Source organism: Streptomyces sp. NBC_01257 (genome assembly GCF_035917255.1).
Classification (GTDB): domain Bacteria; phylum Actinomycetota; class Actinomycetes; order Streptomycetales; family Streptomycetaceae; genus Streptomyces.
In genome coordinates, this window is sequence record NZ_CP108472.1 from 5,074,030 (window position 1) to 5,131,700 (window position 57,671).

The window sequence follows — 57,671 nt, forward strand, 5'->3', positions numbered from 1 at the left end:
AAGGCGGCCGGCCATGACAGGTGAGGGCGGCAGCGGCGGAGCCGGTGGTCCGGAGATGTCCCTGCCCGTACCGGAGCGTGGGGCGTTCGCCGTCGACGTGCGGGACGGCCGGGTGGGGCGGGTGATGGGGCGGGTCGGCCCCTATGTGCAGCTGCGGCCGCCCGGAGGGGGCGCGGAGTGGGACTGTCCGCCCGACTCCGTCCGGCCGGCCCCGCCCGGCCTGGTCCTGCGGGCACGGGTCACGGAGATCAACCGCGAGGGGCAGCTGCCGAGATGAGGGTGCGAGGCGGCCCGGGACCGAGCCGGGAAGAGCCCCGGATAGCCTGCCCGCATGACGAGCGCGAGCACGGAGTCCGATGCGCAACTGGCCCTGAGAGCAGCACAGGCGGGTGCGGCGGTGGTCCGCGACATGTACGGGGCATCGCTGCACCGCGTGGAGAAGACCGGCGGTGACTTCGCGACGGCCGCGGACCTCGCCGCCGAGGAGGCCGTCCTCGACGTGCTGCGGAAGGCCCGGCCCGCTGACGCCGTGACGGGCGAGGAGAGCGGACACACCGGCGCGGACGGCGCGGAGCGCAGATGGCTGGTCGACCCCCTGTGCGGAACGCTGAACTACGCCGTGCAGAACATGCTGGTCGCGGTGAACGTCGCGCTGCGGGTGGGTTCCGCGACGACCGCGGGCGCCTCGGCCGACCCGTTCAGCGGCGAGGTGTTCTGGACCGACGGCACCCGCGCCCGGGTCCGGAAGGACGGCGCGGACCAGGAGCTGTCCCCCTCGCCCGCCTCCTGCCTGGTCGACGTCAACCTCGACCCGAAGTTCCCCAACGCCCCCGCCTTCCGGGCGGTGGAGCTGCTCGCCGCCCCGGAGTTCGCCGAGCGGTTCCGGCCGCGCGTCGTCTCCACCACACTGGCCGTGGCCTGGGTCGCCGCCGGCCGCAGGGCCGCGTACGTCACCGACGGGGACCTGCGCGACAGCGTGCACTTCACCGCCGGCATCGCCCTGTGCGAGGCCGCCGGCTGTGTGGTGACCGACCTCCACGGCCGGCCGCCGTACACCGGAGCGGGCGGCCTGATCGCGGCCGCCGACCGGCAGACGCACGACGCGCTGCTGGGGATGGTCATGAACCAGGCACGGGCCGTCCGTTGAGCCCTGCCACCCCGTCCGGCGCCGCCGCGAGGCAGGTCCACTGATGCCGGCCGTCCTCGTGCTGCTCCTCGCCGGCACCTGGCTGCTCTCCGGCGCCCTGGTCACCGGCACCGAGCCGCTGACCGTGGCGGTGGGCCGTACCGCCGTGTGCTGTCTGGTCCTGACCGTCGCCGCCGCCTCGTCCGCGAGCGGACGGGCCGGTCTGCGGCAGGCGGTGGCGCGGCCGGGGACGGTGTGGCTGCTGGGGCTGCTCGGCTTCGCCGGGTACGCGGCCGGCACGCTCCTGGCCATCCCGCGCATCGGCACCTCGCTCACCAACCTCGTGGTCGCGCTGATGCCATGCGCCTCGGTCGCGGTCGGCGCGCTGTTCTTCGGCGAGCGGCCGGGACCGCGCAAGGCCGCCGGCGCGCTCCTGGCCTGCGCGGCGGCCGCCGGATACGCGGCGCTGGGCGCGGACGCGGGGGACCTGGACGGGGTGGGGCTGCTGCTGGTGGCGGCCGCGACGACCGCCTTCGCGGTGTACGGGTTCCTGTACCGGGCACGGCTGTCCCGGCTGCCGCCGCTCGCCGTGCTGCCGGTGCTCCTCGCTGCCGCCACCTGTCTGCTGCTCCCGATGTCGCTGCCCGCCCTGATCGCGCACCCGCCGACCCTCGCCGCGACAGGGGGCATCGTGCTGCTGGGAGCGGCGGTCTACGCCCCCGCCTACCTCGTGCAGCACCGGCTGATCCTGCTCCGCGGCCCGGTCTTCACGGCCGCCGTGCAACTGGCCGTCCCCTTCACCGTCCGCCTCGGCGACTGGGCCCTGGGGACCGCACCCGCGCCCTCGGTGGCCGAGATCCTGCTGCTGGCGGTGTGCTGCGGGGGGATCGCCCTCGTCACGGTCCGGACGGGAGAGCGGCCCGCCGCGCGGGTTCCCTCCGGCCGCTGAGCAGGGCGGGGCGGTGCTCACCGGACTCCGGACATGAAGATCTCATGCACCGTGCCCCCTTGATCTCACGGCCGGTGCGTGCACCCGTCCCTGTCCGGGCGCGGTCCTCACGTGCGACCGTCATGGATGGAGCAAGCGGAGGGAGCAGGGGCGATGGTGATCGGAGTCCTCGGACCGCTGGTCGTGACGGTCAACGGCACGTCCGTGGTGCCCAGCGCGGCGAAACCGCGGCAGGTGCTGGCGTTGCTGGCGGCCAACCTCGGGCGTCATGTGAGCATGGCCGCCATGGCGGAGGAGCTGTGGGACGGCGATCCTCCGGGGCGGCCCTCGGGTGTGGTGCAGACCTACGTGAAGCAGTTGCGGCGAGGACTCTCCGCGGCGTACGAACCGGTCGGCGGCCCCGACGGGAAGGACGTCCTCGTCCGCAGCCACACCGGCTACATCCTGGACCCGCCCGAGGCGGACGTCGACGTGGACGCCCGCGAGTTCGAGCGGCTCGCCCTGCGCGGGCAGCGGGCGCTGGCCGAGGACGAGGTCGCCGACGCCGCACGCATCCTGGTGCAGGCGCTGACGGTGTGGCGCGGCCCCGCCCTGGCGGACGTCCGGACCGGGCCGGTGCTCGAGACCGAGGTGCGGCGCCTCGACGAGGTGCGCCGCGGTGCGCTGGAGAGCCGGATCGCGGCGGACCTGCGGCTGGGCCGCCACGCGGAACTGGTCAGTGAACTCACCGTGCTCACCACCCGCTACCCGCTCCAGGAGAACCTGCACGCCCAGCTGATCCTGACGCTCTACCGCTGCGGGCGGTCCTGGCAGGCCCTGGAGGTCTTCCGGAAGCTGCGCGCCTCGTTCGTGAGGGAGATCGGCATCGAGCCCTCGCAGCGGCTCCAGCGACTGCATCACGCCATTCTCGCCGACGATCCCTCCCTCGCCTCGCCCGCCTACGATTTGGCCGTCTTTTAGCGGCGGGCCGCACTCTTGGCGCGTGTCGGCCGGGACCCGCTCCACCGTTGGCCGAGGGGTGTGCCGCCGGGCAGGCGGGCGCACCGCCCGTGCCTGTCCGCCAGGGCCGGGCGGGCGCGGCCCGCCCGGACGGCCGCAGTCGGCCGCGCCGTGCGGCCGGGCCCGGCCGGCACACAGTCGCCGGACGAACCCGAGGCGGAGCAGAATGACGCAATACCTGTCCCAGACGCCCCAGATACCGACGGCCGACCCGACCGGAGCCGGTGTGCGGCTGCTCTGCTTCCCGTACGCGGGCGGCGGAGCATCGGCGTACCGGCGCTGGCAGCGCGGCCTCGACGAGCACGGAGCCGGTACGCGGGTGATGCCGGTGCAACTGCCCGGCCGTGAGGGCCGGATGAACGAGCGCAGGTTCACCGACCTCGACGCGCTCATCGACGACATGGACGAGCAGCTCGACGAGGAGCTGGAGCACCCGTACGTGCTGTACGGCCACAGCATGGGTGCGCTCATCGCCTACGGCCTGGCCCACCGCCGCCAGCAGCGCGGTGCCACCCTCCCGCTCGCGCTCGTGCTCAGCTCCTACCGCGCACCCCATCTGCCCGCGCCCAGGATCGCGGACCCGGGAGCGAGCGACGAGGAGCTGGTGGCCGGCCTTGCGGCGCTGGGCGGGATACCGCGGGTGATTCTGAACCACCCGGAGTTCCTGGCGGCGCTGCTGCCCGTCGCCCGTGACGACCTGCTGCTGTGCACCTCCCCGGTGGCCGCGGCCGCCGAACCGCTGAGAATCCCGCTGCACCTGTTCATCGGGGCCAGGGACCGGCTGGTGTCGGTGCCCGAGGTGGTGGCCTGGCGGCGGCACGCCGGGCGCGGCTGCGAGGTGCGGGAGATGCCCGGCGGGCACTTCTTCATCCGCGCCCACGAGGACACGTTCCTGCGCGAACTCGCCGTCCTGCTCCGCCGCTACGCCCATGCCCCGGCACTCGCGGGCCCGCTGCCGGTCTGAACCGCCGCTCAGGAGTGGAGAGACGACGATGAACCAGGAAACATTCACCCAACGCGTGCTGGCCAGGGCGCAGGCCCGCGGCACGGCGGAGGCGTTCGCCTTCGTCCACGAGACGGACGCGCAGCGCCGTGTGGAGCGGCTGACCTACGCGGAGCTCGACACCCGGGCCAAGGACATCGCCTCCTGGCTGCAGACGCGCGGCCTGGCGGGCCGGCAGGTGCTGTTGCTGTACCCCTCGGGCCTGGCGTTCGTCGAGGCCTTCCTCGGCTGCCAGTACGCGGGAGCCGTCGCCGTGCCGGCACCCCTTCCCTCCGCACACGACCGGCACTTCCAGCGGCTGTCGCGCATCGCGGCCGACGCGGGGATCGGCGCGGTGCTCACCACCGGCGAGCACGCACCGGTGGCCGAGTCCTGGCTGGCGGGCGGCGGGCCGGACGGCGTGCCGTGCCTGGCCACGGACACCGGACCGGTGGGAGACGCCACGCACTGGCGGGAGCCCGAACCGTCCGCCGACAGCCTGGCGTTCCTCCAGTACACCTCGGGATCGACGAGCGAGCCCAAGGGCGTGATGGTCTCGCACCGGAACCTGATGGCCAACGAGGCGGCCATCCAGCGCTCGCTGGGTTCCGGCGCCGACTCCTGCCTGGGCAGCTGGCTGCCGCTCTACCACGACATGGGGCTCATCGGGCATGTCCTGCATCCGCTGTGGCTGGGGGCGCGGGCCGCACTGATGGACCCCGAGACGTTCATGCGCCGGCCGGTGCGCTGGCTGGAGATGATCGGTGACCACGGGGTCACGATCGGGGGCGGCCCCAACTTCGGCTACGACATGTGCGTCCGGCGCGTGAAGGACGCGGAGCTGCTCACGCTCGACCTCTCCCGCTGGGAGCAGGCGTGCAACGGTGCGGAGCCGGTGCGCGCGGAGACCATCGACGCCTTCGCCCGACGGTTCGCCCCGGCCGGCTTCCGGCCCGAGACGTTCTTCCCCTGCTACGGAATGGCGGAGACGACACTGCTGGTCTCGGGCACTCCGCTCGGGCGCCCGGCCGTGACGCGCACCGTCGACACCGCGGCCCTGGAGACCGGGCGGCTCACCGGGCCCGTCCCGGGCCTGGCCGCGCGCACCCTGGTCAGCAGCGGGGTGACGCACGCCGAGGACTTCGAGGTGCGGATCGCCGATCCGGCCACCCTGCGGGATCTCGGCGAGGAGGGCATCGGCGAGATCTGGGTGCGCGGGGCGAGCGTCGCCGCCGGTTACTGGGCCCGCCCCGGGGCCACCGCGGAGACCTTCGGGGCGCGGCTCGCCGGGGAGGACGGGACAGCGGGCGGCTGGCTGCGGACCGGGGACCTCGGCGCCCTCAGCGACGGCGAACTCTATGTGACCGGCCGGCTCAAGGAGATGATCGTGGTCAACGGCCGGAACATCTACCCGCACGACGTGGAGTCCGCCGCCCGCTCGGCACACCCGTCGCTGGGCACGGGTGCGGTGTTCGCCGTGCGGCCGCACGGCGACGTACGCGAACGGCTCGTCGTCGTCCTGGAGGTCAGGGGCCGGGGCGCGGACGCGCAGGCGGCGGACCACCAGGATCTGCTGGAGCGGGTGCAGCGCGCGGTCAACGAGGAGTTCGGGGTGCCGGCGGGCAATGTGCTGCTGGTCGCCCCCGGAACCGTACGGCGCACCACGAGCGGCAAGGTCCAGCGGACCCTGATGCGGCGGCTGTTCCTGGCCGGAGCGCTCGATCCCCTGCTGGAGGTGGTCGAGCCGGCGGTGCGGGAGCTGAGGGAACGTACGCCGGTGACCGTCTCCTGACGACGACGGCCGGCAACGCCCCGTCCAGCACCGGGAGGTGGTGGGCGGGGCGTTGCCGGTCCTCAGCGGGTTCGCTGGCGGGCGGCGTCGGCGTCGGGTGCGCGGTGATCCTCCGCGGCCTCGCCCGTCGCGTCCTCGTCCGGGCCGGCGGGCGCGGGGCCGGGCAGCAGAAGACCGCTCAGCACGGCACCGGCGGCGACGATGGCGGCAGCCACCCGGAAGCCGTCGGACGCGGCCTGTTCGACGAGATGGCCGGTCCGGCCGGACATCGGCCCCGCGGCCGCCGGTCCGCTGTAGCCGTGGGCGAGGACCGTGCCGACCACGGCCACGCCGAGAGCGTTGCCCAGCTCCTGCATGGTGTCGTTCAGAGCGGCCGCGTTCCCCGAGCGCTCCGGCGGTACGAGGCCCATCACGGTGTCCGTCGCCGGTGCCAGCGCCAGGCCGACGCCGATGCCGCACAGGCAGAGCCCGCCCAGCAGCTGCGGGTAGCCGCCGGACACCGCTCCGAGCGTCCAGATGCCCGTGGCGGTGACCGCGAGGCCGGCCGCGACGCCGCCCCTCGGCCCCGTGCGGCGGGCGAGCCAGGGAGCGGCCGCGGAGCCGGCTCCGACCGCCAGGGCCAGCGGCGCGATCGCGAGTCCGGCCCGCAGCGGCCCGTAGCCGAGGGCGACCTGCAGGTACTGGGTCAGCACGAACAAGGTGCCGGCCAGCCCCAGGAACAGCAGCATGTTGCCCAGGCTCGCACCGAGGAAGGCCGGTCTGCGCAGGAGGGCGAAGTCCACCATCGGATACGGGTGCCGCCACTCCCAGGCCACGAACAGCGCCCCCGCCAGCACCGCCCCGCCGAACGAGGCGAGCACCGCCGTGGACGTCCAGCCCCCGCCCGCCGCATGGATGGCGCCGTACACGAGGCCCACCATGCCGGCCGAACCGAGGACCGCGCCCACCGGATCGGCGGGCCGGGGCACCGGCGCGGCCGACTCGGGCAGCAGCACCGCACCGGCGACGAGCACCGCGGCCACCGGAAGGAGGTTCACCAGGAAGACCGAGCCCCACCAGAAGTGCTGGACGAGCGCCCCGCCGATGACCGGGCCCGCGGCGACGCCCAGTGCGGAGGTGCTGCCCCATACGGCGATGGCCCGCGGCCGTTCCTCCTCGGGGAAGACGTCCACGAGGATCGACAGGGTGCCCGGCATGACGAACGCCGCGGCCACGCCCATCACCGCCCGGGCCGCGATGAGCTGTTCCGCACTGTCCGCCGACAGCGCCACCAGCGATCCGGTGCCGAAGAGAACGACACCCGACAGGGTGGCCCGCTTGCGGCCGTACCGGTCGGACAGCGTGCCCGCGGTCAGCAGACACGCGGCGAAGACCAGGGCGTAGCCGTCGACGATCCACTGCGTCAGGCCGACACCGGCGTGCAGGTCCCGCATCAGGCTGGGCAGCGCCACGTGGAGCAGCCCGTTGTTGAGGATGATCACGAAGAGGGCGAGCGAGAGAATCCCGAGCACCGTCCAGCGCCGCGGGTCCGGGCCCGCCGAGCCCCTGTCCGTACGCATCTCCTGCATCGGGGTCCTTCCGTCGCCGTCGGGAGGGAGCGGCACGTGCGCGCGCTCCCTCCGCGATCCTCACCGCGCCTGCTGAAGCCCCGCTTGCGCAGCGGGCGCCCGCCCTCTCCGGACCGGGCCCGCGCCGTCGTCTTTAGCCGGGCCAAAGCCGGGGCCCCGACCATTCCCGGCAGGCGCATCCCGGGTGCGGTCACGAACCCGTACCGGCGGATGGCGGCAACGACGATGGGAGGACCATGCGCTGGGAACGCGTTCACGTGGCGGATGCCGGAGCCCGGCCGCCGGGGCCGGCCGAATCGCTGCCCGGCACCCCGCTCGCCGAATCCGGCCGGGACTTCGCACGCCGGGCCGGCCACCTCTGCACGGAACACACGGAGGCAGCACCGTGACCACCTTCGCGACCCCGCCCACCGAGGCGCTCGCCGCCTCCACCTTCGTCTCCAGCGATGTCGAGAACGCCGCCGAGACCTTCCTCGGCGCCGCGGTGGCCACCGCCCCCGCGGCCCGTGCGGTCCGTGACCGCCGGGGGGAGTGGAGCTACGCCGAACTCGACCGCGCGGCCCGGGGGTTCGAGCAGCGCCTCGGTGAGCTCGGGGTCCGCCCCGGCGACCGCGTGCTCACCCGGATCGGCAGCGTCCGGGAGTTCCTCGCGCTGCTGTACGGCACCTGGCGCCACGGCGCCACGCTGGTGCCCGTCAGCCCCGCGATGAAGGCGTACCACCTGGGCCCGGTACTCGCCGACTCCGAGCCGGCCCTGATCGTCGTGGACGCCGCGGAACGCACCGCGGCGGACGGCGTGACCTGGCCGGCGGGCACGCCCGTACTGGCCTTCGACGAGATCGACCTCACCCCGTCCGGGCCGGCGGACGGCCCGGCCCGCCCGGTGCCGGCCGACCGGCTGGCCCTGCTCATCTACACCTCGGGCAGCACCTCCGCCCCCAAGGCCGTGGCCTGCCCGCACGCACCGATCGCGTTCGCGGCCCGGGCCATCGCCGCCCGGCTCGGCTACCGCTCGCACGACGTGGTGCTCACCGCGGTGCCGCTCTCCTTCGACTACGGCCTCTACCAGGCGCTGCTCTGCGCGCTCGCCGGGGCCGAACTGCTGCTCTCCGACGCCGACGAGCACACCCGGCTGCTCGGCTACGCCCACGACCACGGTGCCACCGTGGTGCCGCTCGTCCCCTCGCTCGGCGAGCTGCTGGTCAGGCTGGCCACCCGGGACTCCCGGCCGACGAAGGTTCGCCTGTTCACCAACACGGGCGCCGCGCTCAACGCCCCGCTGATCGCCGCACTGCGCGAGAAGTTCCCCGGCGCGCGGGTGGCCGCGATGTTCGGCACCACCGAGTGCAAGCGCATCACCATCCTGGAACCGGACGGCGACATCGCCCGGCCCGGCTCGGTCGGCCCCGCGCTGCCGGGCACCCAGGTGCTGATCCTGGACGAGGAGGGCCGGCCGCTGCCGCCGCTGGAGACGGGCGAGATCGCCGTGCGCGGGCCGCACCTCATGGCCGGCTACTGGCGGGCGCCCGAGCCCACCGCGCTGCGGTACCGCACCGGTCCCGACGGCGTGAAGACCCTGCACACGGGCGACTACGGATGGCTCGACGGGGACGGGCACCTCTACTTCCAGGGCCGCAGGGACGACCTGTTCAAGCGGCGGGGACTGCGCATGAGCGCCATCGAGATCGAAGCCGCAGCCCTGGACGTCGACGGGGTCCGGGAGGCCTCGCTGCTCGTCCCGGAGAAGGACCGCGACATGGTCCTGTTCGTGGCCGGCACGACGACGGCGCAGGACACCCTCACCCGGCTCGCCGAACGCCTGGAGCCGGCCAAGGTGCCGGACATCTGCCACGTCGTCCCCGCGCTGCCGCTGACCCCCAACGGCAAGACCGACCGCAAGCGGCTCGTGGCCTATCTGAAGGAGACCGACGGTGGCATCTGAACAGCGGGACCCGCGGCCGGGCGGCGACGACGCGCGGGCCGAGCGGCTGCTGGAGGAGTACGGCAGTCCGCTGTACGTCTACGACGTGGGCCGGGTCCGGGAGGCCTACCGGGACCTGACCGCCGCCCTCCCCGAGAACTCCCGTCTCTACTACTCGCTCAAGGCCAACCCGCACCCCGGACTGGTCGCCGAGCTGACACGGGCCGGCGCCCGCGCGGAGATCACCTCCCGGGGCGAGCTCGCCGCGGCCCTCGAAGCGGGCTGCCCCGCCGACGAGTTGCTCTACTCGGGCCCCGGCAAGACGCCGGGTGAACTCGACGAGGCCGTCCGCCTCGGGGTGCGTTCCTACTCGACCGAGTCCTTCGGCGACCTCGAACGCGTCGGCGCGGCCGGAGTCGCGCACGGCGTGAACCTGGACTGCGTCCTGCGGATCAACGCGGCCGGGGCGCCGGGCGAGGCGGGGCTGCGGATGACCGGCAGCGCCTCGCAGTTCGGCTTCGACCTGGACGTCCTGACCGACGCCCCGCACCGGCTGAAGACCGAAGGGGTCCGGATCGTCGGGCTGCACTTCTTCCCGCTGACCAACGCCCGCGACGAGAAGGGGCTGTGCGCCGAGATCATCCAGTCCGCCCGCACCGCGGCCGAACTGCGCGACCTGCTCGGCATCGAGCTGCGCCTGGTGGACCTGGGCGGCGGTTTCGCCGCCCCCTACGCGGTGCCGGGTGACCGGCCCCGCTACCCCGGACTGCGGGCCGCGGTGAGCGAGGCGCTCGACGAGTTCCTGCCCGGCTGGCGCGAGGGCGCGCCGCAGGTCGCCTTCGAGTCCGGCCGCCACCTGGTCGGCGACAGCGGCACCCTGCTGACCACCGTCACCGACGTCAAGGACAGCCGCGGATCCCGCTTCGCGGTGCTCGACTCCGGCATCAACCATCTCGGCGGCCTCTCCGGCCTCGGCCGGCTGCTGCCGATGAAGGCCCGGCCGCTGCACACCGGCCAGGACGCGGCGACCGAACGGGTCACCCTGGCCGGTCCGCTGTGCACGCCGGCCGATCTGCTGGGCCGCGGGGTGGAGCTGGCCGGGGTGCGCTCCGGGGCCGTGCTGGCGTTCCCGAACGTCGGCGCGTACGGACTCTCCGCCAGCCTGCTCGGCTTCCTCGGGCACCGGGCCCCCGCCGAGGTCCTCGTCGACGGCGACGAGGTCGTCTCGGCCACCCGGCTGGCCCTGCACCGGCAGCAGATCCCGGCGGTCACCCGGCCGTCCCCCGCAACGACCGAGAACGGCAGCGAAGGAGCTGACATGAGTGAGCAGTGGGACGAGGCGTTCGAGGGTCTGCTGAAGGAGATCCTGCCCAGGCTGGCCGAGCGGGGCGAGGTCGGGCCCGACATCAGCCTGAAGGCGGTGGGACTCGACTCGCTGGCCATGGTCGAGGTGGTCATCAGCATCGAGAACACGTACGGCATCAGCATCCCCGACGAGGAGCTGGAGCCCGAGGTCTTCACCTCCCCCGCGACCCTGTGGGCCGTGGTCGACGGACTCCGGGAGCGCCAGGCCCTGGCCTGAACCTTACGGCGCAACCGTGGCTACAGGGCCCGGTGCCAGCATCGGCGCCACCGCAGCAGCACATGCAGACAGAGGATATTCAGGCTTCCAGGAGTGAATGTGCAGGACGACCGGGCGCAAGCCTTCTTGACGATACTGACCGAGCAACTCAGCGCCGTGCGGCCCGAGACGGCGGACCGGCCGGTCACCGAACACTCCCGTCTCACCGGAGACCTCGGCTTCGACTCGGTCGATCTCGCCGAACTCTTCGAACGCATCAGGGACGTGCTGGGCGAGGTCGACATAGCCGACTGGCTGGCGATGGCGACCCGGGCCGAAGGGGACACCGTCGGCAGTCTCACCCGCTACCTGAGTGCGACCGTGACGGGCGACGTCCACCGCCCGCTGGTGGCGGGGAGGCCGCGATGAGCGTTCTCACCCAGGCGGCCCCGGCCGCCGCGACAACGGACTACGTCGCCCTCGCGGCGGAGCTGGCGAAGGGGTTCGCGCAGCGGGCCGCGGAGCACGACCGGGACAGCAGCTTCCCGCTGGAGAACTTCACCGAACTCGTCGACTCCGGCTACACGGCGATGACCGTCCCCCGCGAGTTCGGCGGCGGGGGAGCGAGCCTGGAGGAGCTCTGCCGGGCCCAGGAGACCCTGGCCGCCGGCTGTGCCAACACCGCCTTCGCCGTCAACATGCACGTCCACGGCATCGCGATGATCGCGGGCATCGGGGGCCCGGGCGCCGAGCGCGCCTACCGGGCGATCGCCCACGAGGGCTCCGTCATCGCGGGCGGCTTCAGCGAGCCCGGCGTCGGCGGCAACTGGTGGCACCCCACCACCAAGGCCGAGCCGGTGGAGGGCGGATACCTCCTCAACGGCCGCAAGGGCTTCTTCACCGGTTTCCCGGCCGCGGACCTGCTGTTCCTCTCGGCCGCCAGGACCGACGACCGGGGCCTGCCCGAGCCGGTCGGCTTCCTCGTCCCCAAGCCGGAGCGCGGCGTCACCGTCACCTCCGAGTGGGACGCGGCCGGCATGCGCGCCACGGGCAGCCACTCGCTCCTGCTGGACGACCTGTTCGTCGAGGAGGACCGGATGGTCGGCGAGGCGGGAGCCCTGCCGCTGATGTTCATGCAGGGGGTCCACTGGGCGTGGTGCAGCTTCGCCTCCGTCTTCCTCGGGATCGCGCGCGGCGCACTCGACGGAGTCGTGGCCGAACAGCGCGGCCGCACCCTGCACGTCCTGGACCGGACGGTGGCCCACCTGCCCGGAGTGCAGTTCAGGGTGGCGGAGATGAAGACCCGGCTGGCGGCCGCCGAGGCGCATCTGTACCAGGCGGTCCGGGCCGACCACGACCGGCAGATCGCGGCGGACCCGCTCGGCCACTACATCGAGATGAGCGTGATGAAGAACAGCGTGTGCCGCCTCGCCCACGAGGTCGTCACGCTCGCCATGCAGGTGCAGGGCGGCTCCGCCCTGCTCTCCGGCCATCCCCTGCAGCGCGCCTACCGCGACGTGGTGGCGGGACTGCTCGTACCCCCGAACTCCGACGTCACGGCCGAGTGGGCGGGCAAGCACGCGCTCGGCGTGCCGGTGTTCGCCGAACCCCGATGGGAGGGCTGAGCGCCATGGCGACAGCCGTACACGACACGGAGCGCGCCGCCCGCTGGGCGCAGCTGCGCGGCACGGCGCAGGAGCTGGCCGACCGCTTCGCCCAGCGGGCCGAGGAGGGTTACGACAAGGGCGAGTTCATCGGCCGGAACATCCAGGACCTGATCGACTCGGGCCTCACCGCCGTGAACGTGCCCCGCGACATGGGCGGTTTCGAGGCCACGCTGGAGGAGAACACCCGGCTGCTGAGGATCATCGCCGGCGGCTGCGGGTCCACCGCCTTCACCCTCGCCATCCACGCCGTGCTCACCGGCTCGATGCGCAGCGACCTGAGCGTGGCCGTGCGCGAGCGGATGTTCGGCGCGGTACGCGACGGGGCGTTCATCGTCGGCCCGTTCACCGACGAGGGATCGGGCGGCAACTGGGTCATGCCCTCGACCGTGGCCCGGCGCACCCCCGACGGATTCGTCCTCGACGGGGTCAAGCACTTCGCGACCGGCTTCGACGCGGCCACCCACCTGGTGATCACCGCGGGCCTGGACGACGACCACCTGGAACCGCCCTTCAACCTCGCCGCGTTCTTCGTGGAGAAGCCGGAACAGGGCATCGAGGTGGTCTCGCGGTGGAGCGGATTCGCGCTCCCGATGACCGGCTCCCACTCGCTGAAGCTGGACTCCCTGCACGTCGACGCCGACGACTCGGTGTTCCCCGACGGGCTGACGCCCCTGTTCGTGATGGCCCGCCAGCAGTGGGGCCACTACTGCTTCGCGGCCGTCTTCCTGGGCCTCGCCGAGCAGGCCTACGAGCTCGCGGTGCGGCGCACCCGGGGACGCTCCACCACCGCGGTCACCGACCTCGCGCGGCTGCCGGGCATCCAGTTCGCGGTGGCCCGCATGCGGTCCTCGCTGGCCACCATGGACGCGCTCCTCACGGAGTACGCGACCCGCCACCTGGAGCCGGGCGACGACCTGCCCGCGTTCGTGGCCGACACCTGCGTGCCGAAGTACTACATCACCAACGAGGCCGAGCACGTGGTGGCGACCGCGTTCGAGGTGATCGGCGGATCGGGCATCCGGGAGGGCTCCCGCATCGGGCAGATCTGGCGGGACGTGAAGGCCGGCCCGCTGCTGCCCTTCACCAACGACATGGCCCGCGAGTTCATCGGCAAGGCCACCCTGGGCATCAGCCCGGTCGAGACACCGAGGTGGGTGTGATGTCCGCGACCACGGGCCGGACCCGGACGGCCGACGCGCGTCCGGTGCCGATCGACAACGAGTACTACGACGAGGTCGGCGACGACTGGTGGAACACCGAGGGCCCGCTGCGCGTCCTGCACGAGATGAACCCGGCGCGCACCGGCTACTTCGACACGATCCTGCGCAACCGGTTCGCCGGACGGACACCCGGACAGATCCGGGTCGTGGACCTCGGCTGCGGCGGCGGGCTGGTCTCCGAGGACCTCGCCTCCCGCGGCTACCCGGTGACCGGCATCGACCTGTCGGCCGGCACCGTGGAGGCGGCCCGGCGGCACGCGGCGGCCACCGGGGTCCAGGTGACGTACCGCGTCGGCTCGGCGTACGGCACCGAGCTGCCGGACGGCTGCGCCGAGGCCGTCGTCGCCTCCGACGTGCTGGAGCACTTCCAGGACCTGCCCGCCGCGCTGGCCGAGATCCAGCGGCTGCTGGTCCCCGGCGGTGTGCTGCTCTTCGACACGGTCAACCGGACGGTCCGCAGCTACCTGCTGCTGATCCTGGTGGCCGAGAAGCTGCTGCGCATCATCAAGCCCGGCACCCACAACTGGCGGATGTTCATCCGCCCCGCCGAGCTGAGCGGCCTGCTGGCGGACCGCGGGATGCGGCTCGCCGACACCCGCGGCCTCGGCCCGGCCCGCGCCCTGCCCGCGGTCCTGCCGGGACTGCTGCTGCACCGCCGGCTCGGCAGGTTCGCCGTCGGCGACGACCTGTCGGCCAGCTACATCGGATACGCAACCAAGCCCGGCCCGTCCGAACGCTGAACCGGGCGCCGGTACTCACACCTGTGAAGGACACCATGGTCTCCATACGCTCTGCCAGTGCGGTAGCCACCGAAGTCCGGGCCGAGCCGGACACCGTACGCGCGCTGCTCCTCGACATCGTCGGCTGCGGCGTGCTGATGCCCGGGGTCGAAACGCTCACCGCCGAAGGCGACGACGTCTACCACTACGTGCTGGCCACCATCTCCAACGGCGCCGTCAGCCACACCCCCGACCACCGGTCCAGGTTCGACACGACCGACCCGGGACGGATCCGCTGGGAGCCGGTCGGCAGCCACAACTTCCGCTCCTGGGGCGAGTTCCGCACCTCGGAAGGCAGTACCCCGGGCAGTACCTACCTGGAGATCGACACCCGCTCGGAGGCCGACGTGGACATCGCGCCCGTCGTGCTGCCGCTCGTCGAGCCGTTCGCCAGGCAGCAGAGCGACCAGGTGACCGAGGGATTCCTGGACGCGATCAAGGACCGGCTGGAGTCCCCGGCCGCGGTCCTGGAGAACGTGGGATGAACGCCGTCACCGAGGCCGCCGCCGGGTCCGGTGCGGCGGGCACCCGCGGGGCCGCGAGACTGCTCGCCCTGCGCACGACGGCACCGGAGAACGTGGTGCCGCAGCAGAGCGCCTTCGACGAGTACTACCGGGAGATGTTCCGGGACGTGCCGAAGGCCGAGGAGATCTTCCGGGGCTCGGGGGTGCGCAGCCGTCACATGGCGTGGGACCCGCGCACCGCCTACCTGGACGGCTTCCCGCCCATCAAGACCCGGATGCTGGCCTGGGAGGAGAACGTCCTGGCCATGAGCCGCCGCACCGTCGGCGGAGTCCTCGACGAGGCGGCCGGCGGTGCCGTGCGGGAGCGCGTCGGCTCGCTCGTGCTGGCCAGCTGCACCGGGTACGCCGGGCCCACCCCCGACATCCTGCTGGCCAAGGAGTTCGAGCTCCGCCAGGACCTGCGCCGCACCTTCATCGGGCACATGGGCTGCAACGCCGCGTTCAACGTGCTGAAGACCGCGCTCGACGCGGTGGCCGCCCGCCCCGACGAACTGGTGCTGGCGGGCTCCGCCGAGGTGTGCTCCGTCCATCTGCGCCCCGAGTACACGGCCGAACAGGCCGTCGTGAACGCCCTGTTCGGTGACGCGGGCGGGATGATGCTGCTCGGCGCCGACGACGGCGGACCGGGCCCCGTCGTCCTCGGCACGCACACCGAGACCCACCCCGAGACCATGCACGCCATGAGCTGGCACATCGAGGACTCGGCGTTCCGGATGACGCTCTCCCCGTATGTTCCGTTCTACCTGGCCGAGAGCATCGAACCGTTCGTCAAACGGCTGCTGGCCCCGCACGGCCTGGAAGCCTCCGACGTACGGCACTGGGGCGTCCACCCGGGCGGCCCGAAGATCATCGACTTCGTCGGCGAGAAGCTGGAGCTCGGCGCCGAGCAGCTCGCCCCCTCCCGGGCGGTGCTCGCGGAGAACGGCAACTGCTCGTCCGCCACGATCCTGCTCATCCTCGACCGCATCCTGCGCGAGGCCCGCCCCGCGCCGGGCGAGCACGGCGTGATCATGGCGTTCGGCCCCGGGCTGACCATGGAGTCTGCGCTCATCCGCTTCTGACCCCCTCCCGCCTCCCGTTCCGATCCCGACTCCGATGGGACATCACGCCATGACGAGCGCACTGAAACCCCGCTGGTCCACGCCGGATCTGCACGCCGCCATCAAGGACCACTACGACGGCCTGATCGAGCTGTACGAGGACCTGTGGGGCGAGCACATCCACCACGGCTACTGGGCCGACGGCGAGCCCGACCCGGGCCGGCACGCGGCCCAGGTGCGGCTGGTCGAGGAGCTGATCTCCTTCGCCCCGGTGCCGAAGGGGTCACGCGTCCTGGACGCCGGCTGCGGCATCGGCGCCTCCTCGGCCCACCTCGCGGCGAAGCTGGACTGCGAGGTGGACGGCATCACCATCAGCGAGGAGCAGATCGGGCGCGCCGAGACGAAGGCAGCCGAGGCGGGGGTGAGCGACCGCACCGCCTTCCGGCTGATGGACGCCATGCACACGGACTACCCCGACGGTTCCTTCGACGTGGTCTGGGCGCTGGAGAGCTGCGAGCTGATGCCCGACAAGCCGGCGTTCCTGGCGGAGTGCTTCCGGGTGCTCAAGCCGGGCGGCACGCTGCTGGTCGCCACCTGGTGCGCCCGCGACGACCGGCTCACCCCCGACGAGTCCCGGCTGCTGGACCGCATCTACCGGGACTTCGTCGTCTCGCACGTGCTGCCCCTGGACCAGTACCGCGACATCGCGGGCGAGCTGGGCTTCGAGGACGTCCGGACCGTCGACTGGTCGGACCGGGTGCAGGACACCTGGAAGCTCTCCACGGACATCGTGAAGCCCGTGGTCCGCGACCCCTCCATGATCTGGAAGCTCGTCCGGGCCAAGGGGATGGACATCTTCCGGTTCCTCAACTCCGTACCGCTGATGAAGCAGGCGTACGAGCGCGACGTGATGCGCTACGGCGTGCTCCGCGCCACCCGGCCGCTGTGACCGATGCCCCGCCCGACCCTTCCTGGAGAACGTGATGACCACAACCGCCGCCGAGGCGACGTCAGTCGAGTCACTGGTCGGTGATCTGCTCTCGCAGCAGTGGCTGATCGACCTGTTCACCGAGCTCACCGAACGACAGACCCGCTCCGTGGCCGCCACCGGGCGGCTGCGTGAGCTGGACGCGTCCACCCATGTCTTCTGGCCCTTCCACTCACCGCAGTTCCCGCTGGTGGTGACCGAGGCGCACGGCAGCCGGATCACCGACCTGGACGGCAACGACTACATCGACTGCCATCTCGGCTTCGGCGCCCAGGCCCTGCACGGGCACAGCCCCGAACCGGTCGTGGAGTTCGTGAAGGAGCAGCTCGGAGCCACCACCGGCAACGGCTACTGCCACCCGGTCGAGGCCCAGCTGGTCGATCTGCTGCACGAGTTCGTGCCGCACGTCGAGAAGTTCGCCTTCCTGAACTCCGGCACCGACGCGACCGCTGCCGCGATCCGGCTGGCCAGGGCGCACACGGGCCGCCGGATGGTGGCCAAGTTCGAGGGCTCGCTGCACGGCGTGCACGACCTCGGGATGCACAACACCGCCTTCTGGTACCACGGGCACCCCACGCAGCCCTTCCCCGGCGAGACGCCCGAGGGCGGGATCGAGCGCCAGTCGGCACTGACCGGGGTCCCGGTCGCCGATCCGCGCGACCTGCTGGTGCTGCCCAACGACCCGGTGCGCGCACTGGAGCTGATCGAGCGCCACAAGCACGAGCTCGCCTGTGTGCTGACCGAGGCGGCCTCCTCCTCCTTCCCGTTCGTCGAGCACACGGTGCCGCTGCTCAAGGCCGTGTCCGAGGCGTGCCGCCGGGCGCGCGTCCCGTTCGTCCTCGACGAGGTGCTGACCGGATTCCGCTACGGACCGGGCGGCGCCGCCGCGCACTTCGGCATCGAGGCCGACCTGTACTGCTACGGCAAGGTCATCAGCGGCCTCGGCATCCCGCTCTCCGCCGTCGGCGGCCGGGCCGCCCTGCTCGACCACACCCAGACCTCGGGGCTGCCGCTCACCGACATCGGGCGCAAGACCTGCGTCCAGACCACCCACGCCGGCAACCACCTGGCGCTCTCCGCCTCGTACGCGAGCCTGCGACTGCTGCACGAGCAGCGCGACACCTACTACACCGAGACCCGCGCCAAGGTCGCCATGGTCCAGCAGCGGCTGGCGGACTTCCGGTCCCGGACCGCCATCCCGCTGCGGCTGGTCGGCTTCGGCGACTTCATCGGCTCGTTCGGCTTCCTGGAGAAGGAGAGCTACGACGACTACCGCTCGTTCGCCGGCTCGGTCAACCCGATCGCGTTCTTCCTGCTGACCCTCATGCTGCGCAAGCGCGGTTTCTACACCCTCAGCCTTCCGATGCTGTTCACCGGAGGCGCGCACAGCACCGAGGACCTGGAGGCGCTCGTCACGGCCGTCACCGACTCGGCGCTCGAACTGGACAAGCACGGCTTCCCGTTCATCCTCCCCGGGGCCGGACAGCAGTGAGCGGGGGGCCGGACGAGCGGGCGGACGCGGTCGTCGTCGGCGCCGGGCTCACCGGCCTCGCCGCCGCGGTGGCGCTGGCCGCCACCGCCGGCCCCGGCCGCCGTGTGGTGCTGCTCGAAGCGGGCGGTGAGGCGGGCGGCCGGGCCCGCACCACCGAGCACGACGGCTACCGGCTCGGCCTCGGCCCGCGCGCCCTGTACCGGGGCACGCAGCGACAGCTCCAGGCCCTGGGCGTCCGCGTCCCGGGCCGTGCACCCGACCTCGCCGGCGCCCTGGCGCTGCGCGACGGGCAGCTGCATCCCGGATACGCCGCGGCCGGACCGCTGCTGCGCACCGGGCTCCTCTCGGTACGCGAACGGGTCGCCGTCGCCCGGCTGCTGGCCCTGTCCGGCCGCCGCTCCGGAACGGACGGGAGCGACGCCGCGCAGTGGCTGGCCGGCCGGCTCCCCACCGAGCGCGCCCGCCAGGCGGCCTTCGCGGTGCTGCGCATCAGCTCCTACGTGGGCCGCCCCGACATGATCGGGGCCAACGCCCTGGCCTCGCACTTCGCCGAGGCGCGGCGCGGTGTGCGGTACGTGGACGGCGGCTGGCGCACGGTGGTCGACGCCCTCCTGGCGCGGGCCGCGGCGCTGGGCGTGCACGTGCGCACCGGCGTCAGGGCCGAGTCGGTGCGGGGCGGGCCGGACGCCCACGTCACCACGGCCGGCGGCCCGGGCATCCGGGCCCGGTCGGTGATCGTCGCCGGGCTGTCCCCGGGAGCCGCCGGACGGCTGCTCCAGCAGCCCGGCCTCGCGGGCACGGCGGGCCGCCCGCTGCACACGGCCTGCCTGGACGTGGCGCTGAGCCGGCTGCCCGAACCGTCCCGGTCCCTCGTCTTCGGCGTCGACGAGCCGTTGTACCTCTCCGTCTTCTCCGGCACCGCCCGGCTCGCACCCGACGGGGGTGCCGTGCTGCACCTGGCGCGGTACGACGACGGGACGGAGCCCGGCGCCCGCGAGGTGCGGAAGCGGCTGTACGCCCTGCTGGACACCTGCCAGCCCGGCTGGCGCGACGTCCTGGTGCACGAGAGGTTCCTCCCCAGGATCACCACCATGACCGCCCTGCCGGAGTCACGGCTCGGCGGTCTGGCCGGCCGGCCGGGGCCCGCCGTGGCCGGTGAGCCGGGTGTCTTCCTGGCCGGCGACTGGGTGGGCCCGCACGGGCTGCTCGCGGACGCCGGTGTGCTGAGCGGGGTACGGGCCGCGCGGGAGGCGGCCGCCCGGCTGTGAGTCCGCTCCGATCCGACCGAGACCCTTCCGGAGTCGTCATGCGCCCGATCCGAATCGCCGCCATCGGCGGCTCGTTGCGTTCCACCTCGGTCTCCGCGGCCGTGCTGCGGGACTGTGCCGCACGGGCCCGGCTGGCCGGCGCCCGCGTCACCCTGCTGTCCGGCCCCGACCTCGTGATGCCGCTGTACGACCCGGACGCGGTGACCCGGTCCGGACCGGCGCTGCGGCTGCTGGAGGTGCTGCGGAACGCCGACGGCGTACTGCTGGCCAGCCCCACCTACCACGGGGGGATGTCGGGTCTCCTCAAGAACGCCCTCGACCACACCGAGGACCTGGCGGGGGACACCCCGGGCTATCTGGACGGGCGGGCGGTGGGATGCCTCACGGTCGCCTGGAACGACGTGGCCGGGGCGTCCGCGCTGGCCGGACTGCGGGCCAGTGCCCAGTCGCTGCGCGGCTGGACCGTCCCGATGGGCGTGGTCGTGCCGGCCGGCACGGAGTTCACCGAGACCGGCTGCGCCGACCCCCGGACCGCCCGGCGCCTGGACATCCTCACCGGCCAGGTACTGGACTTCGCCCGGATGCGGCAGGGCCGTGAGGCCGTGGTGCAGGGACGGGAGCCGGCCGGCGCGTCGCTGTAGCACGGGGAAATGGAAGGGGCCGGGCATCCCCCAGGATGCCCGGCCCCTTCCACTGCGCCCCGCGCGCTCGGGCGTCCCGCTCAGTCGCAGTTCTCGTTGACGCTGACCAGCGGCAGGCTGCGACGGTCGGTGGCGCGCGCGGCGGCCAGCAGTTCGCGCCCCTTGTCCGTCATCAGTTCGGGACGCCAGATCGTGCCGCCGTCGAGCTCCACCTTCACCCCGGTGATGCCCGGCACGACGCCCACCTTCTGCTCGACCGACTGCATGATCGTCGGCACGGCCATGCAGAACGGGGCCGTGAGGCTGATCCGTACCGTGGCGTGGCCGTCGTCGCCCACCGCCACGTCCCGCACCAGGCCGAGATCGACCAGGCTCATGGGGCGCTGCCAGGACTGGCTGCAGGGGTCGTACACCTCGCAGAGCGCCGCGTGCACCCGTTCACCGACGGGCGGTTGCGGGCTCATGCCGCGGCCTCGGACTCGGGGGTCCACAGCTGGGGCTGCGTCTCCCGCCAGTAGGACCACATCGGGCGCGTGCCGTGCTCCGCGCGGTAGGCCGCGAACTCGTCGTCGCGGATCCGCTCGGCCGCCGCCGGCAGGTCGATCCCCGCGATGCGGGCGTAGTTGCCGGCCAGGAACGCCGCGCGCTGCTCCTGGGTGATCTGCTCCAGGCCGTACCGCTCCAGGATCCGGTCGGAGAAGGTGAGCCGCGCCATCTTCTCCAGCACCGGCTGCGGGTGGAAGTGCAGGGCCCCGGAGGCGTAGATGATCTTCTCCGCGCCGCCGAGCGAGATGAGCTGGGCCAGCGCCTCCTCCACGTATCCCATGCCGTGCGCCAGGATCGCCGAGGTGATCTCCAGGTTGGCGTAGACGTTGGGCAGCCGCATGAGAGCCATCGCCACCTCCTCCACGAAGGGGGGAAGTCCCGCGTGCACGATCTCGAAGGAGAGATCGATGTGGCGGATGGCGACGTTCTCGAGGTCGTCGATTCCGAAAGGCCCCAGCGGGACAAGCCCATTGGGGACGATCTTGTGAACGGCGATGATCTTTATGCCCAGTTCCTTGGCGAGTTCGAAGAACGGGGTGAACTCCGGATCGTCGAGCCGCCAGCTGTGGTCGGGTGAACCGGCATTGGGATAGACCTTGATGCCGATGGTGCCCGGCAGGAGTTCCACCTGCTCGCGCAGATCGCGCATACAGGCGTCGACGCCGAGCAGCGGATTGATACCCGCGTACGGGACGATCCGCTGGGGCCACTTCTCGGCCAGGACCCGGTTCTTCTCGCCATTGCACAGACCGTCCTCGAAGACGCTGTCGATGCGCAGCCGGTGGTTGACGGCCATGTCCACATCGGACTCGGAGAACAGGGTCCAGGCCAGCAACTCCGGTGGCCAGTCGGTGCAGAACGCCTCGCGCGGTATCGACGAACCCTTCGTCGCGAAGCGCTCGTGCATGCCCCAGAGCATCTCCCGCAGCGCGAATGCGTGCAGGTTCGGGAATTCGCCGTCTTTCCTGAGATTGCTGTCCGCGACATTGTAGGGATGGACGGTGGCATCAATGACGAACATATTGTCGATCAACTGGATCTCCCGTCACAGCGGTTGCCGGCCGCTACGGTTCGGGATGCGGCCGGGGCGAGTGTCCGGCAGCGGACTTCAGCGGGGCTAAAGCGCGCGCGTCCAGACTCGGTGCAACGACGGAAGGTGAGGATCCATGTTCTCTGCCCTGGGCTCAGCGCTGCATACCAGGCGGCGTGCCAGCCTCTTACTGGCCGTGCTCGCCACTGTGCTGGCCGCACTCTTCGGCGGCACGGTGCAGAGCAAACTGACCAATGGGCTCTCCGACTACGACGACCCGGGCGGCGCCAACGTCGCGGCCCGGCACGTCATCGAGAAGGCCACCGGCATCGACGCCCAGCAGGGGTACGCCCTGCTCGTCCGCACCGACGCGCCCCTCGACGCGAAGACCCCGAAGCTGGCCCGGGTGGCGGCCGCGGCCGCGCTGCTGGACGCACGGCCCGAGGTCGAGCAGGTCCTCGACTACGCCTCCGCGTCCAACCCGTCCCTGATCTCGGACGACTCCCGCAGCACCCTCGTCATCGGCTCGGTCGGCCCGATGAAGGAGTCGGCCACCATCGACGCCGAGAAGGCCCTCCAGAAGGCCATCGAGGACGACCCGGCACTCCGGGGCAACGTCTGGCTCGGCGGTCCGACCCCCGGACACGTCCAGGTCGCCGACGTGTCCAACACCGACCTCGCCAAGGCCGAGACGCTGGCCCTGCCGTTCATCCTCATCCTGCTGTTCCTGGTGTTCCGCGGAGTGGTCGCCGCACTGGTGCCGCTCGTCGGCGCGATCGTCTCCCTGCTGCTCACCCTGGCCGGGCTGCGGCTCGCCACCCTGTTCACCAGCGTCTCGACGGGAGCGCTCAACCTCGCCTTCGCGCTGGGACTCGGTCTCTCGGTCGACTTCGGGCTGCTGATGGTGTCCCGCTACCGCGAGGAGATCGCGGTGCACGGCGCGGGCAGCGAGGCGGTCCGGCGCACGGTGGCGACCGCCGGGCGCACCGTCCTGTTCAGCGCGCTGACCGTGGCCGCCGCACTGGCCGCCCTCATCGCCTTCCCGCACCCGTATCTGCGCTCCATGGGCCTCGCGGGCGTCATCACCGTCGTGTCGGCCGCCCTGTTCGCCCTGCTGGGGCTGCCCGCGCTGCTCGCGGTCCTCGGCCGGCGGGTCAACTCCCTCGCGCCGCGCCGCTGGCAGCGCGACATCTCGGCGGGCGAGGCGGCGGGCAACCGCTGGCACAAGCTGGCCTCGGCCGTCATGCACCGGCCCGCGGTCGTCGCGGTGGCCGCCACGGCGGTGCTGCTGCTGGTCGCGTCGCCGGTGCTCGGCATCAAGTTCACCGGCGCGGACGCCTCCACGCTGCCCGCCGACACCAGCGCCGGCAAGGTGGCCCAGAGCCTGGAGAAGGACTTCGCGAAGCCGCCCGCCTCGCCGCTCCAGATCGTCCTCGACACGAACGGCGACGGGGCCGCGCTCGCCTCGTACGCCCGGCAGATCGGCTCGGTCCCGGGCGTCGAGTCGGTCGGCGCCCCGTTCCGTCTCGACGACGGGCACTGGGAGATCGACGCCGTGCTCGGCGGCGCGCCGCTGAGCACCGGGGCCAAGGAGGCCGCCGCGGCGGTCCAGGACGTCCAGGCGCCGCACCCGTCCCGCTACACCGGACTGACCGCGGACTTCCTGGCCCAGAAGGAGAGCATCGGCGACAAACTGCCGCTCGCGGCGGGCATCCTCACCGTCGTCACGCTGCTGCTGCTCTTCGCGTTCTGCGGATCGCTGATCCTGCCCTTCAAGGCGCTCGTGATGAACCTGCTGTCCACGGGAGCCGCCATGGGCTTCCTGGTCTGGGTCTTCCAGGACGGCCACTTCGGCTTCGCCGCCCAGAACGGCATCGAGGTCACCACACCCGTGCTGGTCTTCGCGCTCGCCTTCGGCCTGTCCACGGACTACAACGTCTTCCTGCTCGGCCGGATCAAGGAGGGCAGGTCGGCCGGTCTCGACGACCGGGCGGCGGTGGCCGAGGGGCTCGCCAGGACCGGTCCCGTCGTCACGTCGGCTGCGGCCCTGTTCTGCCTCGCGGTCGGCGCCCTCGCGCTCTCCCGGCTGGTCTTCATCAAGGAGCTCGGCCTCGGCACCGCGTTCGCCGTGCTGGTCGACGCGACCGTGGTGCGGGCCCTGCTCGTGCCCTCGCTGATGGCCCTGCTCGGCAGCGCCAACTGGTGGGCCCCGGCCCCCCTGCGGCGACTGCACCGGGCCCTGCGCCTGGACCGGATGGAACCGCCGGACGCCGGACCGTCCGCGCAGGAGCCGGCCCCCGCGCAGAAGAAGGCGGAGCAGCCCGCGGCGAGCGCTTCCTGACCGCCTCCTGACCGCCGCCTCACCGGCGGAGGCGCGGCCCGGGACCCGGGTGACAGGGGTCCCGGGCGGCGCCGTGTCCGGGAACCGGTGCCGGCCCCGCTCTTTAGCCGGGCCAAAGGCGTTGTGCCGATGATCCTGGCAACGTCCGTGTCGAAAGGAGCTGTCCCATGCGCTGGGAGAACGTCTATGTGGCGGGAACGGGAGTGTGGCTGGCCGAGCCCGAGCAGGCTCGCACCGCCGTGGAGGACGGCCGGTACGACGCGGAACAGGCCGAGCAGGACGACCTGATCTCGGTCTGTGTGGCCGACGAGAGCACCGCGCCGCCCGACATGGCGGTCCAGGCCACCACCACCGCCGTCAAGCGGTCCGGTCTGGACGCCGCGGACGTGGGGCTGCTGATCCACTCCGGCATCTGGTTCCAGGGCGTGGAGATGTGGCCGGCCGCGTCGTACGTCGCCGGCCACGCGCTGGGCCGGGACGCGACCGCGTTCGGCTTCCAGCAGGAGTGCAACGCGGCCCTGGGGGCGCTGGAGCTGGCCGCCCGCCAGGTGGACGCGCAGCCGGAGAAGGCGGCCGTGGTCACCACCGCCGACCGGTTCGGCGCACCGCTGATCAAGCGCTGGAGCAGCGAGCCCGGCTTCGTCTACGGCGACGGGGCGACCGCGCTCGTGCTGTCCGGCCGGGGCGGTGTCGCCCGGCTGCTGTCCACCGCCAGTGGCTCGGACAACGCCATGGAGGCCGTGGTGCGCGGCGCCGAGCTGAAGGCCGTTCCGACCGGTGAACCTCTCGACCTGCTCGGCCGGGTGGGTCACTACATGCGTACCAACGCCGGCGGTTTCCGCGCGGCGACGCAGCGGGTCGGTGCCGTGGTGAAGGAGGTGGTGGACCACGCCCTGGCCGACGCGGGCATCGGGCGGGACGACGTCGCGCGGGTGGTGGTGCTGGCGAGCGGCCGCAGCCGGATGCAGTGGCAGGTGCCGCAGCTGCTGGGGCTGCCGTTCGAGAAGTCCACCTGGGACTTCGCCCGCCGGGTCGGCCACCTCGGCGCGGGCGACCAGATCGCCGCCCTCAACCACCTGCTGGAGCACCGTCAGTTGGCGGTCGGCGACCGGGTGCTGATGGTCGGCGGGGGATCGGGCTTCAGCTGCACCTGCGCGGTGCTCGAGATCACCGAGCAGCCGGACTGGGCGCCGGTCGGCCTCGGGGAGGCCGTGCCCGCCTGACGGGCGCGCGGCATCCGAGTCACCGGCAAGTCCCGTCCCCACCCTGCATACTGACGGTCTGTAGTGCGACCGCTACGCCGAATGACACGGAAAGAGAGACGACATGACCCCAGAGAGCACCGACACCGAGCCGAAGTCCGCGTCCGCTGCCGTACGTGTCGCCTGGGGAGTGCTCGGGCTCTTCCTGCTCGTCTGGACGGTCTTCGAGGCGGTGAAGCACACCGGTCTCACCATCCCGCTCGCGGTGGCCGGGCTGCTCGTGCCCTTACTCGCCAGGCTCGCGCCGGGCACGGCGGCCGTCCAGAACCTGGTGCTGCGCGTCTGGATCCCGCTCGCCATCATGCTGGTCTGCTCCGCCATTCCGGGCCCCGCCGAGGACACCGCGGCCCCCTTCACCTTCGGGATGGCCTGGCTGACCCACCTCGCGCTCAGGCGCGCCCTGGGACACGGGATTCCCACGGCCTGACGGACCACCGGCGCCACCCGAAGGGCCCGCGGCCACCCCAGGTCGCGGGCCCTTCGCGGGTCCGGACCCGCGCAGTCCGCGGCGTCCTTTACCGGGCCACTAGCCCCGGCTGGGAGCGTGGGTGCCGATCGACCGTCACCCACAGAAGGAGTATCCAGCCCATGGACAGCACCGCGTCCTCCGTCGGCCAAGACGAGCTTCAGTACCCCTTCCGCCGCCCCTCGGCGGTGCAGGTTCCCCCCGTCTACGAGGAACTGCGCGCCCAGTGCCCGGTGGCCAAGGTCCGGCTCCCCAGCGGGGACGAGGGCTACGTGGTGAGCCGCCACGAGGACGTCCGTGCGGTGCTGGGCGACGCGCGCTTCAGCCGCGCGGCCACCGTGGAGCCGGACGCGCCGAAGCTGACCAACCTGCCGCCCATGCCCGCCAGCCTGTTCACCATGGACCCGCCCGAGCACACCCGGCTGCGCCGGCTGGTGTCCCGCGAGTTCACCGCCCGCCGGGTGGAGAACCTGCGCCCGCGCATCCAGGAGCTCACCGACGAGCTGCTGGACGAGATGGAGAAGATGGACGGTCCGGTCGACCTCAACACCGTCTTCGCCTTCCCGCTGCCGGTCATGGTGATCTGCGAGCTGCTCGGAGTGCCCTTCGAGGACCGCGACAAGTTCCGGGGCTGGTCGGACGCGTTCGTCTCGCTGACGTCGATGTCGCCGGAGGAGATGAACACCAACCGCATGGAGCTGTTCGGCTACCTCGGCCAGCTCGTGCAGCGCAAGCGCGAGGAGCCCGGCGACGACCTGATGAGCGCGCTGGTGAACGCCCACGACGAGGAGGGCAGCCTCAGCGAGATGGAGCTCATCGTCATGGGCATCACGCTGCTGGTCGCCGGCCACGAGACCACGGTCAGCATGATCGGCACCTGTGTGCTGACGCTGCTCCGCCACCCCGAGCACACGGCGGCGCTGCGGGAGCGGCCGGAGCTGATGGTGCACGCCGTCGAGGAGCTGATGCGGATCAACCCCATCGGCGACGGCGGCCCGTACCGGATCACCCTGGAGGACGTCGAGATCGGGGGCACCCTGATACCGAAGAACAGCGGCGTGATCGCGGCGACCAGTTCGGCCAACCGGGACGCCGACCGCTTCACGGACGGCGACCCGGACACCTTCGACCCGACCCGCCCCTCGGCCACCGGGCACCTCGCCCTCGGCCACGGCGCGCACTTCTGCCTGGGCGCCGCGCTGGCCCGGGCGGAGCTCCAGATCACGCTCTCCACACTGCTGCGCCGCTTCCCGGACCTCGCCCTCGCCGACGACGTGGACAACCTGCGGATGACCACCGGGATGATGGTCCACGGCCTGGAGCGGCTGCCGGTCACCTGGTGACGACCCGGTACGGACCGCTCCACGCCACTGCCCGGACCTCCGACGGAGGCCCGGGCAGTGACATGTCCGGCGACGCACGGCCTGCGCCCTCCCACCGGGCGACCGGTGGGAGGGCGCAGGCCGTGCGTCGCCGGACCCTCAGGCCCCGGCGCGGGGCTGCGTGGTACGGCGGTCGGCGACCGGACCGGGCTTCTGCAGCTGGAAGTAGGCCCCGGCCAGAACCCGCAGCTTGAGCCGCGGGCTGCGATCCATCACCCGGTAGAGCGAGCGCCGCAGCGCGCCGCCCAGCGGGCTGTGCAGCTCGAACAGCTTCTCCTGGCGCAGCTGGAGCCGGCGGGAGCGGCTCACCGGCTTCTCCCGGGAGCGCTGGAACTCCTCGGTGGCCCGCTCCACCGCGCCTGCGTCGACGGCCGCGAACGCCCGCTCCAGCAGCGGCGCCAGCGTGACGGCGTCGATGATGGCGTGGTTGACGCCCTGCCCCAGGATCGGGGTCAGGGTGTGCGCGGCGTCCCCGACCAGCACCAGACCGGGCATCGACCAGCGCGGCACCACACTGGTGAAGATGTCCAGCATCGAGGTGTCCGACCAGCTGGTGACCTCCTGGCGGACCGCGCCGGACAACTCGGGCGCCAGCAGGTCCAGCCGCTCGTACAGCGCGGTCAGGCCCTTGGCGCGCAGCTCCTTCAGCCCGCCCTTGGGGATGTTGAAACCCACCCGGACGCTGTCGGGGTGGGTGGGGATGAAGAGGCCGTGCTGGTCGCCCCGGATGCGGATGCGGTAGGTGCGGTCGTCCCACTCGGCGGGGAACGGCAGCTTCAGCCACACCACGTCGCGGTCCAGCGGCACCTTCTCGTACGGCAGTCCGGACATCTCGCGGACCTTGCTGAAGCGTCCGTCGGCGGCCACGGTCAGGGCGGCCCGCACGGTGACCTCACCGTCGGGGGTGCGGGCCCGTGCCCCGGTGATCCGGCCGTCGTCGTCACGCAGCAGTCCCACCGCGGTGCCGCGGCGCAGCAGCGTGAAGCCGGGCAGGTCCTCGCCCACCTCGGCCAGTGCGGAGAGCAGCGCGGGCTGCGGAAGCTCCACCGGGTAGGGGTTCGGGTAGGGGAAGCGCTCGAAGTCGGCGCGCATGACGGTCCGTCCGCCGTCCATGATCTCCATGTGGTGCATCCGCTGGTAGGAGCCCTCCAGGCGGTCCAGCAGCCCCAGCCGGTCCAGCAGCCACACCGAGTCGGGCGACACCGACTCGCCGCGGAAGGAGCGGTCGAAGTGGCCGCTCTGCTCCAGCACCACCACGGAGACGGAGCGCCGGGCGAGCTCCACCGCGAGGGCGAGCCCGGCCGGCCCGCCGCCCACCACGCACACCTGGGCGGTCAGCTCTGCTGTCATCGTCGTCCTGCCTCTCTGGGGAGCCACGGTCGGGTCGGATGCTCCAGCGGGGAGCTAAAGGCGTCCTTGCGGGATCTGCGCCTCCACCCGGGTCTTCAGGGCATCCGTCAGGGTGGCGAAACCCTCACCGCTCTCCCGGACGAGCGAGCCGCAGAACGGGACCAGCAGCCCGCTGAACCGCTCGCTCTGCCGTACGTGGGTGCCGCCGTCCCGGGCGGTCAGCTCGAAGCTGTGCAGACCGTCGAAGATCCCCGGAATCCCGAGCCGGCCGCGCCAGCGCAGCAGCCGGCCGGGCTCGGCGGCCAGCACGGTCGGCGCGAAGTCCATCTCGCGGCCGCCGGGCAGCCGGAAGCGCAGCGCCAGCCGGGTGCCGGGATCGGCCCGCCCGGCGGCGGAGACCAGGAACGGGTTCCACTCCTCGAAGCGGGCGAAATCGGTGAGTACGTCCCACACCCGGCCGGGATCGGCGACGATGTGGACCTCGGACGAGATACGGCGCATGGGAGGGTGCACTCCTTTTCACGGCGGCGGGGTCGGGCGGAAAGCGGGGCATCCGGCCCCTGCCGCACTCTGCGGTCCTCCGCTTCAGCCCGGCTAAACGCTCCGGGGGCGCCGGTCCGGGTCCCGGTGCGGTCCGCACAAGTACCCCTTAAGAGCACCCGGCCAAGCTCCGGGTGCAACGAACCGATCATGAAGGCCAGGGTGAAGGAAATGGCGGCCAAGCGGCGATCGAGCGAGCCGGACACCGGCGAGATGGTGGTCGTGCACCGGCTCTTCCAGCAGGAGTACCGCACAGCGGTCGGTCTGGTGGAGGCGGTCGACGCCGGGGACACCCGGCGCAGCAGGACCGTGGCATCCCACCTCGACGCACTCGACTCGATGCTGGAGGAACACCACCTTGCCGAGGACGAGCTCGTATGGCCCAGGCTGGAGGGGGACCCGGAGGTCGACCCCGCTCTGCTGTTACGGATGGAACAGCAGCACGAGCGGATCGCGGGATCCCTGGGACAGGTTGCCGACGTGCTGCCCCGCTGGCGGGACTCGGCGGATCCGGCGCTGCGTGACGTACTCGTCAAGGCCTGCACCGACCTCCTGCCGGCCCTGGACGAACACCTCGCGGACGAGGAGCGGCACATCCTTCCGCTGGTGCCCGGCCGGTTCACCGCCGAGGAGTGGGGACGGCTGAGCGAGCGGGGCCGCGACGCCGTGCCCAAGGAATACCGGCTCTACATGCTCGGCGCCATGGCCTCCGCGGCCGGTCCCGAACACTACGACGAGTTCCTCGGCCGGCTGCCCGGACCCGTGCGGCTGCTGTGGCGGGTCGCGGGCAAGGGGCTGCACCGCCGTGCGAGGGCCGGACTTCACGGGACGCGGTCGGCCGGCCGCGCCTGAGCGACAGCGAGGAGGGGAAAGGCCGTGACGGCACCCACAGCACCGAGGACCGCGCAGACCACCCGGGCCGATGCGGCGGAGCGGCTGCGCGCCCTGCACGACGAGGGCCGCATCGCGGCGGAGTACCCCCGGGTCCCGGGGCTGCTCGCCGAGATCGCGCAGGCGAAGGACGGCTGGCGGGGCCTGTCCCGGGCCGGCGGACTGCTCGCCAGGACCGAGCCCGGGGCGGTCCGTGAACTCCACCCCGGCGCGGTCCCGTTGACCGCCGCCGTCACCGGCCACGGCACCCTGGACGCGCTCGGCGCCTCGCTCACCGCGGAGCTCGCCCGGCACGGCGTGCCGCTGCGGCTGCTGCGGGGCGAGCACGACTCCTGGCTGCGGGACCTGCGCGACACCGGCAGCCCGCTGTACGCGCCGGACACCGAGCTCGCGCTCTGCCTGCTCGACGCACAGATCGTCTTCGACGAACTCCCCGCGCCGTGGGGCCCCGGTGATGTGTCCGAGGTCCTGGACGCCAAGCTCCGGCTCCTCACCGGACTCGTCGAGCAGTACATGCGGCACGGCTCCGGAGTCCTGGTGCTCAACACCCTGCCGCTCCTGACCGTCCACACCCGGCAGCTCGTCGACCACCGCTCCCGTACGGAACTCTCGCTGAAATGGCGCGAGTTCAACACGGGGCTGCTGCGGCTCGCGCTCGATCACCCGCGGGTGCACGTGATCGACCTCGACCCGCTGATCGCCGAGTCCGGACCGGTGCGCGACAGCCGGCTCGCCGCGTACGCCGGTGTGCACCTCGGCGAGGAACTGCTGGCCCGGTACGCCCGGGAGATCGGCCACCTGGCCCGGGCCGTGCGCGGCCGCACCAAGAAGGTGCTGGTCGTCGACCTCGACAACACCCTGTGGGACGGGATACTCGGCGACGACGGACCGGGCGGCATCGCGGCGGCGACGACCTACCGCGGAGCGGCGTTCGGCGCCTTCCAGCAGGTCGTCAAGCAGATCGGCTCCCAGGGCGTCCTGCTCGCCGTCTGCAGCAAGAACGACCGGGACGCCGTCATCGACGTACTGCGCGACCACCCGGACATGCGGCTGCGCGAGGCCGACTTCGTGGCGGTCAGCGCCAACTGGGAGCCCAAGGACGGCAATCTCCGCGCCATCGCCGAGCGTCTCAACCTGGGCGTGGACAGTCTGGTCTTCGCCGACGACTCGCCCTTCGAATGCGGGCTCGTCGCCGCGAACCTGCCCGACACCGCCGTGGTCCGCCTCGACGAGGAGCCCGCCCTGCACATCGGCCGGCTGCTCGCCGACGGCTGGTTCGACACCCGCGAGCTGACCGACGCCGACCGGGACCGGGCCGGTCAGTACCGGGCCGACGCCGGGCGCCGTGACCTCCTGGACAGCACGGGGTCGATGGACGACTACCTGCGGGAGCTGGACGTGCGCGTCGACGTCTCGCCGGTGCGCCCCCACGAACTCGCCCGGATCGCCCAGATCACCCTGCGCACCAACCAGTTCAACCTGACCACCCAGCGGCTACAGAAGGCCGACGTCCAGCAGCGGCTCGACTCCCCGGACCATCTCGTGCTCGCCATCCGCACCGGCGACCGCTTCGGGGACAACGGCGTCGTCGGGGCCCTGTTCGCGCACCGCGACGAGGACGGCCTGCACCTCGACAACGTCCTGCTGAGCTGCCGCGTCTTCGCCCGCGGCATCGAGCAGGCGGCGCTCGCCGCACTGCTGGACCACGCCAGGGAGACCGGGGCGCCGGCCGTGCACGGCAGCTACCTGCCGACCGCCAAGAACCACAAGGTGCGCGACTTCCTCCCCTCGCTCGGCTTCGAGACCACGGACGAGAACGCCGAAGGGCACCTCGCCTTCCGCCACTCGCTGGCCGTCATCCCCCAGGCCCCCGGTCATGTGACCCTCGACGTCTCCTTCCGGCCCGGCCCCGGCTGACGGGTACCCCCAGACCGCCTGCCGTCCGCCCATCCCCCGGGGTGGACGGCAGGCTCCCGCATGCCCGGACGAGCGGGCGAACTCGCAGGTGACACAAGCGATGCCTTAGTGCGGACACGCACGATCGGACCTGTCCGAACACCCTTCGCCGGCACTTTGCCGACGGATCTCGGAGAGGCCAGGGAAAGACGTTGACACGCTTCCGAACCTTTACGGAACTCGTCCTGACGCGCACCGCCGAGCTCGGTGCCGAGGACGCCTTCATCTTCCTGCGGGACGACGCCGGCGGTTCGGCCCCGGAGCACCTGACGTACGCCGGACTCGACCGGGAAGCGCGCCGGATCGCCTCGTGGCTGCAGGACAGCGGGGCCGCCGGCCGCCAGGTGCTGCTGCTCTACCCCTCGGGCACCGACTTCATCAAGGCGTTCACCGCGTGCCTGTACGCGGGGGCCGTCGCGGTGCCCGCCACGCTCCCCACCGAGCAGGGCCAGCACTTCGCCCGCGTCTCCGGCATCCTGCGGGACGCCGAGGTGCGCGCGGTGCTCACCGACTCCGCCAACGCCCCGGAGATATCCGCCTGGCTGGCGGCCGAGGGCATGACGGACGTCGTCTGCCTGGCCACCGACGACGTGTCGGCCGGCGATGCCGGTGCCTACACCGAGACGACGGTGACGCCGCAGGACCTGGCGTTCCTGCAGTACACATCGGGATCGACCAGTGAGCCCAAGGGCGTCATGGTCAGCCACGCCAACCTGCTGGCCAACGAGGCGGCGATCCAGCGCTCGGCCGGCACCACCGCCGAGTCCCGCTTCGGCGGCTGGCTGCCCTTCTACCACGACATGGGACTCATCGGGCACATCCTGCACCCGCTCTACATCGGCGGCTCGGCGGCCCTGATGTCCCCGACGTCCTTCCTCAGGCGGCCCTACCGCTGGCTCCGGATGATCGACGACCACGGCGTGACCATCGGCGGCGGGCCCAACTTCGCCTTCGACCTGTGCGTGCGCCGCATCAGCGACGAGCAGCTGTCCACCCTGGACCTGTCCCGGTGGGTGACCGCGGCCAACGGGGCCGAGCCCATCCGGCGCGAGACGGTGCAGGCCTTCACCGAGCGCTTCGCGCCGGCCGGATTCCGGGCCGAGTCCTTCTTCCCCTGCTACGGCATGGCCGAGACGACACTGCTGGTGTCCGGCACCCCGCTCGGCCTCAGCCCGGTGAACCGGGCCGTGGACCCGGCCGCCCTGGAGCAGGGCCGGCTCGCCGACCCGGCGGACGACGGCCGCTCCCGGACCCTGGTCAGCAGCGGCGTGGTGCACGCCGAGGACTTCGAGGTGCGGATCGTCGATCCGGAGACCTTCCTGGAGCAGCCGGCAGGCGGCGTCGGGGAGATCTGGGTCAAGGGCGACAGTGTCGCGAGCGGCTACTGGAAGCGCCCGCTGACCAACGAGGAGATCTTCGACGCGCACATCACCGGCGCCGACGGCAGCCCCGACGAGGGCGGCTGGCTGCGCACCGGTGACCTCGGCGCCCTGGAGGGCGGGCAGTTGTACGTCACCGGCCGGCTCAAGGAGATCGTCATCTTCGCCGGCCGCAACCTCTACCCGCAGGACGTCGAACGCGCCGTCCAGTCCAGCGATTCCTCGCTGGGCCTCGGCTCGGGCGCGGTGTTCTCGGTGGAGACCGACCGGGAGCACCTGATCATCGTCCAGGAGGTCCGGGCCAGCGCCGTCAGCACCGACCTGCGCGCGGTCGCCACCGGCGCCCAGGCGCTGATCGGCAAGGAGTTCAACGTCTCCGCGGGCAACGTGATGCTGGTGCGGCCCGGCACCATCCGCAAGACCACCAGCGGCAAGATCCAGCGCACCCTGATGCGCAAGCTGTTCCTGCAGGGCGCGATCACCCCGCTCTACGAGGTGCTCGAACCCGCCGTCCGGGAGGTCGTCGCCGATGCCACCGACCGCCCACTGGAAGCGGCGGTCTGACATGGAGCATCCGCCCTACCGGCTCGCCGAGGAGCTCGACCGCTTCCTCGGTGACCCCGGCGACCCCGCCGGCCCGTTCTCCCACGTGCGCTGTGTGGAGCTGGACGAGAAGGAGGAGTTCCCCGCCGACATCTGCCGCCTGCTGGAGGAATGGGGCCTCACCGACTACTACGTCCCGGCCGAGCACGGCGGGCGGCTGCACAGCTACGAACAGGTGCTGCAGCTCATGCGGACCGTCGCCCGCCGGGATCTGACCGTGGCCGTCGGCCACGGCAAGACCTACCTCGGCGGGGTGTGCGTATGGGTGTCGGGCACGCCCGAGCAGGCCCGCCGGCTCGGTGCGGACGTCCGGGCCGGTGTGCCGGTCTCGCTCGGGCTCACCGAGCGGGCCCACGGCAGCGACCTGCTGGCCGGTGACGTGGCGGGTACGGGCGAGGAGGCGGGCTGGCTGGTCAGCGGCGAGAAGTGGCTGATCAACAACGCCACCCGGGGCAGCCTGCTCTCCCTGCTCACCCGCACCGATCCGGCGGGCGGCCCGCGCGGGTTCAGCGTGCTCCTGGTCGACAAGAGGAAGCTCGGCAAGGGCAGTTACCGCCACCTCCCCAAGGTCCGCACCCACGGCATCCGGGGGGCCGACATCTCCGGTATCGCCTTCGACGGCGCCCTGGTGGACCGGCAGGACCTGGTCGGCACCGAGGGCGGCGGCCTGGAGACGGTCCTCAAGGCTCTTCAGCTCACCCGCACCATGTGCGCGTCCCTGTCGCTCGGCGCCGCCGACCACGGGCTGCGGATCGCCGCGGACTTCGCCGAGGAGCGTGAGCTGTACGGACGCCGTCTGATCGACCTCCCGCAGGCCAGGTCGGTGCTGAGCGCCGCGGCCGCCGACGTGCTGCTGCACGAGGCGCTCGCCGTGTTCGCGGCCCGGGCCGTGCACACCCAGACGGACGAGCTCAGCGTCACCGCGGCCGTCACCAAGTACCTGCTGCCCAGCGGCACCGAGGGCGTGCTCTCCGCACTGACCCGGGTGCTCGGCGCCCGCGCCTTCCTCAAGGGCGTGTACGCGGGCGGGATGTTCCAGAAGATCGAGCGCGACCACCGGATCGTCGGCCTCTTCGACGGGAACACCCTGGTCAACCTCAACTCGCTGGTCAACCAGTTCCGTTCGCTGGTACGCGGCAGGCGGCGCGGCACCGGAGACGAGGCGGGAGCGGTGGCCGCCTACGACCTTTCGGTGCCGGTCCCGCCGCTGGACCCGGCCCGGCTCTCCCTGGTGGCCCGGCACGGCAGCGGCGTACTGGCCGGCCTGGACGCGTCCGTCGCCGAGCTGCGCCGGCGCGCCGAGGACGACCCGGCCCTGCGCGGCGCCGTCGAGTCCGCCGAGCGGCTGGTCGCCGTGGAGCGCCGGGTGCACACCGAGATGGAGAGCCGGCAGGGCCTGATCGGTGATGTGCCGCCCGAGGTCTTCGACCTGGCGCGCCGGTACACGCTCTGCTACGCGGCGGCGGCCTGCATCGGACTGTGGGTGCACAGCTCGGGCCTGGCGGCCGGCGGCGCCACCGCCGCGCTGTGGCAGGACGGCCTGTGGCTGCGTGCCGCGCTCGACCGGATCCTCGAACGTCTCGGTGAGCCCGGCAGCGGTGACCCCGAGGCGTACGAAGGGCTGCTGGCGCATCTGCGGGCCGGCCGCCGGACCGGAGAGCTGTTCTCGCTGCTGCCCCAGCAGCTGCCGGGACGGCTCCCGCTGAACCACACCGGCGCAACTGCCGGAACGAGCTGAGAGAGGACGCCATGCTGATCGGTACTTCGGCCTCGGGAGCGTATGGAGCGTCTTCCGGCGCCCCTGACGAGACCCACGACGCCGGCCAGGAAGCCAGGGTGGTCGCCCGCGTCGCCGAGCTGGAACAGCGCCTGGGCGACCCGACCGACGAGCGGGGCGAGGTCTCCCACGCCCGGCTCCTGGAGGCCGACGAGGCCGGAGAGCTGTCGGAGCCGGGCGAGCGGGCACTCGACGAACTGGTCCTCAACGCCGACTTCGTGCCGCGGGCGCACGGCGGCAGGCTGGAGCGGATCGACACGCTGGTGCGTGTGATGCGCCAGGTCTTCCGCCGGGACATCGCCCTCGGGCTCGGCTACGGAGTCACCTCCTTCATGGCGGGCGTCAACGTCTGGGCCTCGGGCGACGACGAACAGCGCTCACGGCTCGCCCGGCTGCTGCTCGACGGCGGCAAGGTCTCCGTCGCCTACCACGAGCTGGCCCACGGCAACGACTTCGTGCGCAACGAGTTCCGGGCCGAGCCGGTGCCCGGGGGCTACCGCCTGGACGGCGCCAAGCAGGTCATCAACAACGCCGACCGGGCCAGGGCCTGGGTGCTGTTCAGCCGGACCGACCCCGCGCCCGGCAGCCGCAGCCACTCCGTGCTCTTCGCCGAGCGGGACGGCCTCGACGAGGACCGCTACCGCGTCCTGCCCCGCTACGACGCGGTGGGGGTGCGCGGCTGCCATCTGTCCGGCCTGGACTTCGACGGCTGCCAGGTGCCCTCCTCCGCGCTCGTCGGGGAGCAGGGCAAGGGCGTCGAACTCGCCCTGCGCGCCTTCCAGATCACCCGCAGCGCGGTCCCCGGCATGGCGCTCGGGGCGACCGACACCAACCTGCGTACGGTCGTCGGCTTCGCGCTCGGCCGGCAGCTGTACCGGCGCTCGGCCATGGAGATCCCGCACGCCAGGGCCACCCTGTCCGCCGCGTTCCTCGACCTGCTGATCTGCGACAGCCTCTCGCTCGCCGCCACCCGCGCCGTGCACGTGCTGCCGGAGGAGACCAGCGTGTACGCGGCCGCGGTGAAGTACCTGGTCCCGAAGATGCTCACGGACGCCATGTACGACCTCTCGATCGTCCTCGGCGCCCGCTTCTACGTCCGCGAGGGCGAGTTCGGGATCTTCCAGAAGCACGTCCGGGACCTGCCGGTGCTCAGCCTCGGCCACGCCGGGTCCGCGGCCTGCCAGGCCACCATCATCCCGCAGCTGTCCCGGCTCGCGAAGCGCGCCTGGTTCGCCGGCGACCCGGCGCCGCCCACCCTGTTCCGGTTCCGGGAGGACCTGCCGCCCATCCCGTTCGACCGGCTGACGCTCGCCAGCGGGCGGGACTCCCTCAGCGCCTCGCTCGTCGCGGCCGTGGACGAACTGCCCAGCAGTACGCCCGAGGAGCGGGCCGTACACGGTTCGGCGCTGCGGATGATGGACGAGCTCCGCCAGATCCAGGAGCAGAGCCGGGGCCTGGAACCGCAGGACCGCACGGCCCTGGCGAGCCCGGGCAGCTTCGCCCTGGCGGACCGGTACGCCGTGCTGCTGGCAGCGGCCTCGGTGATCGGCGTCTGGCAGCAGGCCCGCGACGGTGACGACCCGTTCCTCGCCGACCCCGCATGGGCCGCAGCGGCTCTGCACCGGCTCGGCCGGCGCCTGGGCCGGCCACTGCCCGACCTGCCCGAATCCTGTGAGCGCAGGGTGCACGAAGAGGTGCTCCACCGCTTCCACGAGAACCGCAGTTACGACCTGTACAACACCCCGCTGGCCGGCTGACAGCCGGAGCCCGGTCGGCAACCGCCGCACCGTCCGTCCCTCGCCGAGGAGTGCACCATGCCCGTTCCGACCACCGGACACACCACCGAAGAGCTGACCACGTGGCTGGCCGAGCGCATCGCCCTGTACCTGAAGCGGCAGCCGGGCGAGATCGACCCGGCCGTGCCGCTCGCCGAGTACGGCCTCGACTCGGTGGCCGCACTCAGCCTGTGCGGCGACATCGAGGAGGACTTCGACCTGGTACTGGAACCGACCGTGGCCTGGGACTACCCGACGGTGGCGGCGCTGGCCGGGCACCTGATGGAGACGTTCGCCGACGGGGTGAGGACTGCCTGATGAACGAGATCGCCATTGTCGGGATCGACTGCAGGTTCCCGCAGGCGCCCGATGCCGGGGCCTACTGGGAGCTCCTGATGCGGTCGGGGGACGGGGTCGGTCACGTCCCGGGACAGCGCTGGGACGCCGCCGACTTCCACTCGCCCACCGGAGCCGAGGGGCACTCCAACACCACCGAGGGCGGGTTCATCGACGACCCGGACGCCTTCGACAACGAGTTCTTCACCATCTCGCCGCGCGAGGCGGCCGCCATGGACCCCCAGCAGCGGCTGCTGCTCCAGTGCGCCTGGCGGGCCGTCGAGGACGCGGGACTGCCGCCGCAGCGGCTGGCGGGCACCCGCACCGGTGTCTTCGTCGGCATCATGGGCAACGAATGGGCGCAGCTGCACCTGACCGACTACGCCCGGGTCACCGCCCAGGCGGGCTCCGGCAACGGCTACTGCATGACCGCCAACCGGATCTCGTACCACCTGGACCTCAAGGGACCGAGCCTCGCCGTCGACACGGCCTGCTCCTCCTCGCTGGTCGCCGTGCACCTGGCGGCCAACGCGCTGCTCGCGGGGGAGTGCGACCACGCGATCGCGGGCGGCGTCAACGTCGCCCTCACCCCCGCCCTGTCGATCTTCTACACCCAGGCCGGTCTGTCGGCACCGGACGGCCGGTGCAAGCCGTTCAGCTCCGAGGCGAACGGGATCGGCCGGGGAGAGGGCGTCGGAGCCGTCGTCCTGCGCAGGCTGGAGGACGCGCTGGCCGACGGCCAGCAGGTGTACGCGGTGATCCGGGGCACGGCCGTCAACCAGGACGGCCGCAGCAACGGGCTCACCGCCCCCAACCGCTGGGCCCAGCAGGAGGTGCTGGAGGCCGCCTACGAACGGGCCGGTGTCGAGGCCGCCGACGTCGTGTTCACCGAGGGACACGGCACCGGGACCGCGCTCGGCGACATGATGGAGGTCAAGGCGCTCGGCCACCACCACGCGGGCCGCACCGGCAAGCCCATGGCCCTCGGCTCGGTCAAGGGCAACCTCGGGCACACCGAAGGCGCGGCCGGCATCGCCGGGCTCATCAAGGTGGCGCTCGCCCTGCACCACCGCACCGTGCCCCCCAGCCGGTTCTCGGCCAAGGAGAACCAGCAGCTGAAGCTACGCGAGCACGGTCTGCGGCTGCTCAAGGCACCGCTGAAACTGGCGAACACGCCGACGCTGGCCGGCCTGAGCAGCTTCGGCATGGGCGGCACCAACGCGCATGCCGTGCTGGAGTCCGCGCCCGCCCACGCGGTCCGCCCCCGGTCCGCCCCTCCCGGAGGAGAGGCGGACACCGGCATCGGTTCCGCGGTCTTCACCCTGACCGCGCCCACCCCGGACGCGCTGCGCCGCAACCTGCTGAGCCAGGCCGACGCGCTGTCGGGCCGGCGGGTGCCGGTCGGCCCGCTGAGCTGGACCGGGAACCGGGTCAAGTCCGGTCACCGGTACCGGTTCGCGGTGCCGGCCGGGGACACCGGTGAGCTGGTGCGCGGGCTGCGCGAGGCCGCCGCCGACCCGGATCTGCTGGCGCGTCTCACCGGAGCGCCCACCGGCCGGCCGCGCACCGCGTTCCTCTTCACCGGCCAGGGGTCCCAGTTCCCGCGGATGACCGCGGGGCTGTACGAGGACGCCCCGCTCTACCGGCGGTTCCTCGACGAGGCGGATGCGGCGCTCCTGCCGCACACCGGCCGGTCCGTACGCGATCTGATCCTGGACGGCGACGAGGCGGTGCACCGGACGGCGTGGGCGCAGCCCGCGCTGTTCGCCGTCGGGTACGCCCTCGGGCGCACCCTCCAGGAGCTCGGTGTCCAGCCCGGCGCGCTGCTCGGCCACAGCGTCGGCGAGTACGCCGCCGCCTGCCTGGCCGGGGTGTTCCCGCTGGACGGCGCGGCCCGGCTGATCACGGCCAGGGGCGCCCTGATGCAGGAACTCCGCGAGGGCGGCGGCATGCTGGCCGTGCTGGCCGGACGCGAGGAGCTCGCCGACCGGCTGGCGGGCGAGGACCAGGTGGGCATCGCGGTGATCAACGGCCCCCGGGCCGTGGTGCTGTCGGGGGATCTGTCGGCGCTGCGCCGGATCGAGAAGGACCTCGGCCGCGACCGGGTCCGCACGCGGATGCTGACGGTCTCGCACGCCTTCCACTCGTATCTGATGGACCCGATGCTGGAACGATTCGCCAAGGTTGCCGACGAGGTGGGCGGCGGGGTCCCCGACCTCCCCGTGTACTCCACCGTGCACGGCCGCCGGCTGGACGGCGAGGCGATGGACGCCGACTACTGGGTGGCGCACATCAGGCAGCCGGTGCTGTTCGCGGACGCCGCCACCGGGCTGCTCGACGACGGCGCGAACCAGGCGGTCGAGATCGGCCCCTCGCCGGTCCTCGCCTCGATGGCACGCAAGCTCGGCCCGCCCCGGCAGGGACCGCGCCCCGCCTTCGTCCTGCCCGTACGGGGCGCGGAGTCCGGCGGCCGGGACCTGGCCCAGGCACTGTCCGATCTCTACCGCGGCGGCCTCGACCCGAACTGGGACGCCGTCTACACCGAGCGGGAACGCACCCCGCAGCGCCTGCCCCTGTACGCCTTCAGCGACGAACACCGCTACTGGACCCGCGGCCCGATCCGGGCCGTGGAGACCCCGCGGGACGACTTCCCGTACGGCCCGGCGGTGCTGGCCGCCCCGGAGACCGCCGGCGCCCCGGGCAGGGACCGGGCCACCGCCGTACTCACACTGAACCGCCCGGCCGCCCCGGACCCCGTGTCCGAGGCCGTGCTGGAGGCGATCGGGCAGGTGGGCGGGTACGAGACCGCCGAACTCGCGCCGCACCTGCGGCTCTACGAGGAACTCGGCTTCGACTCCGTGATGATCATGGAGCTCAAGAACCGGATCGAGGAACGGCTGACGGGCATCGGCCCGCTCACCGTGCAGGACCTGCTTCCCGTCCTGTCCTCGGTCGGCGACCTCGTGAACTACCTGCGCGCACGTGACGCCTCCGCCGCCGGCTCCGGCATCGAGGAGAGGACCGCATGACCCAGGAGACCACCACCCCGACGACGTACATCGTGTCGGTCGGCACCGCCCTGCCGGGCGAACCCGTGGACAACGCCCAGCTCGCCAAGGTGCTCGGCGTCAACGAGGAATGGATCGAGGTGTTCATCGGCACCAGGACCCGGTACTTCGCCCGTGACCTCGGAACCGGTGAGGTCCGCTGGTCGCTCGCGGACCTGTGCGCCCAGGCGTCCGAGCGCGCGCTGGCCGCATCGGACGTCGACCCGGGCGAGATCGACTTCATCGTGCTCGGCACCGCCACCCCCGACACCCTGATGCCCGCCACCGTCAACAACGTCGCCGACCAGCTCGGCCTCGACCAGGTGCCCACCTTCCAGCTCCAGTCGGGCTGTGCCGGCGCCGTCCAGGCGCTGGGCCTGGCCCAGACCATGATCGCGTCGGGGCAGTACCGCACCGGCCTGGTCATCGGCGGTGACGTGTGCAGCAAGCACCTCGACGTCCAGCGCGACCTGACCGGAGCGGCACCGAGTGACCTGGTGAACTTCGTCCTGTTCGGGGACGGGGCGGGCGCCGCCGTCGTCAGCGCCGAACCGCGCGGCCAGCGGGTGGCCCTGCGCCACGTCCTCAACCGGTTCACCGGCCTCGGCCGCAAGCCCGGACAGGTCATCGAATGGTTCGGGCTCGCCGACCGGCACGACGACCGGCAGGCGCTCACCGAGGACTACAAGGCCATCGAGCAGCACGTCCCGGTCATGGCCGTGGAGATCCTCTGGGAACTCCTCGGCGAACTCGACTGGGGTGCGGAACAGCTGGACTACCTGCTCCCGCCGCAGCTCTCCGGCCGGATGACCCGGAAGATCACCGAGGAGCTCGACGTGCCCACCGCACACGAGATCTCCTGCGTCGCCGACACCGGCAACAACGGCAACGCACTGCCCTTCCTCCAGATCGAGAAGACGCTGACGAGGATGTCGGCGGGGGAGAAGGCGCTCGCCGTCGCCATCGAGTCCAGCAAATGGATCAAGGCCGGATTCGCCCTGGAGAAGATATGAACCTGGAGGAGAAATGAGCAGCGCCACCCCCGTCGGATACAGCATCGACGACTTCATCCGTACGGTCCGTGACGAGCTCGGTGTGCCGCTGACCGACGCGCAGTTCGGCGCGGACTTCGACGAACTGCCCGACTGGGACTCGCTCTACCTGCTCAAGCTCGTCACCGCCGTGGAACAGGCCACCGGCTCACCGGTGCCCGTCGGCAAGGTCCTGGAGGCGCGCAGCCTGAAGGAGATCTACGAGCTGGCGGTTCCGGCATGAGCACCGATTCCGGCGGCGGACCCCGCACGGTCCGCCGCCGCAGGCACACCCTCTACTTCCTGGAGTGGGCGGCCGACCAGCGGCCGGTGCACCTGGACACCGACATCGACATGACCCGGATCCAGGAACACCGCGCCGCCGCCCGGGAGCGCGGCGAGCGCCACTCCGTGGTGAGCTATCTGCTGCACTCCGCGGGGCGCGTCCTCGCCCGCCACCCCGAGGCCAACGCGGTGATGGCCCCGGGCTGGCCCGGATTCCTGCGCCGCCCGCGCGTCATGCGGTTCGGGTCGGTCACGGCCAAGCTGGCCCTGGACCGGCCCGTCGACGGGGAACGCAGCGTGCTCTCGGCGCTCGTGCCCGGCCTGGAGTCGGCGTCCCTCGCCGAGATCCAGGAGCGCGTGGAGCGCTACCGGGGCGATCAGGCCGCCGACCTGCCGGAGTTCAAGGGAGTGCGCATGCTCGGCCGGCTGCCCGCACCGCTGGGCCGGCTCGCCTTCGGGGCCGCCCTGCGCGACCCGGGCAAGCGGCCGGGCATTCTCGGCACGGTGTCGGTCAGCTCGCTCGGCCACCGGACCGTCGACGGTTTCCATTCGGCGGGCGGCACGGCCGTCACGCTGTGCGCCGGGCGGATCGTGGACCGTGCCGTGGTCCGCGACGGCCGGGTCGTGCCGGCACCGATGATGCGGCTCGGCCTCACCTTCGACCACCGAGTGATCGACGGAGCCACTGCGGCCGACGTCCTGAGCGCTCTCCACCAGACCATGGAGGACTTCGATGACGGCTCCAGGGAAACAGTCCCCGGGCCGGACGTTCGGCGAGCCGATTCTGATCTCCGGACCCGACGGTGACTGGGACAGGGTCAGAGCCGACCTGGCGGAACACGCCTGCGCGGTGCTGTACGCCCGGCTGGAGGACTGGCGCCCGGAACGGGCGGGCGGCCCGCGGCTGCGTGCCCTCCTCGGCCGGGACTGGGCGCGCTACCTGGACCTGACCCACCCGGACGTACGCACCAGGTTCGCCTCGTCCCGCGTGCTCCTCAAGTTCGCGGCCGCCGCGGCGCTCCGCGTACCGCCGCAGGCGGTGGAGCTGGGCTACACACCGTCCGGCAGGCCGTACCTGCGCGGCTACGACGGTGTGCAGATCAGCCTCAGCCACACCGAGAACCTGCTCCTGGTGGGGCTCGCGACCGGCGCGGTCATCGGAGTGGACGCCGAACGCTCCGACCGCGTGCTCTACGGACCCGGCCTCGGCCGCCATCTGTGCACCCCGCACGAGATCGAACTGGTCGAGGCCATGGACCCGTCGGAACGGGACGCCGCACTGATCCGGCTCTGGACGCTCAAGGAGGCGTACAGCAAGGCCATCGGCCTGGGCATGCAGTTCCGCTTCACCGACTTCGGCTTCGAGACGGACGGCACCCCCACGGAGGTCCGCCGCCCCGACGGCACACCCGGCACCGGCAACGAATGGGCCTTCCGCACCTTCTACCTGGACGGCGAGTACACCATCAGTGTCGCCGCCGGGGACTCCGGTTTCGGCGGTACGGGAGACACCCAGGCACACACCACGCTGGACGGCATGATCGTCGACGTCCTCACCGAAGCACTCGGCGAGGACGTCGCGGAGACCCCCACCGACAACGAATGGTGGTGAGCCCCGGCCCCCTCCCGTCCCGCCCGCAGGCACAACCGGGCCGCTAGGGCCCCTCGTTTGGATGAGTCCGGATCGCCGGTCACGGCACCAGGAACAGCGGCGACAGCCGACGTCGACGGGACGGTGAGGGACGTGAACCACCTAGAGGAACTGAAAGAGTTCGCCCGGCTGCACGCCCGCAGCCAGGGCATGGACCCGCAGCACACCGACCGGCTCCTCGGCCGGATCACCAATGACACGGCCGGCGACCCGGCCTCCTGGGCGGCGGTGTGGACGGACGCCGGACGCGCCGCCGCCGACGACGGCGAACTCCTCTCCGCCTGCAGCCACTTCGCCCTCGCCCGGTTCCCGCACCACGGCGACCCCGCCCGGCAGGAGGCACAGCGCCTGGGGGTGCGGACCTTCGACACCTGGCGACGCGGACAGCGGGACATCGAACGGCTGGAGCTGAAGCACCCCGACGGAGACGTGATGTGCTGGGCCTCCGGCCTCGACGCGGCACGCCCGAAGCCCCTGCTCGTCGTGATGGGCGGCATCGTCAGCGTCAAGGAACAGTGGGCGCGGCTGCTGCCCCTGCTGCGGCGCCTCGGATTCGCCGCCGTCGTCACCGAGTTCCCCGGCGTCGGCGAGAACACCACCGCCTACCGGCCCGACTCCTGGCGGCTGCTCACCTTCCTGATGGACCAGCTGGCCGGCCGGGCCGACACCGCCGACACCTCCATGCTGACGCTCAGCTTCAGCGGCCATCTCGCCCTGCGGGCCGCCGCCGACGACCCGCGCATCCGCCGGGTACTGACCGTGGGCGCCCCGGTGGCCGAGTTCTTCACCGACGAGGCCTGGTGGCCGAAGGTGCCGGGCATCACCGCGGACACCCTCGTCCGGCTCACCGAGTCGGACGGCCGCGACGAACTGCGCGAACGGCTCCCGGACTTCGCCCTCACCGCCGGACAGCTGCGGGCCGTCGCCGTCCCGGTGCGCTACGTGGCCAGCAGCCGCGACGAGATCATCCCGGAGGCGGACCACCGGCTGCTGCTCCGCACGGCACCCGACGTGCGGATCAAGACCTTCGACGACGTGCACGGCTCACCCGCCCACCTCGCCCCGATGCGGCGCTGGCTCATCGGATCACTGCTCCGCGCACGACTCACGCGACGACGCACGTCCAGCCGTCCCCGGCCGGCCAACCAGTCAAGGAGGCAGTCATGACGGACAAACGCTATTCCAAGAGCTCGGTCGCCCACGTACGCCCCTGGCACAGTCTCGCCTCGCTCGGCCTGATCGAGAGCGACCTCACCCACACGCGTACGCTCTCCGCCCCCGCCGTCCACGAACGGTTCGGCCACAGAGCGTCCGAGCGCCGCACCGCCCGCCCGGAGGAGGCATGACCGACGTGAGCGACCACAGAAAGGCCCCCGGACGCGCCGCCACCGGGTCGACGATCCGGCTCCGCCACCGCACGGTGCACGGCTACCGGCGGGCGTTCCGGATGGCGGGCAAGGGCGACGCCGTCCTGCTCATCCACGGCATCGGCGCCTCGTCCGAGACCTGGTGCGACATCATGCCGGACCTGGCCAGGACCTACCGGGTCGTCGCCCCCGACCTGCTGGGCCACGGCGAGTCGGAGAAGCCCCGGGCGGACTACTCACTGGCCGCGTACGCCAACGGGATGCGGGACCTGCTCGGCGTCCTCGGCATCGAACGGGCCACCCTCATCGGACACTCGCTCGGCGGCGCGGTGGCGATGCAGTTCGCCTACCAGTTCCCCGAGCGCTGCGAACGGCTCGTCCTCGTCGGCACCGGCGGCATCGGCCGCCAGGTCACCCCGCTGCTCCGCGCGGCCTCGCTGCCCGGCGCCCAGTTCCTGCTCCAGGGACTGCGGCTGCCGACCATGCGCCGGCAGATCGAGATCGCGGTCAAGATACTGCAGCACCTCGGCAGCGGCCTCGGCGTCGACGCCCCCGACCTCCTCAGGGTGGTGGACGCACTGCCGGACGCCCACGCCCGCAACGCCTTCATCCGCACCCTGCGCGCGGTGGTCGACTGGCGCGGCCAGGTCGGCACCATGCTCGACCGCTGCTACCTCGCCCAGGGCATGCCCACCATGCTGCTGTGGGGCGGACGCGACCAGGTGGTCCCCGCACTGCACGCGGGCCTGGGCCATGTGTCGATGCCCGGCAGCCGGCTGGAGATCTTCGAGGACGCGGGACACTTCCCGTTCCGCAGCGACCCCGAACGCTTCCTCCAGGTCGTACGCGACTTCATCGCCACCACGGAACCCGCCGACTACAGCGCCGAGCAGTGGCGTCAGATGCTCCGCAGCCGCCGGCCGGCCGTGCACAGCCCCCGGCGCGGCGAGGACGCCGCCGCCCCCGCGGTCCGCGTGCTGCGCCCCGCCCAGTAGGACCGGGCCCGGCGGGTGGGCTCAGGCGGGCGGCTCCGCACACACCGCCCGGCACACCCGCCTCAGCCCAGCGACGGATCCAGCAGCCAGACGCCGGGGCGTACCTCCAGCCGGGCCCACGACGCGTCACCGTTCGCGGCCACCAGAGCGGCGGTCCGCCGGGCGTAGGCGTGCCAGCGCTCGTCGCCCCCCGCGGCCGCCACATCCGCACACTCGGCGAACAGCCCCCGCGCATCGCCGGCCCGCCCCTCGCACAGCGCCACGAAGGCGAGCCCGCGCAGCGCGTCCGCCGCACCCCGGGCATCACCCTCCGCCCGGCCCGCGGCCAGCGCCCGCGCGTAGTGCTTCCCGGCCTCCGCCACCTTGCCGCGGCCGAACAGCACGTCCGCCTCGCCGCAGGAACAACGGCCCGCCCCGATCCGGTCACCCTGCCGGGCGAAGAGCCGCCCGGCGCGCCGGTAGCAGCCAATGGCCCGGTCGTACTGCCGGCGCTGCCAGGCGAGATCACCGAGGGACCGCACCACGACCGCCTCCGCCGTCACGTCCTCGGCCCGGCGGGCGGCGTCGAGCGCGAGATCGTGGCAGCTCTGCCAGTCGTCCCAGCGGGCACACGCCTCGTAGTACCCGCTCATGGCCGACGCCAGGGCGTACGTCAGCCGCCACAGCCCCGCGGCATGGGTCTGCCGGGCGACATCCAGCAGACCGCCGGCCTCCGACCGGAACCACGCCAGCGGTGAGAGGCCGGGCGGCCCCGCCACCGGGAGACCGTCGGACGCGGCCAGCCGGTCCCGGCCCGGGGTGAGCAGCGCGTCCGCCCGGCGCGCCAGCTCGACACACGCCCGGCCGAGCCGGTCCGTCGCCTCGGGCACCACGGACGCGGGCCCCTCGGCCAGTATCTCCAGGGCCAGCGACCGCAGCAGCGAGTGGAATCCGTAGTGGACCGGAGTCCGCGCCCCGGTCTGCTGCCGCGCCTCCAGCAGATGGGCCCGCACGAGACTCTCCAGCCGGCGCTCCGCCTGCGGCGGATCCAGGCCGAGCAGCGCCGCCGCGGTCCACAGCCGGAAGTCGGGCAGCGGGGCGAGGCCGAGCAGCCGGAACGCCGCGCGCTCGGGCTTCCCGACATCCTGGTAGGCGGCCAGCAGCCCGCTGCGCACGTCCAGATCGCCCAGCGTCAGCGCGGACAGCCGGGTCCGCTCGTCGGCCAGCCGCTTCGCCAGCGCGCCCGCCGTCCAGTGCGGCCGGGCCGTCAGACTCCCGGCCGCCACCCGCAGCGCGAGCGGCAGCCGGCCGCACAGCCGGGCCAGCTCGGCCACCGCCGCAGGATTCTGCGCCATGCGCGGCCCGCCCGCGTCCACCAGGAGCCGCCGGGCCTCCTGGGGACTGAGCACATCGAGGACCAGATGCTGCACGTGGTCCAGTGCCGCGAGCGTGCGCCGGCCGGTCAGCACCACCATGCTGTCCGGTACGGACGCGAGCAGCGGCCGCACCTGGGACTCGGACACCACGTCGTCGAGGACGAGCAGCAGCTCACGCCCCCGGGTGTGCCGGTGCAGCAGCTCGCCGAGCTCCTCGGTGCCCGCCGGGAGAGGCCCGGCCGCGTCCGCGCCGTCGGCCCACAGACGCCGCAGCAGCATCGCCATCGCCGCCGGCGCGGGCACCGCCGCGCCCGCCGCGTTCCGCAGCCCGATCTGCACCTTGCCGTCGGCGAACCCCTCGGCGGAGTGTGCCAGTTGCACGGCCAGCGAGGTCTTGCCCACCCCGGGCCTGCCCGAGATGGCCAGCACCCGGTCCGTCGCCGCACCACCGGCCGCCAGGAACCTCCTCCCGCGCGCCAGTTCCTCCGTACGGCCGGTGAAGTGCGCCGTCACCGGAGGCAGCCGGTGCGGCGGCGCGGCCTCCTTCGGCCCGGCCGCCGGGGCCGCCGCACCCGTCCCGGACTCCCGGACCGGGGCGTCGTGCCAGGCAAGCCCGGGATCGGCGGCCAGCACCCGGTCGAGGAGCCGGGTCAGCGTCGGACCGGGCTCGACCCCCAGTTCGTCGATCAGCGTCCGCCGCGCCCGGTGGTAGGTCTGCAGGGCGTCCGACTCCCGGCCCGACCGGTACAGGGCGACCATCAGATGCGCGTGCAGCGTCTCCCGCATCGGGAACTCGTGCACCAGCGCCATCAGTTCACCGATCAGCTCCTGATGGTGCCCCAGCAGGAGATCGGCGGCGATCCGCTGCTCCAGCACCTCCGTGCGCAGTTCGTTGAGCCGTATCGCGTTCGTCTCCAGCGACGGCCCGTGCGGAATCCCGGACAGCGCCGGCCCCGACCACAGGGCCAGCGACTCACCGAGCAGCCGGGAGGCCGCCTCGTAGTCACGCCGCTCGTACGCGGCCCGGCCCCGGGTGCGCAGCGACTCGAAGACCGCGAGGTCCAGCTCGTCCGGGCGCACCTGGATCACGTAGCCGGGCGGCCGGGTCAGCAACGGCTGCCGGTCGTCGCCGGCGTCGACGAGTGCCTTGCGCAACTGCGACACGTACACCTGGAGCGTCGTCGCGGCGGTGCGCGGCGGCTCCATGCCCCACAGCTCGTCGATCAGGCTGTGGGTGGAGACAACGTTGTTGCTCTGGACCAGAAGCGTGGCGAGGACGATTCTGGGCTTGGCGGCGGACGGGGTTCTCTGTTCCATCCGGACCGGGCCCAGCACATGAAAACGCATGGTGTGCTCCCTTGCGGCCCTCCGGCGGCGCGAGGCCGGAACGGGCCGATCAGCAGATCTGCAGGACGGACGCCGCGACGCTCGCCACCACGTGCGACCCCTGGAAGAAGGTCAGCTGAAGCTCCGCGACGGGCTGCCCGGACGCGTTCCGGCGCAAGTCGGAATCGGTGTACCCACCGAGCGGCCGCACGGAGCAGCGCAGCGGCAGTCCGGGCTCCGCGAAACCGCGGAACGTGGCGCGCCAGTTCGTCAGCAAGGTGTAGGAGGGTGCGAAGCCGTAGAGCTCACCGGCGGCGAACAGCGCGGCCTGCCGGGAGGCCTCCAGGAAGAGCGAGGCGGGCACCTCAGGCCCCGTGTCGGGCAGCACCTCCCGGGCCGCGGGCACGTCGACCGGAAACGTCAGCCGCTCCTCCGACTCGTCGAAGGGCAGCCCGATCACGACGTTGCGGGCGGAGGCCCGGCCGACCAGCTCGGGCGCGGGAGTGCTGTGGCCCGGCGGGAGCCCGCTGTTGCCGCGGCCGGCCCCCTCGCTCTCCCGGCGGCCCTGCTTGCGGTGGTTGCGGTAGACCCCCGGCATCAGAAAGACGAGCCGGGCCTCGGCGGTGCCGCACTGCGTACCGTCGATGCTCACCGCCGCGCGGCACCGCATTCCGCGCGGCACGCCCTTCACCACCTCGGTCGGTGTCAGATCGAGGTCCAGCGTGAGCTGGCCGCTGGGACGGGAGCGCTGCCAAGGAGCCACGTCCGTGATCACCGCGGCGCCGGAGGAGACGAGCGTCCGCCGGTTCTCCGGCACCCGGAAGTACCGCCCGGCAGCGAAGACCGCCGTCTGCCTCAACGACTCGACCGGGTACAGCAGGTCGTGGAACGGCGCGGTGGCGTCGGAGAACAGCGGGTTGCTCTGCGGAATCTCGGTGGAGAAGGCGAAGTGCTGCCGGACCGGGACCGTCGAGGCGAGCACGAATGCCTCCGGAGTGTCCGGGCAGTGCACCAGGTGGTGGGGGCCGAGAAACGACGCCGAAGGTGAGGGCGCGGGCAGGGGAGCGGGGTGCGTGGTGCCGCCGGTCCGCGGGCCGGAGGACTGCCCAACAGCGGAGGTCGGGGAAGCGATGTCCATGAAGATCCTTTGCGAGTGTGCGGACGGCTCTTCGACGGTGGCGTCAAGCAAATGGCTCAATATGGCTTCCTCCACCGTGGACCTTCCCACTGAAGAACCAGGGGAGAAGGACGGGAGGCCGAGGTGCTCCGGACACCCCGGCCCGTCCCGGCAGCGGCTCAGCCGGCCTCGCGCACCGGCTCCGCCCCGACAGTGGGGTGGTCCTCGGCGAACACGCCGAACGAGGCGGCCCCGGCCGGTGACCCCAGGGGAACGAAGATCTCCTGGTCGGCGGCCGCGTACCCGGCCCATTCATTGGGCAGCGCGTCCTCGTAGAAGATCGCCTCTACCGGGCAGACGGGCTCGCAGGCCCCGCAGTCGACGCACTCGTCGGGGTGGATGTACATCTTGCGCGGACCCTCGTAGATGCAGTCCACGGGGCACTCGTCGATGCACGCCTTGTCCTTGAGGTCCACACAGGGCTGGGCGATGACGTACGTCATGGAGCCTCCACGGTCCAGTTGTCGTTGCCGGCGAGCAGAGTGGCCAGATCGCTCTTGCCGAGTTGTTCGACCGCGGTGTCGAGTTGGTCGGCCATGAGGGTGTCGTAGACGGGTCGTTCGATGCTGCGGAGCACGCCGATCGGGGTGTGGTGCAGGGTGTCGGGATCGGCGAGGCGCGACAGGGCGAACGCGGTCGTGGGGCTGGGGGCGTGTGCGTCGTGGACGAGGATCTGTGACTTGTTGTCCTCGGTGACCGCGACCACGTTCAGGTCACCGGTCAGGGTGTCCCGCACGACGCCTTTGGAGTTGTCGGTGCCGAAGAGGATCGGCTGGCCGTGTTCCAGTCGGATGACGGCTTCCTGGGCCTGCTCGCGGTCCTTGAGGACTTCGAAGGCGCCGTCGTTGAAGATGTTGCAGTTCTGGTAGATCTCCACGAGTGCTGTGCCGGGGTGGTCGGCCGCTGCGCGGAGCACGCTGGTGAGGTGCTTGCGGTCGGAGTCGACGGTGCGGGCGACGAAGGACGCCTCCGCCCCGATGGCCAGGGACACCGGGTTGAAGGGCGCGTCGAGCGAGCCCATCGGCGTGGACTTGGTGATCTTGCCGACCTCGGAGGTGGGGGAGTACTGGCCCTTGGTCAGTCCGTAGATCCGGTTGTTGAAGAGGAGGATCTTGAGGTTGACGTTGCGGCGCAGGGCATGGATGAGGTGGTTCCCGCCGATCGACAAGGCGTCGCCGTCGCCGGTGACCACCCAGACGCTCAGATCCCGCCGGGAAGAGGCGAGTCCGGTGGCGATGGCCGGGGCGCGGCCGTGGATCGAGTGCATTCCGTAGGTGTTCATGTAGTACGGGAAGCGGGAGGAGCAGCCGATGCCGGAGACGAAGACGATGTTCTCCTTCGCCAGTCCGAGCTCGGGCATGAAGCCCTGGACGGCGGCGAGAACCGCGTAGTCACCGCAGCCGGGGCACCAGCGCACTTCCTGGTCGGACTTGAAGTCCTTCATGGACTGCTTGGCCTCGGTCTTCGGGACCAGCTGGAGGAGTTCGTTGGTCTCAGGCATCGATGGCCTCCTGGAGGGCCGTCGCGAGCTGCTCGGCCTTGAACGGCATGCCGTTGACCTGGTTGTAACTGTGTGCGTCCACCAGGTACTTGGCCCGGATGAGGGTGGCGAGCTGTCCGAGGTTCATCTCCGGGACGATCACCTTGTCGTAACGCTTCAGCACTTCGCCGAGATTGCGAGGGAAGGGGTTGAGGTGCCGTAGGTGGGCTTGGGCGATGGGGCGTCCGGCTGAGCGCAGGCGGCGGACGGCGGCGGTGATGGGTCCGTAGGTGGAGCCCCAGCCCAGTACCAGGGTCCTGGCGCCTGCCGGGTCGTCGACGTCGACATCGGGGACCTGGATGCCGTCGATTTTCGCTTGTCGGGTGCGGACCATGTAGTCGTGGTTGGCGGGGTCGTAGGAGATGTTGCCGGTGCCGTCCTGTTTCTCGATGCCGCCGATGCGGTGTTCGAGGCCGGGGGTGCCGGGGACGGCCCAGGGGCGGGCGAGAGTTTGTGGGTCGCGCTTGTAGGGCCAGAACACCTCGGTGCCGTCGGCCAGTTCGTGATTGGGTCCGCCGGCGAACTGGACGCGCAGGTCGGGAAGGCTGTCGGTCTCCGGGATGCGCCACGGCTCGGATCCGTTGGCCAGATAGCCGTCGGACAGGAGGAAGACCGGGGTGCGGTAGGTCAGGGCGATCCGGGCGGCGTCCAGTGCCGCGTCGAAGCAGTCGGCCGGGGTCTTCGGCGCGACGATCGGCACCGGTGCCTCGCCGTTGCGCCCGTACATGGCCTGGAGGAGGTCGGCCTGCTCGGTCTTGGTCGGCAGCCCCGTGGAAGGCCCGCCCCGCTGGATATCAATGATCAGCAGGGGCAGTTCGAGAGACACGGCGAGGCCGATGGTCTCGGACTTGAGGGCGACCCCGGGCCCGGAGGTGGTGGTGACTCCCAGCGCTCCGCCGAAGGCCGCACCGAGTGCGGCGCCGATGCCCGCGATCTCGTCCTCGGCCTGGAAGGTGCGGATGCCGAAGTTCTTGTGCTTGCTGAGTTCGTGCAGGATGTCGGACGCCGGAGTGATCGGGTAGGACCCCAGGTAGACGGGCAGGTCGGCCTGTCGGCCGGCGGCGATCAGGCCGTAGGACAGGGCGAGGTTCCCCGAGATATTGCGGTACGTGCCGGTGGGGAAGGCCTGGGTGGCGGGTGCGACCTCGTAGGAGACGGCGAAGTCCTCGGTCGTCTCGCCGAAGTTCCAGCCGGCGCGGAACGCGGTGACGTTGGCTTCGGCGATCTGTGGTTTCTTGGCGAACTTGGCGCGCAGGAACGTCTCGGTGCCTTCGGTGGGGCGGTGGTACATCCAGGAGAGGAGTCCGAGCGCGAACATGTTCTTCGAGCGTTCGGCTTCCTTGCGGGAGAGCCCGAACTCCTTCAGTGCCTCGATCGTGAGGGTGGTCAGTGGCACCGGGTGGACGTTGTAGGCCTCCAGGGACCCGTCTTCCAGCGGGCTGGTGTCGTAGCCGACTTTTGCCATGGGGCGTTTGGTGAACTCGTCGGTGTTGACGATGATTTCGGCGCCGCGTGGTACGTCGGCGATGTTGGCCCGCAGTGCGGCGGGGTTCATCGCGACCAGGACGTTGGGGGCGTCGCCGGGGGTGAGGATGTCGTGGTCGGCGAAGTGGAGCTGGAAGGAGGAGACGCCCGGCAGGGTTCCTGCGGGGGCTCGGATCTCGGCGGGGAAGTTCGGCAGCGTGGAGAGATCGTTCCCGAAGGACGCGGTCTCCGAAGTGAAACGGTCACCCGTGAGCTGCATACCGTCCCCGGAGTCACCCGCGAAACGGATGATCACCCGATCCAGACGACGAACCTCCTTCCCCGCCACGTGACTTCGCGGCGGCGGCTCTCCTCCACGCGCCCCGGCTGTGTGAACGGCCACCGGCCGCCCTCCTCTCCCGTCGACTCGGCTTGTCGTCCTGCAGACCGCACCGTAGGAAGGTGCACTTGTGACCTGCCAAAGCGCCCGGGCGCGACCTCCGGGTATGAGATCTTCACCCCCGGTACGTGGCCTCGTGGCTGTGAACCGGCCGTGCACGGAGTCAGAATCGACGGTGTCTCCAGCTGACGAAAGAGGGGCGCCATGGCGCGGTCCACCGGCAGTCACACGGTCGATCTGTGGTCCCTGCGCGAGGACGTCGTGGTCGAACCGGACGAGACCGGAGAGGTGCTCGTACTGCGGGGCCGGCTGGGCACGGAGCGGATCAGCAGACCCGGTCCGCTGGTCCGGGAGGCCCTGCGGCGGATGGAGCTCGGCCCGGTTCTCCTGGCGAACATCGAGGAAGAGGCCGAGGACACGGACGGCGAGGGCAGTACGTATCTGGTGCTGCTGCCGACGTTGCGCCCGCTCTCCCACCTGATCGTGCGGACCCTGGGGATCGACGACCTCAACGGCCCGCTGCTTTCGGTGTCCGCCACGTCCAGGCACGCCACGTTCGCACCCGTGCGCGTGCCGGCCCGGCGGCGGCTGAGGCTGCCCGGGGGAGTGTCCCTCACCCTGGAGAAGGCGGGGTTCGTCCTGGAGGCCACCGGATCACCGCACCGGGTCCAGCTGCACCGCCCCGAAGCGGTCTGGGTCGTCGGCCTGCTCGCCTGGCCCATCACTCCGGACGCGGCGTCGGCCGCGCTGCCGCTGCCCGCCGAGGTGACGGAGGCCATCCTCGGGTATCTGGCGGCGGCCGGCATGGCGGCCCCGGTGGGCGACGAACAACCGGGCCGTGCGGCGCCTCCGCCCGTCAACCAGCCGTGGGACGGCGAGGGTTGAACCCGGTCACAGCAGCCAGCCCGACTCCTGGGCGATGAGGATGGCGTCGACCCGGTTGCGGGCGTTCAGCTTCGCCAGGATGGTCGTCAGGTAGTTGCGCACGGTGCCGGTCGACAGGTGCAGCGAGGCCGCTATCTCCGGTGGCTCCGCGCCCTTCGCGGCCAGCCTGAGCACCTCGGTCTCCCGGTGTGTCAGCGGGTTGGGGCCCACGCCCCATGCGGAGACGGCGAGTTGCGGGTCGACCACCCGGTGTCCCGCGGCCACACGCCGTACCGCGTTGGCGAGTTCCTTGGGCGGGGCGTCCTTGAGGAGATAGCCCGACACCTGGGCTCCGATGGCGCGGTGCAGTGTGCCGGGCCTGCCGAGACTGGTCAGGATCAGCGTGTGGCACTGCGGCAGCCGCTCGCGGAGCTCGGTCGCCGCTGTCAGTCCGTCCATACCCGGCAGGTCGATGTCGATGACCGCGACATCCGGCCGGTGCTCCACGGCTCCGGCCACGATCTCGTCCCCGCGCTCCAGCTCGCACACGACCTCGAAGTCGTCCTCGAGATTGAGCAGTGCCACCAGTGCCCCGCGGACCATGTTCATGTCTTCGGCCAACAGAATCCGAATCACCGTGTCCCCCGATCTCCGGCCACGCCCCCGCGCCGCACGCGGGGCGATGGTACGGCATCCGGGCCGGTTCCCGACGGTGAGCCGGGGCGGATTCCCGCTCACGCGGTGGGCGCCTCGGCCCGTACCTGGAACCCGCCGTTGTTCTTCTGCCCCGATACGAGGCTGCCACCGACCTCGCTCAGCCGCAGCTGCAGGTTCCCGAGGCCGCTCCCGCTGTGCGGCGACGGGTCGCGGTGCCCGGGGTCGGTGCCGTCGTTGAGTACGGAGAGCCGGACCCGGTCCGCCCCCTGCGACGCCTCGATGACGCACCGCTGGGCCTCGCTGTGACGCAGCACGTTGGTCACCGCCTCGCGCAGCACCGCCGCGAGGACGTTCTCGATCCGCTGGCTGATGTCGCTGATCGCGACCCTGACCTCCACGTCCACGCGAGCCGCTATCAGCACGGACTCGGCGATCTCTATCTCCTGGGTCAGCGACATGTCCCGGAAGCCGCTGGCGACCCTGCGGACATCGGCCAGGGACTGCCGGGAGATGGAGAGGACGTCCTCGACCTCCGCCATGGCCCGGTCGGGCTGCTTCGGGATCAGCCGGTGGATGAGCTCGCTCTTGAGCGTGATCGCGGACAGGCTGTACCCGAGCAGGTCGTGCAGGTCCCGGGCGAACCGCAGCCGCTCCTGGGTCACCGCCATGCGCGCGACCTCGTCGCGGGCGCTGTGCAGCTCCTGGATCAGCTCGGCGAGGCGGGAGAGTCCGTATACGACCAGGCCGGTCAGGAGCGTGCTCTGCCCCGAGTAGAAGGTGTCGACGAGCGGGTAGCCCTTCAGGAACGGCGCCAGGAACATGCTGACGCCCACCAGACCGTAAAGAGTCCATCCGGCGCGGGTCGGCAGCATCAGGAGGAGCGAACCGGCGAGGAAGCCGGCCATCGACCCCCACTGCGCCCCGAAGAACAGGACCGGCAGGTAGGTGAGCAGCGCCTGGGTGCCCAGGGTGAGGCACTTGCGCGCGGCCGGCGCCCGGTTGGCGTCCGGTGCGGAGTGGACGAGCTGGATCACGAAGACCGCCGCGAGCACGGCGACGGCGAGGGCCTTGACGCCCACTTGCAGATCCGTGGCGAAGATATTGAGTGCGATGATGACCAGATAACTCAGCACAGCCACCCGGAGGATTACCCGCGCCAGCAAAGGACCTGGGAGGTTCTTGCTGTGTTTACGCGGATTTTCCCTGTTGGCAATTGCCTCCGGGCGGCTGTCTCTCTCGCCTGACGCGTCGCTCGTTCCCGTTCCCACAGCCTCCTCTTTCGCAACTGTGTGCGCTTTTTGGGGATCCTATGGGAAGGAACCGAGGGGCAGTGGCCGGATTCCGTCTCAGACGAAGAGCGGAATGGGGTTGAGTGCGCCGTAGTCGGTTGGCCGGGACAACCGCCCCAGTTCCACCGGGACTTGGTACAGCCTGCCGGGTCCCAGACGGGCCCAGAAGTGCCGCATGCCCGGCACGATGACCTTCACCACCGGCATGGCCAGATCGGGGCGTGTCTGGTCGAGCACCAGAAGCTCCATGCCACGGGAGCGCACGAGCCGTGTGATGTGCTCCACATCGGCCAGCAGGTCCGCATGGGGCGTGTACACCCAACTGCGCGGGGTGCGGGCGCATATGCCTGGATCAGGCTGCAGATATGGCTGGTTGTCAGTGGTAGCCGTGTGCCACCAGGTGCACAGGTCCGGATCGTCGAGGGCGTAACCCGAGCCATCGGCCCGTGCCATGGACACCGCCGGCAGCAGTTGCCCCATCTCGGTCAGTGCCCTGCGCAGGGCCACACGCGGGTCGAAGTGGGCGCCGAAACCGAAGATCACGTCCTGGGCGGGCTTGTCGGTGCGCCGGGACAGCGCCGCCATGACCGGAATCCCGAAGTCCGAGGTCAGGTCGAGTACCCACAGCTCGCGGCCGATCCTGCGGTAGCCGTCCCTGAAGCGCCGGACGTAGGGCGCGTCGAAGGCGTCGAGATCGACGGCCGGCTGCCGTGTGCGGTTGTACCACCACAGGGCGACCGCGTCCCGTTCGACGATTTCCAGGAACCCCTGGATCAGTGCGTCCTCGGGGCTGCTGCCCGCGGCGTTGCCATTGGAATCGGCCAGCAGCCCGTCGCCGGTGCCGCCGCCGGCGAGCGACCCGTTCCCGAAGTAGAGCATCGAGGTGGGCAGCAGCCGTTGCGTCCGCTCCGTCAGCGACCACACGGGTGTCCACTCGGTCGGCATGTCCTCGTCGAACGGCCGGGGTACGTACTGGAAGTGGGAGCGGCCCCGGTTCCAGGCCTCCCGGGTCCGGTACTGCCGCTCGTCGTACAGCTGGCAGGAGTTGGGGTGCACGGCCGCCGGGCCCAGC

The 57,671-nt window shown here is 72.0% G+C and carries 50 protein-coding genes (1 of these 50 running past the window's edge); 37 read left to right on the forward strand and 13 right to left on the reverse strand.

Features of this window, described 5'->3' with window-relative positions:
• Positions 1–13: 13 nt before the first annotated feature.
• From OG408_RS21910 to OG408_RS21935, 6 genes are all read left to right on the forward strand, one after another.
• Positions 14–277, forward strand: coding sequence for a hypothetical protein (locus OG408_RS21910; RefSeq protein ID WP_442806053.1), 264 nt, complete (start codon positions 14–16; stop codon positions 275–277).
• A 54-nt stretch (positions 278–331) separates the two neighbouring features.
• The gene (locus OG408_RS21915; protein ID WP_326671502.1) at positions 332–1,147 is read left to right on the forward strand and encodes an inositol monophosphatase family protein; all 816 of its coding nucleotides are present in this window, start codon (positions 332–334) and stop codon (positions 1,145–1,147) included.
• A gap of 43 nt (positions 1,148–1,190) precedes the next feature.
• Positions 1,191–2,075 (forward strand): EamA family transporter, encoded by an 885-nt coding sequence (locus tag OG408_RS21920; protein WP_285570916.1) that lies wholly within the window; start codon positions 1,191–1,193, stop codon positions 2,073–2,075.
• Between the two features lie 153 nt (positions 2,076–2,228).
• Positions 2,229–3,035: an AfsR/SARP family transcriptional regulator gene (locus OG408_RS21925; protein ID WP_266781046.1), complete on the forward strand. Its 807-nt coding sequence runs from the start codon at positions 2,229–2,231 to the stop codon at positions 3,033–3,035.
• A gap of 205 nt (positions 3,036–3,240) precedes the next feature.
• Positions 3,241–4,038 carry a thioesterase II family protein gene (locus OG408_RS21930; protein ID WP_266781048.1) on the forward strand — a complete coding sequence of 266 codons (798 nt, stop codon included), beginning with the start codon at positions 3,241–3,243 and terminating at the stop codon, positions 4,036–4,038.
• Between the two features lie 28 nt (positions 4,039–4,066).
• Complete coding sequence (locus OG408_RS21935) at positions 4,067–5,848, forward strand: fatty acyl-AMP ligase (RefSeq protein ID WP_326671505.1); 1,782 nt, start codon at positions 4,067–4,069, stop codon at positions 5,846–5,848.
• Positions 5,849–5,910: 62 nt separating this feature from the next.
• Here the strand turns inward: OG408_RS21935 and OG408_RS21940 are convergent, their stop codons facing one another.
• A complete protein-coding gene (locus OG408_RS21940; protein WP_326671506.1) occupies positions 5,911–7,452 on the reverse strand; it encodes an MFS transporter in 1,542 nt (513 codons plus the stop codon).
• 349 nt (positions 7,453–7,801) lie between these two features.
• Between OG408_RS21940 and OG408_RS21945 the strand changes: the two genes are divergently transcribed.
• From OG408_RS21945 to OG408_RS22000, 12 genes are all read left to right on the forward strand, one after another.
• Positions 7,802–9,358 (forward strand): class I adenylate-forming enzyme family protein, encoded by a 1,557-nt coding sequence (locus OG408_RS21945; RefSeq protein WP_442806054.1) that lies wholly within the window; start codon positions 7,802–7,804, stop codon positions 9,356–9,358.
• Positions 9,348–10,919, forward strand: a complete 1,572-nt coding sequence (locus OG408_RS21950; RefSeq protein ID WP_326671508.1) for a phosphopantetheine-binding protein — start codon at positions 9,348–9,350, stop codon at positions 10,917–10,919. Before OG408_RS21945 ends, OG408_RS21950 begins: the two co-directional genes overlap by 11 nt.
• A 126-nt stretch (positions 10,920–11,045) precedes the next feature.
• Positions 11,046–11,327 (forward strand): acyl carrier protein, encoded by a 282-nt coding sequence (locus OG408_RS21955; protein WP_266781056.1) that lies wholly within the window; start codon positions 11,046–11,048, stop codon positions 11,325–11,327.
• Positions 11,324–12,523, forward strand: coding sequence for an acyl-CoA dehydrogenase family protein (locus tag OG408_RS21960; protein WP_285570900.1), 1,200 nt, complete (start codon positions 11,324–11,326; stop codon positions 12,521–12,523). Before OG408_RS21955 ends, OG408_RS21960 begins: the two co-directional genes overlap by 4 nt.
• Before the next feature lie 5 nt (positions 12,524–12,528).
• The gene (locus OG408_RS21965; protein WP_266781060.1) at positions 12,529–13,725 is read left to right on the forward strand and encodes an acyl-CoA dehydrogenase family protein; all 1,197 of its coding nucleotides are present in this window, start codon (positions 12,529–12,531) and stop codon (positions 13,723–13,725) included.
• On the forward strand, positions 13,725–14,525 hold the full coding sequence (gene ubiG, locus OG408_RS21970; protein ID WP_266781062.1) for a bifunctional 2-polyprenyl-6-hydroxyphenol methylase/3-demethylubiquinol 3-O-methyltransferase UbiG: 801 nt from the start codon (positions 13,725–13,727) through the stop codon (positions 14,523–14,525). Before OG408_RS21965 ends, ubiG begins: the two co-directional genes overlap by 1 nt.
• A 35-nt stretch (positions 14,526–14,560) precedes the next feature.
• Positions 14,561–15,049, forward strand: coding sequence for a hypothetical protein (locus OG408_RS21975; RefSeq protein ID WP_266781064.1), 489 nt, complete (start codon positions 14,561–14,563; stop codon positions 15,047–15,049).
• Positions 15,046–16,149 (forward strand): type III polyketide synthase, encoded by a 1,104-nt coding sequence (locus OG408_RS21980; RefSeq protein ID WP_266781066.1) that lies wholly within the window; start codon positions 15,046–15,048, stop codon positions 16,147–16,149. Before OG408_RS21975 ends, OG408_RS21980 begins: the two co-directional genes overlap by 4 nt.
• Positions 16,150–16,198: 49 nt before the next feature.
• Positions 16,199–17,077, forward strand: a complete 879-nt coding sequence (locus OG408_RS21985) for a methyltransferase domain-containing protein (protein WP_266781068.1) — start codon at positions 16,199–16,201, stop codon at positions 17,075–17,077.
• A gap of 34 nt (positions 17,078–17,111) precedes the next feature.
• Positions 17,112–18,608, forward strand: coding sequence for an aminotransferase class III-fold pyridoxal phosphate-dependent enzyme (locus OG408_RS21990; protein ID WP_266781070.1), 1,497 nt, complete (start codon positions 17,112–17,114; stop codon positions 18,606–18,608).
• Positions 18,605–19,876, forward strand: coding sequence for a phytoene desaturase family protein (locus OG408_RS21995; protein WP_266781072.1), 1,272 nt, complete (start codon positions 18,605–18,607; stop codon positions 19,874–19,876). The genes OG408_RS21990 and OG408_RS21995 overlap by 4 nt, the downstream gene beginning before the upstream one ends.
• Before the next feature lie 38 nt (positions 19,877–19,914).
• Positions 19,915–20,517 carry an NADPH-dependent FMN reductase gene (locus OG408_RS22000; protein ID WP_266781074.1) on the forward strand — a complete coding sequence of 201 codons (603 nt, stop codon included), beginning with the start codon at positions 19,915–19,917 and terminating at the stop codon, positions 20,515–20,517.
• A gap of 80 nt (positions 20,518–20,597) precedes the next feature.
• Here OG408_RS22000 and OG408_RS22005 read toward each other — a convergent pair whose 3' ends face one another.
• Positions 20,598–20,981 carry a metal-sulfur cluster assembly factor gene (locus OG408_RS22005; protein ID WP_266781076.1) on the reverse strand — a complete coding sequence of 128 codons (384 nt, stop codon included), beginning with the start codon at positions 20,979–20,981 and terminating at the stop codon, positions 20,598–20,600.
• Complete coding sequence (locus tag OG408_RS22010) at positions 20,978–22,096, reverse strand: amidohydrolase family protein (RefSeq protein ID WP_266781078.1); 1,119 nt, start codon at positions 22,094–22,096, stop codon at positions 20,978–20,980. Before OG408_RS22010 ends, OG408_RS22005 begins: the two co-directional genes overlap by 4 nt.
• Before the next feature lie 193 nt (positions 22,097–22,289).
• On the opposite strand from OG408_RS22010, the gene OG408_RS22015 reads away from it, so the two are divergent.
• From OG408_RS22015 to OG408_RS22030, 4 genes are all read left to right on the forward strand, one after another.
• The gene (locus tag OG408_RS22015) at positions 22,290–24,434 is read left to right on the forward strand and encodes an MMPL family transporter (RefSeq protein WP_326671516.1); all 2,145 of its coding nucleotides are present in this window, start codon (positions 22,290–22,292) and stop codon (positions 24,432–24,434) included.
• A 167-nt stretch (positions 24,435–24,601) separates the two neighbouring features.
• Positions 24,602–25,657, forward strand: coding sequence for a ketoacyl-ACP synthase III family protein (locus OG408_RS22020; RefSeq protein WP_266781083.1), 1,056 nt, complete (start codon positions 24,602–24,604; stop codon positions 25,655–25,657).
• Between the two features lie 103 nt (positions 25,658–25,760).
• The gene (locus tag OG408_RS22025; protein WP_266781085.1) at positions 25,761–26,123 is read left to right on the forward strand and encodes a hypothetical protein; all 363 of its coding nucleotides are present in this window, start codon (positions 25,761–25,763) and stop codon (positions 26,121–26,123) included.
• Positions 26,124–26,284: 161 nt separating this feature from the next.
• Positions 26,285–27,505, forward strand: a complete 1,221-nt coding sequence (locus OG408_RS22030; protein WP_285570872.1) for a cytochrome P450 — start codon at positions 26,285–26,287, stop codon at positions 27,503–27,505.
• 138 nt (positions 27,506–27,643) lie between these two features.
• Here the strand turns inward: OG408_RS22030 and OG408_RS22035 are convergent, their stop codons facing one another.
• Positions 27,644–28,894 carry an FAD-dependent oxidoreductase gene (locus tag OG408_RS22035; protein ID WP_326671521.1) on the reverse strand — a complete coding sequence of 417 codons (1,251 nt, stop codon included), beginning with the start codon at positions 28,892–28,894 and terminating at the stop codon, positions 27,644–27,646.
• A 54-nt stretch (positions 28,895–28,948) separates the two neighbouring features.
• Entirely contained in the window at positions 28,949–29,395 is a 447-nt protein-coding gene (locus OG408_RS22040) for an SRPBCC domain-containing protein (RefSeq protein ID WP_326671523.1), read from the reverse strand.
• 189 nt (positions 29,396–29,584) lie between these two features.
• Here OG408_RS22040 and OG408_RS22045 point away from each other — a divergent pair, with 189 nt between their 5' ends.
• From OG408_RS22045 to OG408_RS22110, 14 genes are all read left to right on the forward strand, one after another.
• Positions 29,585–30,286, forward strand: a complete 702-nt coding sequence (locus OG408_RS22045; RefSeq protein ID WP_266781093.1) for a hemerythrin domain-containing protein — start codon at positions 29,585–29,587, stop codon at positions 30,284–30,286.
• A 24-nt stretch (positions 30,287–30,310) separates the two neighbouring features.
• Positions 30,311–32,242, forward strand: a complete 1,932-nt coding sequence (locus OG408_RS22050) for an HAD-IIIC family phosphatase (RefSeq protein WP_285573761.1) — start codon at positions 30,311–30,313, stop codon at positions 32,240–32,242.
• Positions 32,243–32,433: 191 nt separating this feature from the next.
• The gene (locus OG408_RS22055) at positions 32,434–34,224 is read left to right on the forward strand and encodes a fatty acyl-AMP ligase (protein ID WP_285573764.1); all 1,791 of its coding nucleotides are present in this window, start codon (positions 32,434–32,436) and stop codon (positions 34,222–34,224) included.
• 1 nt (position 34,225) lies between these two features.
• Positions 34,226–36,001 (forward strand): acyl-CoA dehydrogenase family protein, encoded by a 1,776-nt coding sequence (locus OG408_RS22060; protein WP_285573766.1) that lies wholly within the window; start codon positions 34,226–34,228, stop codon positions 35,999–36,001.
• A gap of 11 nt (positions 36,002–36,012) precedes the next feature.
• On the forward strand, positions 36,013–37,797 hold the full coding sequence (locus tag OG408_RS22065; protein ID WP_266781101.1) for an acyl-CoA dehydrogenase: 1,785 nt from the start codon (positions 36,013–36,015) through the stop codon (positions 37,795–37,797).
• A gap of 57 nt (positions 37,798–37,854) precedes the next feature.
• Complete coding sequence (locus tag OG408_RS22070; protein ID WP_123524458.1) at positions 37,855–38,133, forward strand: acyl carrier protein; 279 nt, start codon at positions 37,855–37,857, stop codon at positions 38,131–38,133.
• Positions 38,133–41,180, forward strand: a complete 3,048-nt coding sequence (locus OG408_RS22075; protein ID WP_326671529.1) for a type I polyketide synthase — start codon at positions 38,133–38,135, stop codon at positions 41,178–41,180. Before OG408_RS22070 ends, OG408_RS22075 begins: the two co-directional genes overlap by 1 nt.
• The gene (locus OG408_RS22080) at positions 41,177–42,211 is read left to right on the forward strand and encodes a 3-oxoacyl-ACP synthase III family protein (protein ID WP_266781106.1); all 1,035 of its coding nucleotides are present in this window, start codon (positions 41,177–41,179) and stop codon (positions 42,209–42,211) included. Before OG408_RS22075 ends, OG408_RS22080 begins: the two co-directional genes overlap by 4 nt.
• Positions 42,212–42,224: 13 nt before the next feature.
• Positions 42,225–42,473: an acyl carrier protein gene (locus OG408_RS22085; RefSeq protein WP_266781108.1), complete on the forward strand. Its 249-nt coding sequence runs from the start codon at positions 42,225–42,227 to the stop codon at positions 42,471–42,473.
• Positions 42,470–43,321, forward strand: coding sequence for a 2-oxo acid dehydrogenase subunit E2 (locus OG408_RS22090; RefSeq protein ID WP_266781110.1), 852 nt, complete (start codon positions 42,470–42,472; stop codon positions 43,319–43,321). The genes OG408_RS22085 and OG408_RS22090 overlap by 4 nt, the downstream gene beginning before the upstream one ends.
• Positions 43,248–44,126, forward strand: a complete 879-nt coding sequence (locus OG408_RS22095) for a 4'-phosphopantetheinyl transferase family protein (RefSeq protein WP_285573779.1) — start codon at positions 43,248–43,250, stop codon at positions 44,124–44,126. The genes OG408_RS22090 and OG408_RS22095 overlap by 74 nt, the downstream gene beginning before the upstream one ends.
• Positions 44,127–44,258: 132 nt before the next feature.
• Positions 44,259–45,332, forward strand: coding sequence for an alpha/beta hydrolase (locus tag OG408_RS22100; RefSeq protein WP_266781114.1), 1,074 nt, complete (start codon positions 44,259–44,261; stop codon positions 45,330–45,332).
• The gene (locus tag OG408_RS22105; RefSeq protein WP_266781116.1) at positions 45,329–45,511 is read left to right on the forward strand and encodes a hypothetical protein; all 183 of its coding nucleotides are present in this window, start codon (positions 45,329–45,331) and stop codon (positions 45,509–45,511) included. Before OG408_RS22100 ends, OG408_RS22105 begins: the two co-directional genes overlap by 4 nt.
• Positions 45,508–46,527 (forward strand): alpha/beta fold hydrolase, encoded by a 1,020-nt coding sequence (locus tag OG408_RS22110; RefSeq protein WP_285573784.1) that lies wholly within the window; start codon positions 45,508–45,510, stop codon positions 46,525–46,527. Before OG408_RS22105 ends, OG408_RS22110 begins: the two co-directional genes overlap by 4 nt.
• A gap of 62 nt (positions 46,528–46,589) precedes the next feature.
• On the opposite strand, the gene OG408_RS22115 is transcribed toward OG408_RS22110, so the two are convergent.
• The 5 genes from OG408_RS22115 to OG408_RS22135 all read right to left on the reverse strand — a co-directional run bounded on the left by OG408_RS22115 (position 46,590) and on the right by OG408_RS22135 (position 53,792).
• Positions 46,590–49,229 (reverse strand): AfsR/SARP family transcriptional regulator, encoded by a 2,640-nt coding sequence (locus OG408_RS22115; protein ID WP_326671534.1) that lies wholly within the window; start codon positions 49,227–49,229, stop codon positions 46,590–46,592.
• A gap of 49 nt (positions 49,230–49,278) precedes the next feature.
• Positions 49,279–50,346 carry an AfsA-related hotdog domain-containing protein gene (locus tag OG408_RS22120; protein ID WP_266781122.1) on the reverse strand — a complete coding sequence of 356 codons (1,068 nt, stop codon included), beginning with the start codon at positions 50,344–50,346 and terminating at the stop codon, positions 49,279–49,281.
• A gap of 158 nt (positions 50,347–50,504) precedes the next feature.
• Positions 50,505–50,828, reverse strand: coding sequence for a ferredoxin (gene fdxA / locus OG408_RS22125; RefSeq protein ID WP_266781124.1), 324 nt, complete (start codon positions 50,826–50,828; stop codon positions 50,505–50,507).
• Complete coding sequence (locus OG408_RS22130; RefSeq protein WP_326671538.1) at positions 50,825–51,886, reverse strand: 2-oxoacid:ferredoxin oxidoreductase subunit beta; 1,062 nt, start codon at positions 51,884–51,886, stop codon at positions 50,825–50,827. Before OG408_RS22130 ends, fdxA begins: the two co-directional genes overlap by 4 nt.
• Positions 51,879–53,792, reverse strand: a complete 1,914-nt coding sequence (locus tag OG408_RS22135) for a 2-oxoacid:acceptor oxidoreductase subunit alpha (RefSeq protein ID WP_442806055.1) — start codon at positions 53,790–53,792, stop codon at positions 51,879–51,881. The genes OG408_RS22130 and OG408_RS22135 overlap by 8 nt, the downstream gene beginning before the upstream one ends.
• Before the next feature lie 201 nt (positions 53,793–53,993).
• Here OG408_RS22135 and OG408_RS22140 point away from each other — a divergent pair, with 201 nt between their 5' ends.
• Complete coding sequence (locus OG408_RS22140) at positions 53,994–54,674, forward strand: NADH oxidase (protein WP_266781127.1); 681 nt, start codon at positions 53,994–53,996, stop codon at positions 54,672–54,674.
• Positions 54,675–54,680: 6 nt separating this feature from the next.
• On the opposite strand, the gene OG408_RS22145 is transcribed toward OG408_RS22140, so the two are convergent.
• The 3 genes from OG408_RS22145 to OG408_RS22155 form a co-directional block, all read right to left on the reverse strand.
• Positions 54,681–55,289, reverse strand: coding sequence for a response regulator transcription factor (locus tag OG408_RS22145; protein ID WP_266781129.1), 609 nt, complete (start codon positions 55,287–55,289; stop codon positions 54,681–54,683).
• Between the two features lie 98 nt (positions 55,290–55,387).
• Entirely contained in the window at positions 55,388–56,449 is a 1,062-nt protein-coding gene (locus tag OG408_RS22150; RefSeq protein ID WP_266781131.1) for a sensor histidine kinase, read from the reverse strand.
• A gap of 207 nt (positions 56,450–56,656) precedes the next feature.
• Positions 56,657–57,671: the end of a TOMM precursor leader peptide-binding protein gene (locus OG408_RS22155; protein WP_326671544.1), read on the reverse strand. Its footprint extends 1,313 nt past the window's final position; 1,015 of the gene's 2,328 nt are visible here — the last part of the coding sequence; its start codon lies beyond the right edge, outside the window; the stop codon is at positions 56,657–56,659.

Coding starts and splice junctions, on each gene's coding strand:
- OG408_RS21910 (WP_442806053.1), top strand. CDS start 14: ATGACAGGTGAGGGCGGCAGCGGCGGAGCCGGTGGTCCGGAGATGTCC.
- OG408_RS21915 (WP_326671502.1), top strand. CDS start 332: ATGACGAGCGCGAGCACGGAGTCCGATGCGCAACTGGCCCTGAGAGCA.
- OG408_RS21920 (WP_285570916.1), top strand. CDS start 1,191: ATGCCGGCCGTCCTCGTGCTGCTCCTCGCCGGCACCTGGCTGCTCTCC.
- OG408_RS21925 (WP_266781046.1), top strand. CDS start 2,229: ATGGTGATCGGAGTCCTCGGACCGCTGGTCGTGACGGTCAACGGCACG.
- OG408_RS21930 (WP_266781048.1), top strand. CDS start 3,241: ATGACGCAATACCTGTCCCAGACGCCCCAGATACCGACGGCCGACCCG.
- OG408_RS21935 (WP_326671505.1), top strand. CDS start 4,067: ATGAACCAGGAAACATTCACCCAACGCGTGCTGGCCAGGGCGCAGGCC.
- OG408_RS21960 (WP_285570900.1), top strand. CDS start 11,324: ATGAGCGTTCTCACCCAGGCGGCCCCGGCCGCCGCGACAACGGACTAC.
- OG408_RS21965 (WP_266781060.1), top strand. CDS start 12,529: ATGGCGACAGCCGTACACGACACGGAGCGCGCCGCCCGCTGGGCGCAG.
- ubiG (WP_266781062.1), top strand. CDS start 13,725: ATGTCCGCGACCACGGGCCGGACCCGGACGGCCGACGCGCGTCCGGTG.
- OG408_RS21975 (WP_266781064.1), top strand. CDS start 14,561: ATGGTCTCCATACGCTCTGCCAGTGCGGTAGCCACCGAAGTCCGGGCC.
- OG408_RS21980 (WP_266781066.1), top strand. CDS start 15,046: ATGAACGCCGTCACCGAGGCCGCCGCCGGGTCCGGTGCGGCGGGCACC.
- OG408_RS21985 (WP_266781068.1), top strand. CDS start 16,199: ATGACGAGCGCACTGAAACCCCGCTGGTCCACGCCGGATCTGCACGCC.
- OG408_RS21990 (WP_266781070.1), top strand. CDS start 17,112: ATGACCACAACCGCCGCCGAGGCGACGTCAGTCGAGTCACTGGTCGGT.
- OG408_RS22000 (WP_266781074.1), top strand. CDS start 19,915: ATGCGCCCGATCCGAATCGCCGCCATCGGCGGCTCGTTGCGTTCCACC.
- OG408_RS22005 (WP_266781076.1), bottom strand. CDS start 20,981: ATGAGCCCGCAACCGCCCGTCGGTGAACGGGTGCACGCGGCGCTCTGC.
- OG408_RS22020 (WP_266781083.1), top strand. CDS start 24,602: ATGCGCTGGGAGAACGTCTATGTGGCGGGAACGGGAGTGTGGCTGGCC.
- OG408_RS22025 (WP_266781085.1), top strand. CDS start 25,761: ATGACCCCAGAGAGCACCGACACCGAGCCGAAGTCCGCGTCCGCTGCC.
- OG408_RS22030 (WP_285570872.1), top strand. CDS start 26,285: ATGGACAGCACCGCGTCCTCCGTCGGCCAAGACGAGCTTCAGTACCCC.
- OG408_RS22035 (WP_326671521.1), bottom strand. CDS start 28,894: ATGACAGCAGAGCTGACCGCCCAGGTGTGCGTGGTGGGCGGCGGGCCG.
- OG408_RS22040 (WP_326671523.1), bottom strand. CDS start 29,395: ATGCGCCGTATCTCGTCCGAGGTCCACATCGTCGCCGATCCCGGCCGG.
- OG408_RS22045 (WP_266781093.1), top strand. CDS start 29,585: ATGAAGGCCAGGGTGAAGGAAATGGCGGCCAAGCGGCGATCGAGCGAG.
- OG408_RS22060 (WP_285573766.1), top strand. CDS start 34,226: ATGGAGCATCCGCCCTACCGGCTCGCCGAGGAGCTCGACCGCTTCCTC.
- OG408_RS22065 (WP_266781101.1), top strand. CDS start 36,013: ATGCTGATCGGTACTTCGGCCTCGGGAGCGTATGGAGCGTCTTCCGGC.
- OG408_RS22070 (WP_123524458.1), top strand. CDS start 37,855: ATGCCCGTTCCGACCACCGGACACACCACCGAAGAGCTGACCACGTGG.
- OG408_RS22075 (WP_326671529.1), top strand. CDS start 38,133: ATGAACGAGATCGCCATTGTCGGGATCGACTGCAGGTTCCCGCAGGCG.
- OG408_RS22080 (WP_266781106.1), top strand. CDS start 41,177: ATGACCCAGGAGACCACCACCCCGACGACGTACATCGTGTCGGTCGGC.
- OG408_RS22085 (WP_266781108.1), top strand. CDS start 42,225: ATGAGCAGCGCCACCCCCGTCGGATACAGCATCGACGACTTCATCCGT.
- OG408_RS22090 (WP_266781110.1), top strand. CDS start 42,470: ATGAGCACCGATTCCGGCGGCGGACCCCGCACGGTCCGCCGCCGCAGG.
- OG408_RS22095 (WP_285573779.1), top strand. CDS start 43,248: ATGACGGCTCCAGGGAAACAGTCCCCGGGCCGGACGTTCGGCGAGCCG.
- OG408_RS22105 (WP_266781116.1), top strand. CDS start 45,329: ATGACGGACAAACGCTATTCCAAGAGCTCGGTCGCCCACGTACGCCCC.
- OG408_RS22110 (WP_285573784.1), top strand. CDS start 45,508: ATGACCGACGTGAGCGACCACAGAAAGGCCCCCGGACGCGCCGCCACC.
- OG408_RS22115 (WP_326671534.1), bottom strand. CDS start 49,229: ATGCGTTTTCATGTGCTGGGCCCGGTCCGGATGGAACAGAGAACCCCG.
- OG408_RS22120 (WP_266781122.1), bottom strand. CDS start 50,346: ATGGACATCGCTTCCCCGACCTCCGCTGTTGGGCAGTCCTCCGGCCCG.
- fdxA (WP_266781124.1), bottom strand. CDS start 50,828: ATGACGTACGTCATCGCCCAGCCCTGTGTGGACCTCAAGGACAAGGCG.
- OG408_RS22130 (WP_326671538.1), bottom strand. CDS start 51,886: ATGCCTGAGACCAACGAACTCCTCCAGCTGGTCCCGAAGACCGAGGCC.
- OG408_RS22140 (WP_266781127.1), top strand. CDS start 53,994: ATGGCGCGGTCCACCGGCAGTCACACGGTCGATCTGTGGTCCCTGCGC.